Raw genomic sequence first — 57314 nt, forward strand, 5'->3', positions numbered from 1 at the left:
GTGGTCTCGGAGTTGTCGATCATGTACCGCTCGATCGCGTCGAGGTGTTTCCCCCAGAACTCCTGCGCCGCAAGGGAGTCGCCGTCCCGCATCAGTCCGAGCAGCCGCAGGTAGGACCGGTGTGCGGCGCGCGAGGCCGGCCGCTCGTTCTCCCCGCCGTGCGCGGCGATGAAGAGAGCGTGGTGCGCGTCGATGATGTGGACGATCATTCCCGCGAGCACCGCGACCGTCTGGTTGCCCGCCAGGTCGATGAGGGCCTGATGGACGTCCACGTCGTGCCGGGCGAACGCCTCCGCGTCGTCCAGGAGATCCGCGCCCGCCTCGAGCAGGGCTTCGAAGGTGTCCAGTTCGTCGCCGTGGGCACCGTCCGCGAGTTGCCCGACCGCCGCCACCTCGAACGAGGCCCGGGCCCGGTACACGTCGACGAGGGGGACGCCCTGGTACTGCAGGAGCAACCCGGTGTACCGCGCGGCCGCCGACGAATCGGGCGCGAGCACCCGCGCGCCGCCGTGCGCGCCGCGCAGCACGGTGATGATCGACTCGGATTCGAGGATGCGGAACGCCTCCCGCAGCGTCGGCCGGGACACCCCGAACTGCTCCATCAACGCCGCCTCGTTCGGCAGTGGGTCGCCGACCTTCAGTTCGCCGGTGATGATTCGCCGGCGGAGGCTGGCCGCGACCAGCTCACCCGCCTTCGGCACCCGGACGACAGGTGACTTCGCTCCCACTCCCACGACACCCCTCACTGATCCGCGGTCCGCACCCTCGCAGCAAAAAACGACGCCACAACCGTACAAGGGACCGACCGAGCGGCCGTGATCAGCTCACCGGGGGTGTCTCGGCGACGGCCGGGGGTGTCTCGGCGACGGCCGGGGGTGTCTCGGCGACGGCCGGGGGTGTCTCGGCGACCGCCGGGGGTGTCTCCGCGACCTCGTCGACGGCCGAGGCGGACAGGTAGGCCCGCTGGACGGCGTCGAGGTCCGCGGCGATCTCCGCTGCGGTCCCCTCCACGATCACCCGGCCGCGCCGCATCACGTACACCCGGTCCGCGACGCGCAGCACCTGCTGCACGTGCTGCTCGACGAGGAGGACGCCGACCCCACGCTCGTCCGCGGCGGCCCGCACCACTGCGAGCAGCCGCGCGACGATCTGCGGTGCGAGCCCCAGGGACAGTTCGTCCGCCAACAGCAGCCGCGGGTTCCGGGCGAGCGCCCGCGCGAGGGTGAGCATCTGCTGTTCGCCACCCGAGAGCAGCCCGGCGGGCCGGCCGAGCAATGCCCGGAGTTCCGGAAAGATCGCGCAGGCGGCGTCGGCTCCGACCCCTGCCAGTTTGAGGTTCTCGGCCGCGGTCAGGCCCATGATCACGGACCGTTCCTCGGTGACGTAGCTCAAGCCGCGCCGAGCGCGGGTGGCCAGCGAGGCGCGGGCGTCGGATCCGAGCACGGTGACCTGTCCGCCGAGCGGTGCCAGCTCACCGGCGACGGTGAGCATCGTGGTGGACTTGCCCGCGCCGTTGGCACCGATGAGCGCGACGACCTCACCGGACCGGACCCGGATGTTCAGATCGCGGCACACCGTCGCGCCGCCGTACCCCGCATCCAGTCCGGCGCAGTCGAGCACCATCTCCCCGGCGGATTGTTCGCGCTTCGTGGTGGTCATGACACGGCACCCGTCATTTCGTCGTCGGTTCCCAGATAGGCGGTGCGGACGCGGTCGTCGGACGCGATCTCCTCCGGCGTTCCCTCGGCGATCACCCGGCCCGCTTCCAACACGACGATCCGGTCGCAGGTGGACATCACCATTCCCATGTCGTGTTCGACGAGCAACACCCCGGCGCCCCGTTCGTCGGCGAGGCGTCGAATGCAGTGTGCCAGTTCACGACTCTCGGCCTCGTCGAGACCGGCGGCGGGTTCGTCGAGCAGGATCACCGACGGCCCGGACGCCACCGCGCGGGCGATGCCGACGAGCCGGCGTCGCCCGTAGGGCAACTGGTCCGGCATGGCGGACAGGTCTGCTTCGAGCTCGAAGTCCCGGACCGCGGTGGACGCGGTCGGTGACAGCGGCCGGCGCCCCGGCCAGAACAGGTCGGTGAGCCAACTGCCACGGGTCGCCTCGTCGGCGCCCGCGTGGATGTTGTCGCACACGCTGATGTCCTCGAACAGTTCCAGCGACTGGAAGGACCGGCGCAGCCCGGCCCGGGATCGGCGTGCGGTGGACCAACCGGTGATGTCGTGGTCACCGAGATCGACCCGGCCCGCGCTGGGAGTGACGAATCCGGTGATCGCGTCGATCACCGTGGTCTTCCCGGCACCGTTGGGTCCGATCAGTCCGACGATCTGGCCGGGCAGCACGGTCAGGTCCACCGAGTCGACGGCGGTCACGCCTCCGAACCGCACCCCGAGCCCGCGCACGGCGAGCGGGGTGGCCGGCACCGTCGCATCGTCGGCTCCCGACGAGAGTTGTTGCGATGTGGATGCTCTCGACCTGCCCGGCAGGGCGGTCCGCGCCGGTGTCCGGCGGAGGGCCGCCCTCACCCGGGCCAGCATGTCGGCGATGCCGTTCTGGTTGGTGAGCAGAATGACGATCAGGACGATGCCGCCGATCAGGCTGGCGACGGCGCCGCTGCTGGAGCCGTCGGACAGGGCGCGGCTGACGAGGGCACCCGGAGCGAGCAGTGCGCCGACGACGGCGCCGATCACGTAGCCGAGACCGCCGGTCACCGCCTGCACCACCGCGTTGATCGACGCGAAGGCGTTGAACTCGACGTAGGTGACGGCGGAGTTGCGAAGTCCCAACAGGATTCCGGCGACCGCGGCGATACCGGCGGCGACGGCGAACGCGTAGATCTTGACCGTGAAGACGCTGATACCGAGTGAGGCCGCGGCGCGTTCGTTGGTGCGGACCGCGATCAGGCGGCGGCCGGTCCGCGACCGCCGGAGGTTCGCGACCATGATTCCGGCGAGAGCGAGGACCGCGAGACACACCAGCGCCCAGCGCTCCGGATACTTCGAGGCGGTCACGTCGAGGCCGAACAGTGTCAGCTTCGGAATCCGCACCGAGTTGTCGAGCTTGTCACCGGTCAGTGCCGGGTTGCCGAAGATCATCTCCTGCACGGTGAATCCGAGGCCGAGGGTCACGACCGCGAGGTTGACACCACGGGTGCGCAGCGCCGGTAGTGCGAACAGCACGCCGACGGCGATGACCGCCGCGACGGACACGATCGCGGCCGGGATCAGTGACCAACCGGCCTGACCGACGAGACGCGCGGCGATCAGCGCGCCGAGCCCGCCGACGGTGTACTGGGCCAGCGACAGCTGTCCCGCGTAGCCGGTGAGCACGACGATGGACAACAGGAACACCGCAGCGGCGAGGGTCAGGGTGAGCGCGCGGAGCCAGTCGTCGCTGAACGCGATCGCCACGATCGCGATCACGAGGGCGACGACGAGCCCCGGCCAGCTGACAGCGCCGGAGCCGAGGCGTGGGAGCCGTTCGGAGACGTGGCTGCGCAGCGGCAGGCCCTTACCCCGCACGACCAACACCACGAGGATGACGAGGAACGGCACGGCCCGGTTGACGCCGGTGAGGGTCTCCATGTGCAGGAACTCGCGGATCGAGTCCTGGTACAGGGTGACGAGACTCTCGCCGACGCCGAGCACCAGGCCGCCGAGCAGGGTCAGCGGGAACGACTTGAAACCACCGAGCAGTGCCGCGGCGAGCGCGGACACCGTGACGATGACGACGAACGCGGTGGGCGTCAGACCGGTGAGCGGGGCGACGAGGATGCCGGCGATGCCGGCGAGTGCGCCGCCGACCGTCCACGTCAGCGCGGCCAGCCGCTGCGGTGACCACCCGAGCGCGGCCGCGGCCCGCTCGTTCTCGGCGGCGGCGGTGATCGCGAGTCCGACCCGCGTGAACCGGGTCGCGGCCCACAGCACGACCGTCATCCCGATCGCGATCGCGAGCAGGATCAGCCGATCCTGCTGCACGACCACATCACCCCAGTGATAGGCGTCGTTGGGCAGGAACGACCGAACCCGAATCGATTTCAGGCCGTAGAACTGCTGCACCGCCGACTGCAGGATCACCAGCAGACCCAGCGTGGCAGCCAACCGCACGATGGGGGCGGCGTTCGCGAGCCACCTGAGCACGGTCAGCTGAAACACCAGTCCGATCAGACCCGCGACCACGACTCCCGCGGCGAACGCGAGCCACAGCGGCCAGTCATGTTCTCGCTGAAGGGTTTCCAGACACAGGTAGGCCGCAACCATCGCGATCGCACCCTGCGCGAAATTCACCACCCCGGATCCGCGGTAGACCAGCACCACGCCCTGCGCGAGCAGGGCGTAGGCCGATCCGGCCCCGAGCCCGAGAATGGCGAACTGCACGAACTCCGTCATTGCCGCTCCCCGATCGATCGTCCGGTGCTACTGCGTACGACGCCGCGCTACTTCGTGCGCAGGTCGTACTGGTTGGGATCGGTGACGACGACGTCCCCGTCGAAGGACTGCTTGTACATCATCGAGTTCGACACCCGCTGGAAGATCCCGAAGAACGGCTCGGTGTCGTTCGGCGTCCAGGCCGGGACGAGTCCGGCCATGTCGAGGTCCTTGGCGTTCATGAAGCCCTGCGACACGGTGTTCGCCGAGATGTTGTCGAGCCCCTTCGCCACCTCACCGAATGCGCGCACCGAGAGCCAGGAGAAGATCTCCGTGCCGTTCATCTCCGAACGCTCGAGGTCACTGTCGCCGGACTTCTCCATGTCGGCCAGGAACTCCTCGAGGCCGGGGAAGTCCTCGGTGCTCGACGACGGCGCAGGCACCGGGCTGGTGTAGACGGAGCTGGTGGCGAAGCTGCCGAGGTGCTGCAGGTCGGTCTGGGTGAATCCGGTGGCGGCCAGCGCGAAGCTGAGCTTCGAGCCGAGCTGGTTGAACGCCTCCGCGATCTGGTTCGACTCGGTCGCGGTCAGGGCCATGATGACGCCCTGCGCGTCGTTGCGCTCGGCGGCGGCGACGAACTGGGTGTAGTCGGTGGCGCCGGCGCCGACCGCGACCTCGTTGACGATCTCGGCGCCCCGCGACTTCACGTACGGACCGAGGAACTGGTTGAGCATCGCGGCAACCGGCAGGTCGGGGCGCATCACCGTCAGCTTCGTCTTGCCGTTGGCGACCAGGGTGTCGACGGTGCCGAACAGCGTGAGCAGCGAACCCGCGAACGGGGTGTACACGTTGAGGGCCGCGAACTCCGCGTAGTTCATCGGGTTGATGCCGATTCGCGGGATCCCCGCGCTCGCGAGCTTCTCCGAGGTCGCCTCCGGGGAGGCCGGCGTGAAGTCGGCGAGCGTGGCGACGACGCCCTCGGAGATCATCTTGTCGGCGCAGTCGAGTTCCTTGTTGGGGTCGCCGAGCGAATCACACTGGATCAGTTCGAGCGGACGGCCGTTGACGCCACCCCGCTCGTTGAACACCTCGACCGACGCGGTCAGGCCCTTGGCCTGGCTGGCCAGCGAGATGCCCGGCGCCTCGACGGGAATGATCTGGCCGACCTTGATCGGCTCACCGGTGGCGGCGGAGGCGCCGGACTCGGCGTCGCTGCTGCCACATCCGCTGAGCACCAGGCCGGCGGCGACGAGCGAGGCCACGGCAGGAACCAGGCGCTTCGAAACAGTGCGTGTCAAGACGGACCATCCTTAGGACGACGGACGTGGGCGCCCACCTGGTCTCGATCACCCCGGGGCAGGTGACTCACTCCCCGTGGGCCCCGGGAACCCCGGCACTACGCCCAGCAATTCGCAGCATCGTATGAAGCCCCGACCGGCCGCGGAGGCGAATCGGCGAAATCCGTGTTTCCGTGCCACGAAATTGCCACCCGTGCGGCATCACGGCCGCGGGGTCGACTCCACCGCCGACGACTCAACCGCTCGCTGCATGTCCACGAGGAATTTGCCGACGGTGTCCAGCTCCGCCTCGGTGTACGCGTCGACGGCGGCGGTGGCGTTCGCGATGCCCACGCCATCGATCTCCGATTTCGCCGCCACCGCGGAAGGGGCTGCCTTCTACCGTGCGTACGACCGCGTCCTCGACAGGTGGCCGGTCGACGTCACCACCCGCGACCTGGAATCGGAGCACGGCACCACCCGGGTCAATTCGTGCGGACCGCCCGACGCCCCACCGGTGCTCCTGCTGCCCGGCGGCGGGGCAACCGCCACGGTGTGGTTCGCGAACGTGCCCGCCCTCGCGGAGCGACACCGAGTCCATGCGGTCGATCTGATCGGAGACGCCGGCCGCAGCACTCCCAACGGAAACGGACCGCGAACGGTCGACGACCTCCTGTCCTGCTCGACACCGTCGCCGGGTCACTCGGCCTGGACGGTTTCGGGCTCGTCGGCCATTCGTACGGTGCGATGGTCGCGCTCGCGTATTCACTGCGACAGCCGGAACGGGTCACCCGACTCGCGCTGCTCGATCCCAACTCCTGCTTCGCAGGCATGCGCGCCCGGTACCTACTTCACGCACTGCCGATTCTCTTGTTCCCCAACGAGAAACGCGAACGTGATTTCATCCGGTGGGAGACGGAGGGGCGAACCCTCGACGAGGACTGGATCGACCTCCTCGCTCGAGGTGCCGCGCACTTTCCGAAGACGAGAACGGTGGTCCCCAGGCGACCGAAACCCGACGCGCTGGCCCGTTTGAAGGCCGACGCGACCGTGATCCTCGCAGCGGGGAGCAAGGTCCACGACAGTCGTGGGATCACGGCAACGCTCTCGACGTCGATGCCGGACGTGCGCGTGGCCGTGATCGAGGGGGCCACCCACCACACGCTGCCGCTGACACCAGCAGACGCCGTCAACGACGCGCTGCTGGCAGCACTCGACGGAACCGGCCGCGCCGACCGGACCTCACGCTGACGCCGATGGGCCCCGCACGCGGTTCGATCGGCGAGCGCCCCGCGCCCGAGGCGACTCCGAGCCCCGGCAACCCGCTCGTGGCACCCTTCCCGGTCAGCGCTTCTGCGCGGTGTACCAGTCGATCAGGTCCGGGGCGTCGACGGCGTTGCGGTCGACGATCCGGTCCGCGTCGGCGCCCTGCAGCAGCCGCTTGATCGGCACCTCGAGCTTCTTTCCGGTGCGGGTGTGCGGCACACCGGGTGCCACGATGATGTCGTCGGGGACGTGCCGCGGCGACACCTGCTCCCGGAGGGCGGACCTGATCCGCTCCTCGAGGGCGTCGTCGAGGTCCACTCCGTCCGCAAGCACGACGAACAGCGGCATCCAGTATCCGCCGTCGGCCTGCTCCACGCCGAGCACCAGAGCCTCCACAACCTCGGGCAGCTCCTCGATCACCTGATAGATGTCGGCACTGCCCATCCGAATACCGTTGCGGTTCAATGTCGAGTCGGATCGTCCATGGACGACGACGCTGCCGTGGTCGGTGATCGTGACCCAGTCACCGTGCCGCCACACGCCGGGATACACCGCGAAGTACGAGTCCCGGTAACGCGTCCCCTCCGGGTCGTTCCAGAAGAACACCGGCATCGACGGCATCGGGCGGGTCACCACCAACTCCCCCACCTCGCCGCGCACGGACCGCCCGTCGGAATCGAACGCGTCCAGCGCGACTCCCAGACACGGCACCGACAGCTCTCCGGGCCACACCGGGACCGTCCGCGCCCCGCCGGCGAACGCCGTCACCACGTCGGTGCCGCCGGTGATCGAGAACACCGGAACCTGCGAACCGACGTTCTCGGACAGCCACAGCGACGAGGAGGGTGGCAGCGAGGAGCCGGTGATCCCGACGGCCCGCAAGGCGCCCAGATCGTGATTCTCGCGCGGCACCACCCCGGCCTTCGCGCAGGCGAGCACGTACCCGGGGCTGGTGCCAAGCATCGTGGCCCGATGCCGGGACGTCAGCTCCCACAACGCGTCCGGCGCCGGGTACGACGGGCTGCCGTCGTAGCAGACGATCGTCGCGCCGACGAGCAGCGCGCCGACCTGGTAGTTCCACATCATCCAGCTCGGGCTGGTGTACCAGAACAGGGTGTCGGCAGGTCCGATGTCATTCTGCAGGGCAAGGGCTTTCAGGTGCTCGAGCATCACACCACCGTGCCCGTGCACGATGCCCTTCGGCAGACCGGTGGTGCCGCTGGAGAACACCACCCACAACGGATGGTCGAACGGGACGTCCACCGGGTCGAGGGGCGCATCACCGGCAGACGCCTCCGCCCAGCACATCACCGTGCCCGGCTCCGCGAGGCCGGTCGAGGGTTCCTCGGCGGGCACGTCGGGCAGATCGCCGAGATGTTCCACCCGCACCGTCAGGCGCAGGTTCGGCAACCCGGCCCGCAACCGCGCGACCTCGGCGTCCCGCCGATGGACCTTGCCCCCGAAGCGATACCCGTCGGCGGCGATCAGCACGGTCGGGTCTAGCTGACCGAGCCGGTTCAGTGCGGCGGGCGCGGAGTAGTCCTGCCCGCACGCCGCCCAGATCGCGCCGAGGCTCGCGGTCGCGAGGAACGCGATCACCGCCTCCGGAATGTTCGGCAGGTAGCCCACCACCCGGTCACCGGATCCGACGCCGTGCGCTTTCAACGTCGCGGCCAGCGCGCCGACCTGCCTGCGCAACTCCGCCCAGGACATCTCGACGTCGCCGGTGCCCTCACCGGAGTACCGGATCGCGGGACGGCGCCGGGTCTCGTGCCGCAACGCCTGACGGACGTAGTTCGAGCGGACATCGGGGAACCAACGGGCACCCGGCATCGACTCGTCCACCAGTGCCGCGCCGACGGGGGTCGACGACTGAACCTCGAAGTACTCCCACACCGCGAGCCAGAAGTCGTCCAGGTCGTCGACCGACCACTGCCACAGTGCCCGATAGTCGGGCAGGCTCACGCCGCAGCGGCCCTCCGCCCAGGACGCGAAATCGGTGATCCGCGCCCCCTCGACATCCTCGTCGGACGGAACCCACTGCGGCCCCTTCGACTGTGGCCCCGCCATCGTCAATCGACCTCCTGATCACCTGCCCTGCGCACGATCTGCTCCGCGTGCCGGAACACCGGGGCATCCACCATCTTGCCCTCGAAGGTGAACACTCCGCGCTCCTCGCCCGCAGCGGCGAGCAACCGCCGGGCCCAGTCGACGTCCTCGGCGGACGGCGCGTACGCCTCGCGCACGACCGTGACCTGGCTCGGGTGGATCGAGACCTTCGCATCGAAGCCGACCGCGACCGCGTCGTCCGCCTCCTCCCGCAGACCCGCCAGGTCCTTGATGTCGAGGTACACCGAGTCCAACGCGAGCCGCCCGTGCGCCTTCGCGGCGAGCAGCGATGCGGACCGCACGTGCCGGGCCACGTCCCGGTAGGTGCCGTCGGCACGGCGACTTCCGGTGCCGCCGAGCGAGGCGACGAGATCCTCGGCGCCCCACATCACCCCGACCGCGTTGGCGACCTGCGCGGACTCCGCGACGGTCAGCGCGCCGAGCGGCGACTCGATCAGTGCGATCACCTCCCGCGGCGCCAGGGAGCGCACCTGTTCTGCGGACTCGCACTTGGGCAACATCACCCGCGGATAGCCGGTTTCGAGCAACGCCTCCAGGTCGAGCCGCTGGTCCTCGGTGCCGTGCGCGTTGATGCGAACCACGGTGCGCTGCGGGTCGAGCGGGGTGTCGATCAGTGCGCGGCGGGCCGCCGGACGGTCCGCGGCCGCGACTCCGTCCTCGAGGTCGAGGATCACGACGTCCGCGGTGGCCGCGGCCTTGGCGAATCGTTCCGGCCGGTCCGCCGGGCAGAACAGCCACGAGGGTCCTGGAGGAGTCCAGGGTGCATCCGTCCCGGCCACGTCACTCACCGTCCGTTCGGGAATCATCGATTGGACGCTTCCGCACCATCGTCTTGCGGACGGCGGTCGCGACCACGTCACCGTGCTGGTTGCGCGCGGTGTGCGCGAAGGTGACGATGCCCTCGCCGGGCCGGCTCTTCGACTCCCGCTTCTCGACGATGACCGTCTCCGCGTACATCGTGTCGCCGTGGAACAGCGGCTTCGGGAACGCGATCTCGGAGAATCCGAGGTTTCCGACGATCGTGCCCTGCGTCAGCTGTGCCACCGACAGCCCCACCAGAGTGGACAGCGTGAACATCGAATTCACCAGCCGGGCGTTGAAGGGCGGCAACGCATCCGAGAACGCTGCGTCCAGGTGCAGTGCCTGCGTGTTCATCGTCAGCGTCGTGAACAGGACGTTGTCGGCCTCGGTGACCGTGCGACCGGGACGGTGCTCGTAGACGACACCGGTCTCGAACTCCTCGAACCACAGGCCGCGCTGCACGACCCTGCGCGGCTCGACCCCGGCACTCACTGAACCCTCGCTCACAGAACCTTCGCTCACAGACCCGCCTCCCGCGCGATCAGCATCAACTGCACCTCGGTCGTGCCCTCACCGATCTCGAGGATCTTCGAGTCCCGGTAGTGCCGTGCGACGGCGTACTCGTTCATGAAGCCGTAGCCACCGAAGATCTGCGTGGCGTCACGGGCATTGTCCATCGCCGCCTCGCTGGCGACCAGCTTGGCGATCGACGCCTGCTTCTTGAACGGCTTGCCCGCCAGCATCAGCGCGGCGGCGTCGTAGTAGGCGGTGCGGGCGGTGTGTGCCCGCGCCTCCATCCGCGCGATCTTGAACGCGATCGCCTGGTTGGACCCGATCGTGCGCCCGAACGCCTCGCGTTCCTTGGCGTACTTGACCGACTCGTCGACGCAGCCCTGCGCGGCACCGACGGACAGCGCCGCGATCGCGATCCGACCCTCGTCCAGGATCCGCAGGAAGTTCGCGTACCCGCGGCCCCGCTCGCCGAGCAGGTTCTCCCGCGGCACCCGCACGTCCTGGAAGGTCAGCGGATGGGTGTCGGAGGCGTTCCAGCCGACCTTGTTGTAGGCGGGCTCCGCGGTGAACCCGGGGGTCGAGGCAGGTACCAGGATCGTGGAGATCTCCTTCTTCCCGTTCGCCGCGGTCCCGGTCACCGCGGTGACGGTGACCAGCTTGGTGATGTCGGTGCCGGAGTTCGTGATGAACTGCTTGTTGCCGTTGATCACCCAGTCCTCGCCGTCCTCACGGGCGGTGGTCCGGGTGCCGCCGGCGTCACTGCCGGCTCCCGGCTCGGTCAGGCCGAAGGCGGCGAGGGACTTTCCGCTCGTCAGCTGCGGCAGCCACTCCTGCTTCTGGGCGTCGTTGCCGAACCGGTACACCGGCATCGCGCCGAGGGAGACACCCGCCTCGAGGGTGATGGCCACGGACTGGTCGACCTTGCCGAGCTCCTCGAGCGCGAGGCACAGGGCGAAATAGTCGCCGCCCTGACCGCCGTACTCCTCGGGGAACGGCAGGCCGAACAGGCCGAGGTCGGCCATCCCGTCGATCACCTCGTACGGGAAGGTGTGGTTGGCGTCGTGCTCGGCAGCGACCGGCGCGACCACCGTCTGCGCGAAGTCTCGGACGGTCTTGGCCAGCTGCTCGTACTCGTCGGGCAGCGACCCGGTGGAAAGGTAGTCGGTCATGCCTGGTCACCCTTTTCGATCTTGTCGTCAGTGCTGTCGGGAATCACGCGTGCAAGCAGTTGGTCGACCTTGACCTGGTCACCGGCGGCGGCGAAGACCTCGACGGTGCCGTCGATCGGGGCGGTCAGCGCGTGCTCCATCTTCATCGCCTCCACCACCACGATCGTGGTGCCCGCGGTGACCGTGGCACCGGACTCGACGCCGACGGCGATCACCGCGCCCGGCATCGGGCTGGTCAGCTCCGCCTCCCCGGCGTGCGCGTCGCCGGTGCGGACGTTGACCTCCGCGACCTCCCGGACCACCGCGATCCCCGACGGGGACGCCAGCCACAGGTGCCCGTCCTGCTCGGCGACCCGGTAGGTCTCGCTGCGCCCGTCCAGCACGACCCGCAGCCGGTCGCCATCCAACGAGGCTGTCAGGGAACGGGATTCGCCATCCTCCAGCTGCGCCGTCGCGGAGTCGGGCCGTCCGGTGATGCGCACGTGTTCGGCGCGGGTCGCGGTGGCGAGCCGGATGCCGGTCGGGGCCGGGCCACCGACCCGCCAGCCGGTCGGGATGTCCCACGGGTCCGCCGAACCGGACGGCCAGCGAGCCAGCCACCGGTACACCCCGGCGGCGACGATCTGGTCGTCACCCGGTTCGGGGGCGACGAAGTGCTCGAGCCGACGGTCCAGCAGCCCGGTGTCCAGATTCCCCGCCACCACGTCGGGGTCGGCGAGCAGGAACCGCGCGAAGTCGATGTTGGTGACCACACCGAGCACCGCCGTCTCGGCGAGCGCCCGGTCCAGGCCACGCAACGCCGCCGCCCGATCCGCGGCGTGCACGATCACCTTCGACAGCATCGGGTCGTAGTCACTGCCGACGACGGTGCCGACCCGCAACCCCGAATCCACCCTGACCCCAACGCCCGTCGGTTCGGCGAGGTCGACGACTGTGCCACCGGTCGGCAGAAAGCCGCGCGCCGGATCCTCCGCGTAGACCCGCGCCTCGATCGCATGACCGGTGAGGGTGATGTCGTCCTGGCTCAGGGTCAGCTTCTCCCCCGCCGCCACCCGCACCTGCCACTCGACCAGGTCCAGGCCCGTCACCATCTCGGTGACCGGGTGCTCGACCTGCAGCCGGGTGTTCATCTCCATGAAGAAGAACTCGTCGGGCCGATCCGCGGAGACGATGAACTCCACCGTCCCGGCGCCCGCGTAGTCCACGCTGCGGGCGGTGTTGCAGGCCGCCTCACCGATCCGCGCGCGGGTCGCCTCGTCCAGCAGCGGCGACGGCGCCTCCTCGATCACCTTCTGGTGCCGACGCTGCAGGCTGCACTCACGCTCCCCCAGATGGATCACGTTGCCGTGCGTGTCGGCGAGGATCTGCACCTCGATGTGCCGGGGCCGCAACACGAACCGCTCGATGAACAGAGTGTCGTCACCGAACGCCGACGCAGCCTCCCGACGGGCACTCGCCAACGCCGCAGGCAGCGCCGCCGGATCCTCGACCATCCGCATGCCCTTGCCGCCGCCGCCCGCGGACGGCTTGACCAGCACCGGGTAACCGACCTCGTCGGCGGCGGCGATCAGTTCGGCGTCGGTCAGGCCCGGCTTCGCGATGCCCGGCACCACCGGCACGTCGAACGCGGCGACCGCGTTCTTCGCGGTGATCTTGTCGCCCATCACCTCGATGGCGCGCGCCGACGGGCCCAGGAACGCGATCCCCGCCGCCTCCAACGCGGCCGCGAAGGCCGCGTTCTCGGAAAGGAACCCGTACCCGGGATGCACGGCCTGCGCACCCGTGCGGCGGGCGGCCTCGACCACCCTGTCGATGTCGAGATAGCTCTCCCGCGCCGCGGCGGGGCCGAGACGCACCGCGGTGTCCGCCTCGTGGACGTGCCGGGCGTCCACGTCCGCGTCGCTGTAGACGGCGACGGACCGGATCCCCATCGCGCGCAGGGTGCGGATCACGCGGACTGCGATCTCACCCCGGTTCGCGACCAGCACGGTCCCGAACAATCCGGTGGTGTCGGAAGGTGTTGAGGTAGTCATCATCTCGCTCACAGTCATGTCACTCACATCCGGAAGACGCCGTAGGACACCGGCTCGATCGGCGCGTTCGCGCACACCGACAGGGCCAGTCCCAGAACATCTCTGGTGTCGGCCGGGTCGATGATGCCGTCGTCCCACAGCCGGGCGGTCGAGTAGTACGGGTTGCCCTGGGCCTCGTACTGGGCGCGGATCTCGTCGGGGTCGCTGCCCGAGCCGACGGTGCCGAGCACCGACGCGGCCTGCTCGCCGCCCATCACGGAGATCCGGGCGTTGGGCCACATCCACAGGAACCGCGGCGAGTACGCGCGCCCGCACATCGAGTAGTTGCCCGCACCGTAGGAGCCGCCGATGACGACGGTCAGCTTCGGCACCCGTGCACAAGCGACCGCGGTGACCATCTTGGCACCGTGCTTGGCGATGCCGCCTGCCTCGTAGTCGCGGCCGACCATGAACCCGGCGATGTTCTGCAGGAACAGCAGCGGGACCGACCGCTTGTCGCACAGTTCGATGAAGTGCGCGCCCTTCATCGCCGACTCGGCGAACAGCACACCGTTGTTGGCGACGATCCCGACCGGGTGCCCGTGGATCCGCGCGAAACCGGTGACCAGGGTCTTGCCGTACTCCGCCTTGAACTCCTGGAACTCCCCGCCGTCGACGACCCGGGTGATGACCTCGTGCACGTCGTACGGGGTGCGCGGGTCGGTCGGGACCACGTCGTAGAGCTCGGTCTGATCGGCGACCGCGTCGACGGTCTCGACCACGTCCCACGGCCGCGGACTGCGCGGGCCCAGGGTGGAGACGATGTTCCGCACGATCCGCAGCGCGTCCTGATCGTCCGCGGCGAGATGGTCGGTGACACCGGAGACCTTCGAGTGCAGGTCACCGCCGCCGAGCTCCTCCGCCGTGACGACCTCACCGGTCGCGGCCTTCACCAGCGGCGGGCCGCCGAGGAAGATGGTGCCCTGGTTGCGGACGATGACGGCCTCGTCGCTCATCGCCGGCACGTACGCGCCACCGGCGGTGCACGAGCCCATCACCGACGCGATCTGCGCGATCCCCTTCGCGCTCATCGTCGCCTGGTTGAAGAAGATCCGGCCGAAGTGCTCGCGGTCCGGGAACACCTCGTCCTGCCGCGGCAGGAACGCGCCACCGGAGTCGACGAGGTAGATGCACGGCAGGTTGTTCTGCAGCGCGATCTCCTGCGCCCGCAGGTGCTTCTTCACCGTCATCGGGTAGTAGGTGCCGCCCTTGACCGTGGCGTCGTTTGCGACGATCACGCACTCGCGGCCGGAGACCCGGCCGATCCCGGCGATCATGCCCGCGCCGGGGCACTCGTCGCCGTAGAGGCCGTTCGCCGCCAACGGCGAGAACTCCAGGAACGGGCTGCCCGCGTCCAGCAGCGTGTTCACCCGGTCGCGCGGGAGCAGCTTGCCGCGGTCGACGTGCCGCTGCCGCGACTTCTCACTGCCGCCGAGGGCCGCGGTCGCGAGCCGCTCGCGCAGCTCCTTCACCAACCGCTCGTGATCGTCCCTGTTGCCTGCTCGGTCGAAGCCCATCTCGCCGCCTGTCCGGTCCGTGCCACTCGTGGCTCCGGCACCAACGTTGCCGTCGACACCATTTCGGTTAACTATCAATAACCGAATTTAAGATAACTGTGCTTAACTGAGTTGTCCAGACCCCCATCCGGAGAGGAGAACCCGCGTGTCGGACCCGAACACCGCGGAAGCTCCGGCACCCACCCGTCGCAGCCAGGCCAAGGCCGACCGGCGCCGTCAGCTGTTGCAGGCCGCCTCCCGGTTGATCGCCGAGCGCGGATACGCCGGGGTGCGCCTCGAGGACCTCGGCTCCGCGGTGGGCATCAGCGGCCCCGCCGTCTACCGGCACTTCTCCAACAAGGAGGCGTTGCTGGTCGAACTGCTGGTGGATATCAGTGCGCGCCTGTTCGACGGCGGCACCGACGTGGTCGAATCCGCGCGGGACGCGCACTCCGCGCTCGCCGGTCTGATCGAGTTCCATCTGGACTTCGCACTCGGCGAGTCCGACCTGATCCGGGTCCAGGACCGCGATCTCGGGTCGCTGCCCGAGGCCGCGCGCCGGCAGGTGCGCCAGTTCCAGCGCCGGTACGTCGAGCTGTGGGTGCAGGTGCTGCGGGAAACGGACCCGGCATTGTCGGAGACCGAGGCCCGAACCAAGGCGCACGCAACCTTCGGCCTGATCAACTCGACACCGCACAGCGCGGCGCGGACCACCCCCACGCACACCCGCGACGTGCTGCGGCGAATGACCGTCGCGGCACTGGCGCCGGGAGTGTGACGCGAGGCGGTGGCCGTCGGCCGCTCGCCGCGCCTGCACACCGTCCACGGTAGGCCCACCGGCCCCGTTGCGAGGTCCGCCCCGACCCGAATCCGGTTCGCGGATATCGTCGCGCCCATGACCGTCGCGAAGTCCGTCGCCCTGTTCGCCGTCGCCGCCGTGTTCGAGATCGGCGGCGCGTGGCTGGTGTGGCAGGGTGTGCGCGAGCACCGCGGCTGGCTGTGGGCCGGGCTCGGGGTGATCGCGCTCGGCGTCTACGGTTTCGTCGCCACGCTGCAGCCGGACGCGAACTTCGGACGCATCCTGGCCGCGTACGGCGGAGTCTTCGTCGCCGGCTCGCTGGCGTGGGCGATGGCCTTCGACGGCTTCCGCCCCGACCGGTGGGACGTGATCGGGGCGTTGATCTGCCTGGCCGGGGTCGGCGTCATCATGTATCCGCCGCGGTGAGGCCGCGGCCTGATTCCGAGCGGGTTCAGGCCGAGCGGGACCGGTTCGCGAAGGCCACCGCGAGCGCCAGCGCCGTCACGACGGCGACCCACAACCCCGCCAGCCCGATGCCACGGTGGGCGGCGGTCCCGGCGACCACGCCCGCCAGCAGTCCGCCCCACAGACCCGCGTACCGGGACCACTCCCAGCGCGGACCACCCGTCACGGCGGCGGCGATGCTGCGCCCCAGTTTCACCAGCGTCCCGGTCATGTAGGTCAGGCTGATCGACGCCCCGTCGCCGCGGTCGAACACCGTGTTCTCGGCACCCATCGCCAGTGCCAGTGCCGCGATGACAACCTGCTCCGGACCGAAGCCGGACACCACTGCCGCGATCGAGACCAGGACGGCCACCACGATCATGACCACCGAGCCGCGCCGGGTCCCGGCCCGTTCACCGACGAGCGCGCCGAGGACGACTCCGAGCACGAACAGGCCGATGACCCCTGCACCGACGAGCGCCGGGTGCCAGTTTCCGTCGACGACGGCGACACCCATCCTGGTGGTGTTACCGCTCATGAACGAGACGAAGAATCCGCCGAGCGTGATGAACCCCATCGCGTCGACGTAGCCGGCAAGGGCGGCGAGAACCACCGCGATCGCGTAGGTTCTGCGACCGGCGTCCACCACCACAGCGCATGTCCTCCGATGATTGTCCGTGCGCACCCCTGAGGGGATCCTCGCACGCGTGGGATCCCCCCGCGCGGTCCGGCGCGGGGGGATCTCGGTGATCATGCACCCGGACGACGCCGAGCGGGCGTCACCCGAGGACTACGCGTGTCTGGCGTGACCGGAGTGGTCCATACCCCGCGAGATCGCCTGGTACCCGAGAGCGAGCACGGCTGCGGCCGCGATGCTGATGACCCAGCGGATCCAGTCGATCCCACTGGTGTCACCCTTGCCGAGCAGGCCGTTCCACACCCAGTACCCGATGAGTGCGCCCGCGATGCCGAGCACCACGGTGATCACCCACCCCATCTCCTGCTTGCCGGGCAGGACGAGGCGGGCGAGTACCCCGATGACGGCACCGAAGATGATGGTGCCAACGATGTTCCAGAACATTGCGGATCTCCTCTCGGACACCGAACCGCACGAGAAGTCTGTAACCCTTCGATGGTGGCACAGTGCGGCACCGAGAGGAACCCCCGCGACGGCACGGACTACTGCGAGTGCACGATCACGCCTCGAATGTTCTTGCCGTCTCGCAGGTCCTGGTAGCCCTGGTTGACGTCTTCGAGGCGGTACTGCGTGGTGACCAACTCGTCGAGTTTCAGCTGGCCCGCATCGTAGAGACGCAGCAGCTTGACGATGTCGTACTGCGGGTTCATCGACCCGAACAGCGACCCCTTGATGGTCTTCTGGTTCAGGGTCAGGTCGCAGCCCGAGACGTGCACGGTCAGCTTCGTTGGGTCGGCGAGTCCAGTGATGACGACGGTGCCGCCCTTGCCGATCACGGCGGTCGCGGCGGAGACGACCTCTTCGTCGACGGTGCCGACCAGGATGAGGGCCGCATCCGCGCCCTGTCCCCAGGTCAGCTCCGCCACCTTCTCGGCCGCGCTCGCCGCATCGGGGAAGGCGTGTGTGGCACCGAATTTCAGCGCGGTCTCCCGCTTGAGCGGAACCGGGTCCACCGCCACGACGTACTTGCAGCCCGCGCTCACCGCACCCTGGATCGCGTTGATGCCGAGCCCTCCGACGCCGTAGACGACGGCGGTGTCCCCGGCACGCAGATTACCCGCGTTGACGGCGGTGCCCCACCCGGACGGCACGCCACACCCGACGAGAACCGCGGTCTCGAGCGGCAGCCAGTCGTCCACCTTGACGACCGAGTGCTGGGAGATGGTGGCCCGCTCGGCGAAGGTGCCGAGCATGCACATCGCACCGAAATCCGTTCCCTTGGAGTGAAACCGGAACGTGCCGTCCGGCATCGACCCCTCGAGGATGGTGGCGCCCATGTCGCACAGGTTCTGCCGACCCGTCGAGCAGTAGCGACAGGTGCCGCAGTTCGGGATGAAACTGCACACGACGTGATCGCCCGGCTTGACCTTGGTGACGCCCGGGCCGACCTCCTCGATGATCCCGGAGCCCTCGTGCCCGCCGACGATCGGGTACCTCGGCGGCAGGTCCCCGTCCGTCAGGTGCAGGTCCGAGTGACACAGGCCCGCGGCGGTGTACTTGATCAGTACCTCGCCCGGACCGGGTCCGTCGAGTTCGAGTTCCATGATCTCGAACGGCTTACCGGCCTCGAGCAGGACTGCAGCTGTGGTCTTCATGTGTTTCTCCTTCTTCGAACGAACCGGTCGGGGGTTGGAGGGTCGGGTCGTACTGTCACAGCGCGACGTTGACGGACTTGGTGATGGTGTAGGCGTCGAGGCCGGCGGCACCCAGCTCGCGACCCCAGCCGGACTGCTTGTAGCCGCCGAACGGCATCGCGGTGTCGAAGCCGTTGTACTGGTTGATCCACACCGACCCGGCCTTGATCTGCCGGGCGGTGCGGTGCGCCTTGGAGATGTCCTTGGTCCAGATTCCCGCGGCCAGGCCGTAGATCGAGTCGTTGGCCGCGGCGGCGACGCCGGTCTCCGCGTTGAACGGCAGCGCCGCGACGACGGGACCGAAGATCTCCTCGCGCACGATCGAGAACTCGGGCTTGACGTCCACGAACACGGTCGGTTCGACGAAGTAGCCGGTCTCGCCCCAGCGCTTGCCGCCCGTCAGCGCCCGCGCGCCGTCCGCGAGCCCGGCGGCGAGGTAGCCGGTGACCTTGTCGAACTGTTCCTGCGACACCAGCGGCCCGAGCTGGGTGGCGGGATCGAGGCCGGGGCCGATCTTCACCTGACTGGCGGCGCTTGCGACGGCCTGCGTGAACTCGTCGAAGATCTTGTCCTCCACGAAGAGTCGAGTCCCCGCGACACAGCACTGCCCGTGATTGAACAGCCAGGCGTTCAGCGACCCCTCCACGGCGGCGTCGAAGTCCGCGTCCGCGAACACGATGTTCGGGCTCTTGCCGCCGAGTTCGAGGGTGACCTTCTTCAGGTTGCCCTTCGCCGCGTCGACGATCTTCTTGCCCACCTCGGTCGATCCGGTGAACGCGATCTTGTCGACACTCTCGTGGGCCGAGAGCGCGGCGCCGGCGTCGCCGAAGCCGCTGACGATGTTGACCACGCCGGGCGGGAATCCGGCTTCCTGGAACACCTCTCCGAGCAGCAGTGCGGTGAGGGGTGTCTGCTCGGCAGGCTTGAGGATGACGGTGTTGCCGGCGGCGAGGGCGGGAGCCAGCTTCCACGCCGCCATCAGCAGCGGGAAGTTCCACGGCACGATCAGCCCGCACACGCCGACCGGTTCGCGCAGCGTGTAGGCGTGGAACTGGGCATCCGGGGCGAACGGCATCGACACGTTGACGGTGCTGCCCTCGATCTTGGTGGCCCAGCCCGCGTAGTAGCGGAACACGTCCGCGGCCCAGGCCACGTCGACGGCGGACGCGATGCCCGCGGACTTGCCGTTGTCGAGGGCCTCCAACTGTCCGAACTCCTCGGCTCGCTCACTGAGGATGTCCCCGACACGCCAGATCAGCCGTTCCCGCTGATTCGGCTTCATCGACGCCCACGACCCCTCGTCGAACGCCCGCCGTGCGGCCCGCACCGCCCGGTCGACGTCCTCGGCCTGGCCGTGCGCGACCTCGGTGAGCACGTTGCCGGTGGCCGGGTCGTACGTCGGGAAGGTGCGACCGGAGGCCGCCTCCACCCACTCGCCCCCGATCAAGAGCTTCTTCGGGCCTCCGGCCAGGAAACCCTGGACCCGGGCGGCCAGCGGGAAGTCGGCGATCGCTGTCATCGGAACTCCTTCGAACTGACGATGTGACGTACGCCATAGTTCTCGAAGTTCCGGGCTGCCAACTGTCCAAGGTTCGGACACCTGTGCAGCTGCGCCGGCCGTGAGTGACCGGGGAAATCAACTCACGGACGCGAAGCGCTCACGTCGAGTGCGCGCATGCGGGTGTACAGGGTGCTGCGACTGATCCCCAGCTGCGCGGCCGCGTGCACCTTGTTTCCGGAGCAGTCCGCGAGCGCGTCGACGATCGCCTGACGCTCGGCCCGCTCACGGCCACCGAGCCTGCTCACCCGATCGGAGGTCCGATACCGCGGTGGCAGGTCGTCGACCGTGATCGCGGCGCGGGGGGCGGCCGCCACCTGCGCCATCACCACTCTCAGCTCGGCGAGGTTCCCTGGCCACCGGGCCGCCGCCACGGCCTCGCGCGCCGAGCCGGTGAGGCGGGTTCCCGGCGCGCACTCGTCGAGCATCGCCTGCGCGAGGTCGGCCACCTCGTCGCGACGCTCGCGCAGCGGGGGCAGCGTCACCCGCTCGGGACACCGCGCCATCAGTGACGCGACCGGCCGGGGCAGGTCGACCTCGGGGCAAGCGGTGAGCACGATGCGCGGTTCCTCGCCGGCGAGCGCCGCGGCCAGCAGTGGTAGCACCGCCTCCGGCAGCAACTGCGCCTCCTCAACGACGACGACGCCACGTCCGACCAGACACGGAGCGAGATCGCCGATCCAGGAATCGAGACCACGCAGCACGATGTCCGACGCATCGAACCACCGCGCCGGATCGTCACCAGCGACATCCCGGGCGGCGACGGTGCGCCCCGACCCGGGTTCACCGAGCACCGCCACGGATCCGGACACGGTCCGAAGCCGCTCGAGTTCACGCCGGACCCGCTGCCCCGGTTCGACTCTCGCGCTCCCCCTCGGCACCGGGGTTGCCTGACGGTCGACGGGCTGCACGAGAAACAACGCCCCGCCGTCCGCACCCGCGACCCGGTCGGCCCGCACGGTGACCGCCTCCCCGGACGCGAGTTCGAGGTGCACGGTTCTGGACTGGTCGGGTTTCAGATCCGCGGCCAGTCCGCGCAGCACCGCGTGATCGGTGCCATCGAGCATCTCCTGGGCCGCGCGGTTGGACAGCAGGAGATCCTCCCCGATCGCGGCGACGGCGGTCTGCCGCTGGGGTGAGACCCGGTGGAACGCATCGACGAGTCGCTGCTCGGATGCGCGTGCCCCGGCCAGCAGCCGTCCCTCGATGTCGGCGGCGGCTCGCTGGAGGAACGGCGCGAACAGCGAGTTCACCTGCGGACCGATGCAGGTCATGTCGAGGATGCCTTCGACTCGGCGGGTCACCGGGTGGATGATCGGGTGCCCGTAGCAGCTCAGGTCCTTGAACTGCTCGAGGTAGTGCTCGGCACCGTTGACCACGACGCCGCGGCGCACCTCCAGCGGGGTCCCGAGCGCGTTGGTCCCCGCCCGGTCCTCCCCGAAACGTGATCCGACGACGACGCCGAGGCGTTCCATCCGCCGTTCCACCGCCGGGTTGTCGAACACCCGGGCCACGATGCGGCAATCCGGGTCGGCCAGCAGCAGACACAGTTCGGTGCCCGCGATCTGCAGGCCGACCTCGTCGAGCACCGGCCGGGCCGCGCGAAGCAGCCGGCTGGTGAAGTCCAGGTCGTCGGTCGGGGTGCCCTCGAACGCACGGCCCGGGTCGACCCCGCTGAGCGCGGATCGCTTCCAGGACAGCGCGATCTCGGGCCGGACCGTCAGTGCACCGTCCGCTGTCATGGGTCCGCTGCCCTAGCCCCGGCCGATCAGCTCGAGCGACTTCTCGCGCATCTCGATCTTGCGGACCTTGCCGGTGACCGTCATCGGGAACTCGTCGACGACGTGGACGTAGCGGGGGATCTTGTAGTGGGCGAGTTTGCCGGCGCAGTAGTCGCGCAGCGCATCGGCGTCGAGCGGTGCGGCGCCCTCGCGCATCCGCACCCACACCATCAATTCCTCGCCGTACCTGTCGTCGGGCACACCAATCACCTGCGCGTCGAGAATGTCGGGGTGGGTGTAGAGGAACTCCTCGATCTCGCGCGGGTAGATGTTCTCGCCGCCGCGGATCACCATGTCCTTGATACGTCCGGTGATCGCGACGTACCCGTCCGCGTCCATCACCCCGATGTCGCCGGTGTGCATCCACCTCGCCGCATCGATGGCCTCGGCGGTCTTCTCCGGGTTGTTCCAGTAGCCGAGCATCACCGAGTAGCCGCGAGTGCACAACTCCCCCGGCTCACCGCGCGGCACAGTCAATCCCGTTGCCGGATCGACGATCTTGACCTCCAGGTGCGGGCCGACCCGGCCGACGGTGGACACGCGCTGGTCGATGGTGTCGTCGGAGCGGGTCTGCAGCGAGACCGGCGAGGTCTCGGTCATGCCGTAGCAGATGGAGACCTCGCTCATGCCCATCTGTTCGATGACCTGCTTCATCACCTCGACCGGGCAGGGCGATCCCGCCATGATGCCGGTCCGCAGGCTCGACAGGTCGTAGCTCGCGAAGTCCGGGTCGGCGAGCTCGGCGATGAACATCGTCGGCACCCCGTACAGGGACGTGCAGCGCTCTGCCTGCACGGCAGCGAGGGTGGCCTTCGGGTCGAACGCCGGCGCCGGGATGATCATGGCGGCACCGTGGCTGGTGCAGGCGAGGTTCCCCATGACCATGCCGAAGCAGTGATAGAACGGCACCGGGATACACACGCGGTCGAGCTCGGTGTAGTGGCACAACTCGCCGACGAAGTAGCCGTTGTTGAGAATGTTGTGGTGACTGAGCGTGGCACCCTTCGGGAATCCCGTTGTGCCCGAGGTGTACTGGATGTTGATCGGATCGTCCGCGGACAGCGCGGCCTGGGCCTGCGCCACCGCGGTCGGGTCGGCGGTGTGCGCGGCGCGCCCGTCGGCGACGAGCCGATGCCACGCGTCACTGCCGAGCAGGATCACCGAGTCCAGGTCCGGACAGTTCGGCCGTACCAGCTCGATCATCGCGGCGTAGTCGGAGGTCTTGAAACTCGCCGCGGAGATCAGCATCGCGATGCCGGCCTGCTCGAGCACGTACTGCAGCTCGTGTGACCGGTAGGCGGGGTTGATGTTGACCAGGATGGCGCCGATCTTCGCGGTCGCGTACTGCACGATCGTCCATTCCGGGCAGTTCGGGGACCAGATGCCGACCCGGTCCCCCTTGCGCACTCCGCGCCCCAGGAGTCCGGCAGCGAGGGCGTCGACCTCGGCGCCGAACTCGGCATACGTCCAGCGCCTGCCACCGGCGTGGTCGACGAGGGCGTCACGGTCGCCGTACGCGGCCACCGTCCGGTCCAGGTTGCCGCCGATGGTGTCCCCCAGCATCGGGGCGTCCCACACACCCGACCCGTAGCTGGGCAGTGCACTCGGCGCGGCGGGCGCGGTCCCGGTCATCGTCAGTCCTCCCTCGCACCCGGCGGCCGGATGCCTCTGAAATCGAAGCTACTCACACAATTGTGACCCACGACATACTCCTGCGGGCGAGGTGCCGGTAACTGTCCGGGAACCGAACACCCCGCCCGTCCGAGCTAGAGCGACAGGTCTTTCGTCTCGACCAGGGCCCGGGTGCAGAAGAAGCTGAGCACTGCGAGCGCGGCCAGCATCACGCCGATGGCGATGCCCCCGAAGGAGGACGCGAGTGGCGCCGCGATCAGCGGCGGGATCGCGCCGCCGAGCACGCCGGCGAGGTTGTATCCGAGCCCGGCACCGGTGTACCGGTAGCGGGTGTGGAACATCTCCGGCAGCAGTGCGCCGCAGGGGCCGTACGCGACGCCGAAGATCGTCAGCGTGCCGAACATGCCGATCGCGAACGCGGCCGGCGAACCGGTGTCGAGGAGCGGGAACAGTGCCAGCGCCCAGACCAGTGCCGCGACGCAGGACGCCATGATCACCTTGCGGCGACCGATCCGGTCCGAGTACAGCGCGGAGACGATGATCGCGGCCCCGAACACGAACGCCGAAGCGATGCCGACGGAGAGCACGAAGGGTCGCGAGAAGCCGAGCGTCTTGGTGCCGTAGCTGGTCAGGAACGCGGTGCCCATGTAGAAGAACGCGAACAGGGTGGCCAGGGCTCCGGCGGAGAGCATGATCTCCTTGCTCTGGTGACGCCAGGCGTCCGCGAAGGGCAGCCGCCGCACCTCCTGCGGCGCAGCCTGATTCGCCCGGAAGACGGGCGTCTCCTCGATCGCCAGGCGCATGTAGAGGCCGATCGCCACGAGCACGATGGAGAACAGGAACGGCACCCGCCAGCCCCAGGCGAGGAAGGTGTCGTTGGTGTCGCCGAGGATCGAACCGGTGACCAGGAAGGTTCCCGAGGAGAGGATGAAGGCGATGGCCGGACCGAGCTGCGGGAACATCGCGTAGAGGCCGCGTTTGCCGGGGGGTGCGTATTCGGCGGTGAGCAGAGTCGCGCCGGCCCATTCGCCGCCGACCGCGAAGCCCTGCGCGAACCGCAGCAGCACCAGGATCAGGGGGGCCGCGACGCCGATCGTGTCGGCGCTGGGCAGCAGGCCGATGAGCAGCGTCGAGATGCCCATCAGGAGCAGGGTGGAGACCAGGGTCTTCTTCCGCCCGATCCGGTCACCGTAGTGCCCGAAGAGCATCGCCCCGACCGGGCGGGCGATGAACGCGACCGCGAACGTGGCGAACGAGGCCACAGTGCCCGCGGTGGAACCGAGGGCGGGGAAGAACACGGTCGGGAAGACCAGCGCGGCGGCCGTCCCGTAGATGAAGAAGTCGTAGAACTCGATGGTGGTGCCGATGCAACTGGCGACGGCCACTCGGCGCACGCTCGTCCGAGTCGCGGGCGCTGCCGCGGTCTCCGACGCTGGCGACACTGTCGTCATGGGTCCCTCTTCTCAGAGCAGATGGGGCCCGGCGTGCTCGCCGGGACTGCGAGAAAAGGTAGTGACGCGGCTCACGTCCGAACCACCCCCGAAAGGGGGTGAGGTGACCTGAGTCACCCCACCCCGGGTCGGCACGTCAGGGAATGAAGGCGGCGAGGGGCTCGGCCGCCGACTGGTCGTGACCCCAGTAGGCGTCGGCGGTGATCTCCTCCGACGTGTAGTGCCGCTCGTCGACGAGCATGCCCTCGGTACCGAACTCGAGATCCCACCCGCCGGGGGCGCGGACGTAGAACGAGATCATCTTGTCGTTGGTGTGCCGGCCCAACGTCGACGAGATCGAGAAGTCGTTGCGGTTGACCCGGTCCAGCGCCTGGCCGACCGCGTCGAGGGTGTCGACCTCGGTCATCAGGTGGACGAGGCCCGGCTCCTCGTTCGGCGGAGCGGGGCACAGCGCGAGGCTGTGGTGGCGCTCGTTGATGCCGAGGAAGCGCACCCGGGACAGGCCTTCGTCGTCGAGCCGGATCGAGCCGCGCGGCAGGAAGCCGAGGACCTGGGTGTAGAACTCGTACGTCTCGTCGAAGTTCGCCGCCGGCAGCACCACGTGACCGAGACCGAGCCCGCCGGTTACCCAGCGTCCGGCGAAGGGCGTCACCACGGGGGTGTGGTCGAGAACCGGGCCGTGGAACACCTCGAGGCGGGTGCCCGCCGGGTCGGCGAACGCGATCGCCTGCTCGGCGTCGAGGTACGTGCTGTCCTTCCGCGACAACACCTCGACGGTCCGTCCGGACTTCTCGACGCCCTCACGCACCCGCTCGAGCGCGAACTCGTCACGCACCTCCCAGCCGACGGCCAGGGCCCTGTCGGAATCACCGGGAAGCACCGCGATGCGGGCGCGACGTTCGTCGACGCGGGCGTAGAAGCCGTCGGGCTCGGGGCCGGAACCTTCGGCCATGCCGAGACCGTCCAGGAGCAGCTCACGCCAGCGCGGCACGTCCCGTGTCTGGATGCGGAGGTAGCCGAGACCTCTCAGTTCTGTCATGTCAGTCGTCCTCGAATGGTGAAGGGGGTCAGATCATTCCGCGGTGCGCGCGGTCAGATCATGGCGCGGTACGCGCCCTGCGGGTCGCCACCGAGCTGGGTGAGGGCCGCGGAGTGGTAGATCATGCCGGGCACGTGAATGGCGTGGGTGAGACCGACGTGCGCGTCGCGCCAGAACCGCTGCATCGGCGTCTTCAGGTGCACCGCGCCACCGCCGGCACGGGCGAAGACCTCGTCCATGGCCCGCACCGCTCGCCACGCGGAGGAGATCTGGGTGCGGCGGCCGATCGCCCGCTCCTCGAAGCCGATCTCCTCGCCGCGATCGGTCTTGTCCCAGAAGCGGTCGACCTTCTCCAGCAACGTGATTCGCGCGGCGGAGATCTCCGATGCGGCCTCGCTGATCGCGAAGAGGACGTACGGGTCCTCCTTGATGGGGACACCGGTGACCTGGACGCGTTCCTTCTGCGCGGCGATGTAGCAGGCCAGCGCGCCCTCGGTCATGCCGATCAGCGACGAGGTGATGCCCAGCGGGAAGATGTACGAGAACGGGAACTTGTACAGCGTCTCGTCGCGACCGGCGTGCTTGGCACCGTTGCCGCTGAGGACGATGTCGGCATCGATCGTGCGATGGGACGGGAGGAACGCATCCTTGACGATCAGGTCCTTCGAGCCGGTCCCGCGCAGGCCGATCACATTCCAGCTGTCCTGGTCGATCTCGTAGTCGCTGCGCGGGAGCAGCACGTGCAGGACCTGGTCGGTGCGGTTGCCGTCCTTGTCGCCGACCGCGGCACCGATCATGACCCACCCGCAGTGGTCGGTGCCGGACGAGAACGACCATCGGCCGGTGAGAATGTAGCCGCCGTCCACGGGGACCGCGACGCCCATCGGCGCGTACGGCGAGGCCATCCACATGTCGTGGTCGGCGCCCCAGACCTCGTCCTGCGCCTTCGGGTCGAAGAAGGCGAGCTCCCACGGGTGGACACCGACGATCCCGGAGACCCATCCGGTGGCACCGTCGATTGCGCCGATCGCCATCGCGGTCTCCGCGAACTCGCGCGGGTGCGCCTCGAACCCGCCGTACTCCTTCGGCTGCAGCATCCGGATCACGCCGGATTCCCGCAGCGTCTTGGCCGTGGTGTCCGGCAGGCGCATCAGCCTGTCCCCTTCGGGGGCCTGCGCACGAATCTCGTCCGCGTGCGCCATGATCCGGTCGAGCACCTGTCCCATTGCATCCTCACATTCGATGTAATTCAAACCGCGGTGGCCGGACGGTGTCCCCCACCGAAGACCGGAACGGCCGGCACCACGAAGATCCGGGGCGGCCCGGTGGCCCCGCGAGGGCCCGGTCCGTCACCGGGATCACATTTCGCCCTGTCCGCGAACCGTAGTCAGCGCCGCTGCGAGCCGACAGCGGTGTTCCGATGAACGGAACGGTCTCGGTTCGCACTGGGAGAAGCCACGAAAGCGCGCGAGCCCGAACCGAATCCGCATTCGGCTGGACGGAAACCCGGCGGCGGACCCGAACGCCCTCGGCTAGGAAGGGCGACGGCTTTCCCGGTTCCGCACCCCGCGCCCGGGCCCATCGAAAGGACCGCGATGACCATCAACGAAAACGTCGACAGGGTGGACGCCGACAACACGGAGCGGCGCCTGCGGACGCTCGAGGAACGGGTCCGTCTCCTCCAGGACCATCTCGACATCACCACGCTCATCTACTCGTACGGCCCGGCCGTCGACACCCGCGCCGAGCGGGTCGTGGCGGAGATCTGGACCGAGGACGGGGTGTACGACGTCGACACCGGGCGCCTCGAGGGTCGCGCGGAGATCGCGGCAATGGTGTCCTCGGAGATGCACGTGGGGTTCGTCGACGGCGGATGCGGGCACGTCGCAGGCCCCGCCCACGTCACCGTCACCGGCGACACCGCGGTGGCCACGCTCTACACGCAACTGGTCACCAAACACCCCAACGACGAGAGCTTCCGGGTCACCCGGCTGAGCGCGAACCGGTGGGAACTGGCCCGGACCGCCCACGGCTGGCGGGTGACGACGCGGACGAACCGTCTGCTGGACGGCGGCGGCGAGGGCCGTGCCGTACTCGCCGCCGGGGTCACGAAGGCGCGCGACCCGCAGCGGGCGGGCCGGCCCAACCCGGCAACGTGACGGCCGTCACGACCGCTGCTATAGTCGCTCTCATATTGATTGATCGCTTGCTCAATGGCGACCCGTGGTGCGTCCCCGGCTCGTCGACGTATCGATTACGGAGGTCCGCGAAACACCATGTCGAGCGAAGAAAACTCCCCGGTCGCAGTGCTCGACCGCGTCTCGATCCTGCTCGATGCCTTCAACGACAGCGAGCGCCTCACCCTCTCGGAGCTGTCCCGGCGCACCGGCTTCCCGCGGTCGTCCACGCACCGAATGCTCGTGCAACTCCTTCGCCTGCAGTGGATCCGGCGCCGTGGGCACGCCTACGAACTCGGCATGAAGATGTTCGAGCTCGGGTCGCTCGCCCGGCACCACGACAGCGTGCACCGCGCCGCGCTGCCGGTCATGCACCAACTGCACGCCACCACCGGCCTGACGATCCATCTCGCGGTGCTCGACGGACCCGATGTGCTCTACCTCGAGCGAATCGGCAACGGCTTCTCCATGACGCTTCCGTCCCGGGTCGGAGGGCGCCGGGCGGCGGTCCACACCGCCCTCGGCAAGGCGATGCTCGCGGCGACCGGTGCGGATCCGGAACTCGCGATGGCCGACCGGGCCGCCGCCACCCCGCACAGCATTGCGGACCCGTCGGAACTGCGCCGCGAGTTCGCCGGCATCCGTGAGCGGTCGGTCGCATTCGATCGGAACGAAGCGGTGGTCGGCGCGTCCTGCGTGGCCGCGGCGATCGGCGACGGACGGACCACGGTCGGCGCGATCTCCGCCTGCGGACCGAGCGACCGGATCAATGCCTGGGCCCTGGTCGCGCCGGTGCGCATGGCGGCGCTGACGGCATGGCGCCGGATCGACGAGCCACGCTCGATGCACGGTGTCCCCGCCTGAGGCTCGCCACCTCGGTCCGACGACACCGTTCGGAACCAACCGTCGCGTCCGATCGACGAAAACAGCTGTGCCCCCTGCGTGTTCACACAGGGGGCACAGTTCGCGATCGGACCGACTACTGCTCGGCCGCCATCTTGGCGAGATTCTCCTTGACCTCGGTGGCCCAGTTCTGCCGGGCCCGGGTGGTGTCGACCTCGAACTCGAACCGCTTGGTCATGTCCTCGGTGACGTCTTCGACGTCCACGTAGAACTGCTGGTACCAGCGCCGCAGCTGGTACACCGGACCGTCCTCCTCGGTCAGCAGCGGGTTCTCGATCCGGGACTTGTGCTTCCAGATCTCGATGTCCTGCTTGAACTGGGTCTCGACACCCTCGGTGAACATCGTCGCCATCGCCGTGGCCTCCTCGTCGGAGACGCCCTCCATCCGCTTGACCGTGGTGCCGAACTGGAGCACGAACGAGTCCTGGGTGACCGGGTAGTGACAGTTGATCAGCTTGGTCTCGACCTTGTTCCCGCCCGCGATCGTGTAAACGGTGTCGAGCATGAAGGACGGACCGTGGTACGACGCGTCCGACACCGTCTCGGCGTCGGGCATGTCCAACTGCACACCGGTCTGGATGTCGTCGCGCCCGTACGAGCGCATGTGCTGCGACGCGACGTGACCCTCGAAGACGTTCTTGAAGAACTCCGGCATCTGGAAGTGCACGTAGAAGAAGTGCGCCATGTCGACGACGTTGTCGACGATCTCACGGCAGTTCGAGCCCTCGACGAGGAAGGACGTGTAGGTCCATTCGCTCCACTCGTCGGTGCCCCACCCCTCGATCTCGGGGATGGTGACCTCGGGCGGGGGCGGGTTGCCCTGCGGATCGTTCCAGACGAAGAACAATCCGTTGCGCTCCAGGCTGATCCAGCTCCGCGTCTTCGCGAGCGGAGGTACCCGGCGCGCGTAGGGAATGGACGTGCAGCGACCCTTTCCGCCCCACCGCCAGTCGTGGAACGGGCAGGCGATGTCGTCGCCCTTGATCTCACCCATCGCCAGGTTGCCGCCCATGTGCCGGCAGAATGCGTCCAGCACGTTGAGCTTTCCGGCGGTGTCCGCCCACACCACCAGGTCGGTGCCGAAGATCTTCACCTGATGCGGCTTGCCGTCGCGGAACGAGTCCGCCAGACCGATGCAGTGCCAGCCGCGTGCATAGCGGGTGGGGTTGCTCCCGGTCTCGATGTTCCTGACTTCGGGCTCGGTGGCCGAGTCGACGGTCATGTCTCCTCCAAATTGATCCTGTGGTCACCGGTCGGGCGGGCTGTCCCGACCGGTCGATCGGTCGTCGTGCCGGAAGTCCCTGGTTGGTTGACGACACCGGGGCACGACAGGGTCCTACGGCGCGAGATACAGCGCGTTCAACGCAGACGGCCGGGAACGGGGTAGGTGCGCCCCGACTCCACGAGGCGGCCGCTGCGGACCGCCTCGTCCACCGTGGCCTTGAGCGCGGCGCAGGAGGGCACGCTCGCGGTGTTCACACCCTGCTGTGCGAGTGCGCGAAACTCGGCGCACCGCACCGACGCATCCTCGAGCCACTGGACGCTGGTGTGGGTGGGGCTGTACGTCTCCACCAGCACCGGATTCCCACATGTCCGGCAGTCGAGCTCCTGCATTGCCACGGTCCTTCCCTTCGGTGTGTTCGAGGCGGCCCAGCCGCCGTGCATTCGAGGCGGCCCAGCCGCCGTGCATTCGAGGCGGCCCAGCCGCCGTGCATTCGAGGCGGCCCAGCCGCCGTGTAGCCGAACCGGGCCGGCCGTCCTGTCGCGAACGGCCCGCCGCTGCGTCGGTTTCGAGCGACACTACGAGGGATGCGGCGGCCGAAGAATCGTTGTTCCGTTGAGCTGTACTCTTTTCCGCCGGTTCGGTGAGTTCGCTGGTTCAGCGCATCAGCGCCTGTCCACCGTCGACCGTCAGCGAATGTCCGGTCACGTATCGGGCGGCCGGACTGCACAGGAACACCACCGCGGGCCCGATGTCGTGTTCCGCGTCGCCCAACCGACCCAACGGCACCGTCTCCAGATACGCCCGGTACTCCTGCGGAGCCAGTTCACTCCACTCGCGCATCATCGGGGTGTCCGCCAGCGGCAGCACCGCATTGACGCGGATGTCGTCGCCGCCCCATTCGCACGCCGCGGTGCGGGTGAAGACTCGGATCGACTCCTTGGCCGCCGCGTACCCACCGAATCCCGAAGGGTCCCACCGGACACCCGCCGACGACGCCAGGTTCACCACCGACCCTCCGCCGCGCAGGTGTGGATGACATTCGCGCATCAGCCGAAGCGTCGCCAGCGGACCGGAGGCCGCCGCCTCGTCGTAGACACCCTCGTCCAGATCCAGCAGCCGGCCGTGCGCCGCCGTCTGTGCGTTGTTGACCAGAATCGTCAGGCCGCCGAATCTGTCGACGACCCCGGCGACCGTGCGCCGGATGGCGTCCAGATCGGTGACATCACAACGGAAGACCTCCGCGTCGCCACCGCGCCGCCTGATCTCGGCGACCGTGGCCTCCAGGGGCGCCGGGGTCCGCCCGACCACCGCGACCGCCGCACCCTCGGACGCCAGGGCCAACGCGATCCCGCGCCCGATCCCCTGTCCGGCACCGGTCACCAGCGCCACCCGCCCCGTCAACACACCCATACATGCCTCCTCGTCCGCGGATCCGGCCGGTTCCGGATCGCGGCGGCAAGTGTGGGGCCGGTCACGAATGTTGATCAAGCGTTCGATCAGCTCAGCGGACACCCGATACTGTGCAGCTCATGGACCCGCAGGAACGCAAACGCCAGATACTCGACCGCGCGGCGGAGGTCTTCGCCGCGAAGGGCGTTGCCTCAACCACGGTCCGGCAGATCGCGGACGCGGTCGGCGTGTACTCGGGGACGCTCTATCACTACTTCCCGTCGAAGGAAGCGATCGTCGTCGAGATCATCCGCGAGTACTTCCAGGATCTCGAACAGCGCTTCGGCGCGGTCCAGGCGGGCGACCCGGATCCCCTGACCCGGCTGCGCATGCTGGTCCTCGCCGCGCTCGAGGCCGGCCGGAACCACCCGCACGCCACCCGGATCTGGCAGAACGAGCCGGACTACATGCAGGAGCGGATGGTCGAGTCCGGCCTTGGCGACGAGGGCGCCGAGATCGAGGGCATCTGGTCCGAGACGATCGTCGCCGGCGTGGAGGCGGGCACCTTCCGCGACGACATCGATCCCGAGGTCTTTCGGATGCTCATCCGCAACGCAGTGTGGATGACCTCGCAATGGTACGTCCCGTCCGACGCGGTGCCCCTGGAGAAGATGGCCGCGGACATCACGACCGTGTTCGTCGACGGGTTCCACCGGCCGGCCTGATCCCTCTCGGCACCGAACGGCCGCGGCCCCCACACCGTCCGGTGTGGGGGCCGCGGCCGTCGCGTGGGTCAGCGACCGGCAGCGCTGAGGATCTCCTGCCGCAGCTCGGACCACACCACCGCGTAGGCGTCGGGGTCGGCGACGGTGTCGGCGAGCAGTTCCTGGTAGCGCGCGAGCCGGGGCACGTACGCCGAGACGTCGTCGAAGACATCGGCCGCGCGGCGGTCCAGATCGGCCAGCTTGTCCGCGTCCCCACCGACACCCGCGAACTCGGCGTCCAGGGGCTCGAACCGCTCGACGACCTCGGCGAAGAGAAACTCGTCGATGGAGACCCGCTCGGCGTCCAGCTGATCGTCGAGCTCGGCGATGCCCGCCGCGGTGAGCGAAACGGATCCGCTCTCGTCGGCGACGGCGCGGCCCATCTCCACCAGTGCGGTGAGCGCGGCCTGCGCGGAGGACTCCGCGACCCCCAGCTGCAGGGCGAGCACTGGGGGCGTCACCGCGCCCTTGAGCCGCACCGACTGCAGCAGAGCCAGCTCGTCCACATTGCCTGCGAAGGCCATCTGCGTTTCTCCTCTTCGTGTCCGTCGCGATCCGCGCTCGCGGCCGCATGGGTGTCCATCATCTCGCGGCGGGGCGACGAGGGCAGCAGCTACCCGACGTGACGGCCGGAGTGGAGGGCGTCGAGGAAGCCGCCCGCCTCGGCGACGAACACGGCGTTGTCGTCACCGGCGACCATGTGCCCGGCCTCCGACACGTTGACCGCCGTCGCGTGCGGGATCAGTTCCAGCAGCTCGGCGACGCCGTCCTCGCTCACGATGTCGGACCGGCCGCCGTGCACGAGCAGGGTCGGTACCGTGACGGCCCGCGCCGCCGCGACCATGCGGGCGTGACTGCCGACCGGGGTCTCGCCGTCGGCGCGCTGGGCGGTGAACGCCGGGTCCCAGTGCCAGTGGAGCCGCCCGTCCTCACGTTCACGGAGGTTGCGGCGCAGCCCCTCGACGTTGGCCGGCCGGGTGCGGTGCGGCTGGTAGGCGGCGACGGCGTCGGCGACCTCGTCGAGGTCGGCGAAGCCGTCGGGACGGCTGGTCATGAAGGCGGTGATCCGCTTGACACCCTCCGGCTCGACCTTGGGGGTGATGTCGACGAGGACGAGCGCGCGGACGGTGCCCGGGTGCTCGCCCTCGGTGATCAGTCCGGTCATTCCGCCGAGGGACGCCCCGAACACGACGGGCCGCTCCCCCAGTTGATCGACCACTCCGCGCAGATCGGCGACCAGACCGCCGATCCGGTAGTCCCCGTCCGGTGCCCAGTCGCTCTCGCCGTGACCACGGGCGTCGAGGGTGTGGACGGTCCAGCCGTCGGCGGCGATCCCTGCCGCGGCCCGGTCCCACGAGTGCCGGGTCTGGCCGCCTCCGTGCAGCATCACCACCGCTCCCCGCTCGGCGGTTCCGGTGGCAGGGGTCCAGCGGTCGGCGGCGATGACGCCTGCGCCGCCCCGAAGTTCGACGGTTTCGCGGTTCACGTTCACGCCCGTCACCCTAGATGCGGTTCCGGCGACCACGCCGGGATTCAGGCCACCAGCCAGGTACCCGCCAGTGCGATGGAGGCCACCCACACCGTGGACACTGCGGCCAGTACGAACGGCCGGGGGCCGACCGAACGGAGCAGGCTCACCCGGACACCGAGACCGAGGGCGAACATCGCGGTGGTCAGCAGCGCGGTCTGCGCCAGCTTGGCCTGGTCGACGAGAACCTGCGGCAACAGACCACTCGAGCGCAGTGCCACACATGCGAGGAAGCCGATGACGAAGACGGGGACCAGCGGGGGCTGCTTGCATTCCGCAACGCCATTCTTGGCCAGCCGCCTCTGCCGGGCGCCGAGGTAGGCCATCACGGGGGCCAGCATCAGCACCCGGGCGAGCTTGACCACCGTCGCCACCGCAAGCGCGCCGCCGCCGATCACGCCACCGGCCGCCACCACCTGCGCGACCTCGTGGATCGAGCCGCCGGCCCACATCCCCGCCTGCCGGTCGGTCAGTCCGAGGATGTGGGCGAGGAGCGGGACGGCCGGGATCATCAACGTCCCGAAGACGACGACCAACGCCACAGCGGTGAGCAGCTCCTCCTCCTTGGCATCGACGACACCGTCTGCGGCGGCGACGGCGGCCGCCCCGCAGATCGAGAATCCGCACGCGATGAGGATGCGCTGCGTCCACGTCAGGCCGAGCAGCTTGCCCGCGTACATCGTTCCCACGATGCCGAGCACGACAATCGCCACCACGACGGCGATCACCCCCCAGCCGAGACCGACGACGTCGCTGAACATCAGCTGCAGTCCGAGCAGCGCGACGCCGACCCGCAGGAGCCGTTTGGCCGAGAAGTCCAGGCCCGGCCGGATCCAGCCGGGCACCGTGACGAGGTTCGCCACCACGGCGCCCGTCACGATCGCGATCAGCATCGGGTTGACCGCCGGGACCAGGCGGCCGATCCCCATCGCGAACGCGGCCCCCACCGCGCACAGCGCGACGCCCGCTGCGACGCCCGCCGCCCGCGTCCGGACCGGACCACCGGACGAATTCGACCGGGAATCGGCACTCGACTGCGCAACTTCTCGAACATCACTGGACATACCGAAAACACTGCTGCACCACGCTCCTCCGCGGTAGCCGCCATCTTGCCATTGCCACATATCGAACTGATATGCATGGACGCGATGACATATGCTGTTCGCATGTTCAGTGGCTGGCCGGATCTCGGCGTCCTCGAATTGATCGTCGGCGTGGACGACCACGGAAGCCTCAGCGCCGCAGCCCGAATCGCCGGAATCGCCCAGCCGAACGCGAGCCGGTCGATCAAACGTCTCGAAGCACAGGTCGGAACACCGCTGTTGCAGCGAAAGCCCACGGGCTCGACGCTGACACCCGAGGGCACGGTGATCGCCCACTGGTCCAGAAAGGTGCTCGACGATGCCCGGCAACTACTCGACGTCGCCGCGGGCATGCGGGAGAAGCGCGCCGCGGAACTGACCGTCAGCGCGAGCATGACGGTGGCCGAGCACCTGATGCCCGCCTGGCTCGGTCAGTTCCGGCGGATGGATCCGAACGTCACGATCCACCTGCAGGTGCGCAATTCGACGCAGGTCTTCGACGACGTCTCCACGGGCGCGTGCGATGTGGGGTTCGTCGAGTCCCCGACGGTACCCCGCGCACTGCACAGCGTGGCCGTCGCGCGCGACCGCCTGGTTGTCGTGGTCGACCCGCGCCACCCGTGGACCCGCCGCAGGCGCCCGCTGTCGGTTGCCGAGCTCGCGGCGACCCCACTCGTCGTCCGTGAGCCCGGATCCGGAACCCGAACCACCCTCGACCTCGCTCTGCACGAATACGACAGGGCAGCACCGCTTCTCGAACTCGGAAGCGCTGCTGCCATCAGAACCAGTGTGCTCAGCGGGGTCGGGCCTGCGGTGATGAGCACCCTCGCGGTGTCCGCCCAGGTCGAGTCCGGCGAGCTGAAGGTGGTCGAGGTGGAGGACCTCCACCTCGACCGCACCCTCCGCGCCGTGTGGCGGCCACCGCGCCAACTCGAGGGCCCCGCGGGCGACCTGGTCAGACTTGTGCGACGAGTTCGCGTTTGAGGATCTTGCCGGTTGCCGTCATCGGAAGGACGGTGGTGAACTCGATGGATCGGGGGTACTTGTATCCCGCCATCCGGTCCCGGCACCACGCGATCAGCTCGGCCTCGCCGATCCGGGCCGTCGACTCGAGGATGACGTACGCCTTCACCTCCTCGCCGTGGCTCTCGTGCGGAACGCCGATCACCGCCGCGAGGGAGACCGCCTCGTGGGTCATCAGGACTTCCTCGACCTCCCGCGGATAGACGTTGAATCCACCGCGAACGATGAGGTCCTTCGCGCGATCGACGATGTAGTAGAAGCCGTCGTGGTCGCAGCGGGCGAGGTCACCGGTGCGGAACCAGCCGTCCCGCATCACCTCGGCGGTCGCGTCGGGCCGACCCAGATACCCCTTCATGACGTTGTGCCCGCGCAGGGCGATCTCCCCGACCCGGCCCGACTCCGCAATCGTGTTCCACTCGTCGTCCACCAGCCGGGCCTCGACACCCCACACCGGCACCCCGATGGACCCCGGACGCGGGTCCCGCTCGGGGTCGCTGAAGAGGGCCAGGGGCGAGGTCTCGGAGAGGCCGTAGCCCTCCAGGATCTGCACCCCGAAACGCTCGGAGAACCGGTTGAGGATCTCCACTGGCATCGCCGCCCCGCCCGAGATCGCCCGACGGATGGTGCGGGCGATCCGGGCGACGTCAACCCCCGACGTACCGGTCGTGTTCGCCCCGGCGGTGCCGGTCGTGTCGATCGTGTCGAGGGCACCGAGCAACGCCCAGTACATGGTGGGTACCCCCGCGAACACGGTGATGCCCTCGTCCACCATGAGCCGCAGGGCTGCCGTCGCCTCGAACCTGGGCAGCAGCACCAGGGTGGCCCCGACCGACAGGCCCGCGTTCATGACGACGGTCTGTCCGAAGGAGTGGAACAGCGGCAGCGTGACGAGGGACGTGTCGTGGCGGATCGGGTTGCTGTCGAACAGCCGGTTCGCGGTCACGGCGTTCATCACCATGTTGGCGTGGGTCAGCTCGGCTCCCTTGGGCTTTCCGGTCGTACCGCTGGTGTAGAGGATCACCGCGGTGTCGTCCGGCCCGCGCACCGCCGAGCCGAACTCCTCGGACCGGTCCGCAAGCGCGGCACGAAGGGATGTGACGCCGTGACCCGACGCCACGGCACCCGGGTCGGTGGTGGCGAGGAACAGGTCACCGCACTGCGGCGCGTCCTCGAATCCGGCGCGGCCGAACTCCCCGATCGGCAGGTCGGCGGTGCCCTCGGAGCAGAAGTAGGCCCGGGCACCGGAGTCCTCCAGGTGGTAGGCGATCTCGCGTCCTTTGAGCATGATGTTCAGCGGGACGACGACGGCCCCGGCCTTGAGGATCCCGAAGTAGACGATCGGGAACTCGGGTACGTTCGGGAACGACATCGCCACGCGGTCACCGGGCTCCACGCCCCTCGAGATCAACAGGTTGGCAACCTGATTCGAGCGGGCGTCGAGCTCTGCGTAGGTCATACGCAGGTCCCCGAGGACGAGGGCGTCCCGGTCCGGGTAGCGGCGGGCGGAGTCCTCCAGCAGGAGGGAGAGATTCAGCACGGGGAGCTCACTTCCAGGTGTCTCGGGCGGCTGCGGTGTCGAGGGGTGTGGCCAGCGGGGCATCGGTGGCGGCGCGCACGTCCTCCTCGGACACCCCGGGCGCGCACTCGCGCAGCACCAGGCCGGACGCGGTGACGTCGACGACCGCGAGGTTGGTGATGATCCGCTGCACGACACCCTGCCCGGTGAGAGGGAGGGTGCACGTCCGCACGATCTTGGGCGCACCGGACCTGTCCGTGTGCTCCATCAGCACGATGACCTTCCGGGCCCCGTGGACGAGGTCCATCGCCCCGCCCATGCCCTTGACCATCCTTCCGGGCACCATCCAATTCGCCAGATCACCCGACTCGGAGACCTGCATGCCACCGAGGACCGCGACGTCGATGTGCCCGCCCCGGATCATCCCGAACGAGAGCGAGGAGTCGAAGAACGAGGCGCCAGGGTTGACCGTGACGGTCTCCTTGCCGGCGTTGATCAGGTCCGCGTCGACACCGTCCTCGTCCGGGTACGGTCCGGTGCCGAGGATCCCGTTCTCGCTGTGCAGGGTCACGTCGAGGCCGACCGGAAGGTGGTTGGGAATCAGCGTCGGCAGGCCGATTCCGAGGTTGACGTAGTCCCCGTCCGACAGTTCGGCGGCGGCCCGGGCCGCCATCTCCGCGCGGGTCCACCCCGCCACCTCGGTGAGTGTCGCAGTCATGCGGGAGCTCCCTTCGCTGCCACGGTTCGCTTCTCGATCTGCTTGTCCTGCTTGCCCGTGCACACGACGCGGTCGACGAAGATCCCCGGCAGCTGCACCAGTCCCGGCTCCAGAACGCCGGGTTCCACCAATGTCTCGACCTGCGCGATGCACACCCGTCCGGCCATCGCGGCGAGAGGGTTGAAGTTCCGTGCGGCCGCGTGGAACACCAGATTCCCGTCGGTGTCCCCGATCGCCGCGTGCACCAGCGCGTAGTCCGTGGTGACCGCCTCCTCGAGCACGTACCGCCTGCCTGCGTACTCGCGGGTCTCCTTCGGAGGGGAGGCCACCGCGACCGAGCCGTCGGGTGCGTACCGCCACGGCAGACCGCCCTCCGACACCAGGGTGCCGACGCCGGCGGGCGTGAAGAAGGCCGGGATCCCGGCGCCGCCCGCGCGGAGCCGCTCGGCGAGGGTGCCCTGGGGGGACAACTCCACCTCGAGTTCCCCGGCGAGGTACTGGCGCGCGAACTCCTTGTTCTCGCCGACGTACGAGGCGATCACCCGCGCGATCCGCTTGTCGCCGAGCAGGATCCCGAGCCCGTGCGAGTCGGTGCCACAGTTGTTGGAGACCACCTCGAGATCGGTCGCCGAGCCTGCTGCGATCCCCGCGATCAGCGCGTCCGGGATGCCACACAAGCCGAATCCGCCGACCGCGAGCGAGGCCCCACTGGGAATGTCGGCGACCGCGTCGGCCGCGGAGACGAACACCCGGGTCACGGCGCGACCTCCTCCGGCAGCCCGGCCAGCTCCCGGACGAGTTCCTCGGCCAACGGCCAGTACCCGTATCCGGAGGCTGGATTGAGGTGCCCGACGGCCCCGAGGTCGACGAGGCGGCTCCCCCAGGTCTCCGCCATGCCCGCGACCCGTCGATGGTTCGCGAGCGGGTCGTTGTCGCTGGCCGCGACGATGCTCGGGAACGGCAGGCGGCGCCGGGGAATGGGCAGCCACCCGTTCGCTTCGAGTTCCGCGGTCGTGGGATAGCCCGCAGGCAGCGGCTGCTCCAGGTCCGCCGGGGTGGCGAGCAGGGCACCGCGGATCGGCCGGGGCGTCCGTTGGGCCCAGTGCACGGTGATCATGACCCCGGCGCTGTGGGCCACGAGGACGACGGGGCCGTCGATCTCGGCGAGCACCGCGTCGAGCGCCGCCACCCGTGCCTTCAGGCTCAGCCTGTCGTGTTCGAGCGGCGGTACCGTGCGCACCCGGTCGAGCCTCTCGGCGAGCCGGGTCTGCCAGTGGTCTTCGACGTGGTCGCGCAGGCCTGGCACGATCACCACGGTCGGGTCGGCGGTGCTGTTCATCGTTCTCCAAAGCTGTTGTGGTACAGAGTCTGCGAAGCACTGCTGCGGCGCTTCCGAGACGGCGGTACTTCCGACACGGGCGGGGGCCCGGCGCACCGAGCGCCGCACCCCCGCACCGGTCGCCCCTCGAATCAGGCGTGGTGGGTGAAGCCGACCTGGCCGGGCCTGCGGTTGGGCGCGTACCCGAGCCGGGCCAGGGTCTCGTCGGCGTCGGCGTAGGTGGTGCCGATCCGGTAGATGTCGCGGGCTTCCTTGCCGGTCGCGACCTCGCGGCCGAGCTCGTTCGCCACCCGCACCAACTGCTGGACCTGCTGTACCGAGGTGAACTTCTCCCCCTTGCGGCCCCAGATGGTGTCCTCGTTGCCGCACCGGGTGTGCAGGCCCATCGCGATCGCCATCGCGTTGACCGGCAGCACCGACCGCATCAGGGTCTCGAGGGTCAGGCAGGCCCCGTCCGGCACCCGCTGAATGAAGTTCATGATGTTGTACGGGTTCGGGCCGTCGAAGCCACCACCGATGCCCACCCAGGTCAGGTTCAGCGGGCCGGTGTAGACACCGCGGCGAATCAACCGCTCGACCGTCTCGAGCTGCGGAATCGACGAGAGCTGGAAGTGCGGCTGGATCCCAGCCGCCTGCAGCCGCCGCAGGTGCTCTTCGACCCATTCGGGGCCGGCCGGCACCGTCATCTCCCGGTACGCCGCTGCCAGTTCCGGACGCTCCATCGACGTGCCCGCGATGTCGTCCGCGGTCATCAGCTCCATGATGTTCATCTGGCTGGTGTTGATCGCGATCGTCACCTGATCCGGCTTCGGGTCCAGCTCGGCCAGCATGTGCCGCGTGTCGTCCGACAGCCACTTCGCATCCGCGCCCTCACCCTCCGGCGCGAACGAGATCGACCCACCGACCTGCAGGATCATGTCCGGCACCGCCTCCCGCAGCCCGGCGAGCAACTCGTTGAACTTCGACAGCCGCTTCGAGCCCTTGCCGTCCAGCTCCCGCACGTGGATGTGCAGCACCGTCGCGCCCGCCTCGTAGCAGTCCACCGCCTTCTGGACGTGCTCCTCCATCGTCAGCGGCAGATCTTCGCGGAAGTCGTCCGGCTCCCACTCCGGGCCGTACGGCGCACACGTGATGACCAGCTTCTCCTGATTCTCCGGGAACAGCGCATCGTCGTGGAAATGCATTGGGTGACTCCGTTTCTCGACAAGGATGGGGTGAAGGTTGTTGTTCAGAAGGGTCGGTCGCCGACGATGCCTGCGCGTTCCATCTTTCGGACCGCGGGCCAGTAGTCCTGGACGGCGTAGTGCTGCGTGGACCGGTTGTCCCAGATCGCCACGCTGTTCTTCGTCCAGCGCCACCGCACCTGGTATTCCGGGATGGTCGCCTGGCTCTGCAGGTAGCGCAGTAGCTCGCCGGCGCCGGGGGCGTAGTCGATGCCGCAGCGGACGTTCTCCGCGGTGTGGAAGTTCGTCAGGTGGGTGGTGAAACTGTTGACGAACAGGATCTTCTCGCCGGTGTCCGGGTGCGTACGGACCACAGGGTGCTCCGCGTCGGGGAATCGTTCCTTGAGCTCGAGGCGTTTCTCGAGCGGAAGACGCGCACCGAACGACGCCTCGATGCTGTGCCGGGCCCGCAGGCCCGCGATCCGCTCCTTGACGCGTTCGGGAAGCCGCTCATAGGCCAGCGCCATGTTCACCCAGATGGTGTCGCCGCCGACTTCCGGGCCCTCGACGCACCGGAGCACGCACCCCATCGGAGGGTTCTCGCGCCACGTCGCGTCGCAGTGGTAGGCGTTCTCGAACGCCTCGCGCGGACTGTCGAGATCCTTGTAGATCCGGACCAGACCGGGGTACTCGGGGTCGCTGCCGACCACCGGGTGGTCCTCGAGCGCCCCGAAGCGCTCCGCCAACGCGACGTGCTCGGCGCGGCTCATGTCCTGATCCCGGAAAAACAGCACCTTGTGCTCGAGCAGCAACGACTTCAGTTCCCTGAAGAGCGCGTCGTCGCGCGTGACCTCGGCGAGGTCGACGTCGCGGAGCTCGGCGCCGATGCTGCACGTCAGCGGCCGGACATCCATCGGGGCTCGTGCACCCGCACCGATACGGGCGGCCCCGAGGTCGACGGTTGTGGTCATGACTGTCTCCTGTGGTGGGGTGGGTCAGAGCGCGAAGACGGACGATCCGACGCTGATGCCCGATTCCAGGTCTCGATGGGCCTGCTCGGCCTCCTCGAGCGGGTAACGCTGGTTGATCTCGATCGCGATGCGCCCCGCCGCGACGTGGTCGAACAGTTCGCCGGCGAGCTCGGCGCGCTCGGCCGGGTCGGCGATGTAGTCGGCCAGCGCCGGCCGGGTCACGAACAGCGATCCCTTCACCGCGAGCTGCATGGCGTCGATCGGCGGGATCGGGCCGGATGCGGTCCCGAAGGCGACCAGCAGACCCCGGCGGGCGAGCGAGTCCAGCGACGACTGGAACGTCGACGCGCCGATGCTGTCGTAGACCACCGGCACTCCCTTCCCGCCGGTGAGCTCGCGGACCCGCTCCGCCACGTTCTCCCGTGTGTAGACGATGACCTCGCTGCATCCGTGGGCGCGCGCCACGGCGGCCTTCTCGTCGGTCGACACCGTCCCGATCACGTTGACGCCCAGGAGTTTCGCCCACTGGCAGAAGATCAGGCCCACCCCGCCCGCCGCGGCGTGCAGCAGTACCGTGTCCCCGGCCTTCAGCGGGTGGATCCGGCGCAGCAGGTACGACGCGGTCAAACCCCGCATGGTCATGGCTGCCGCGGTCTCGAGCGCAATTCCGGTGGGAAGCGCGATGAGATGCTCGGCCGGCATCACGCGCTCGGTGCTGTACGCGCCCAGCGGGCTGCCGGTGTAGGTGACCCGGTCTCCCTCCCGGAACCCGGTGACACCGGCACCGACCGCCTCGACGACGCCGGCCGCCTCGACGCCCATTCCTGCGGGCAGGGGTGCCGGGTACAGGCCCGTCCGGAAGTAGGTGTCGGCGAAGTTCAGTCCGACCGCCTCGTGCCGGACCCGGACCTCGCCGCGTCCCGGGTCGCCGACCTCCACCGACTCCCATTTCAGGACTTCCGGACCACCGGTTTCGTGGAAGCGGATCGCGTGCGCCATTGGGTTCTCCTGGATTCTCGGTCGTCCGTCGCGGGCCCGCCCACAGACCTGAGCGGGTCTTCCGCTGAGCCACAACACGTTTCGATTTACAGCTGGGTTGGTTGTGACCCCGATGACACGACACTAGCCAAGCGACCCCCATCACACTTATCCTCAGGGGACATACTTGTTGTCGTTTCGGGACAGGTGATGTCATGACCAAACAGGTGTTGTCGTGACCAAACAAGGTGATGTCGTGACCAAACCTCTCGCTCGGTACGCGTCGTTGACCGGGTACATCGAGCTGGCCCGCTCACTGTCGCTCGACCCGGGCCGACTGCTGCGCAGCGTCAACCTCGACCCCGCCGGGCTCGACCTGCAGGATCGGTGGGTGCCGGCGTCGGCGGTGGTGCGACTGCTCGAACTGTCGGCCGCGGAGTCCGGCCGCCAGGACTTCGCCCTCAAACTTGCGGAGCGCCGGCGACTGTCCACCCTCGGACCCCTCAGCGTCAGCCTGCGCGAGGAACCGGATGCCCGCAGCGCGGTCCGCCTGCTGATCAGGTACCAGCACATGTACAACGAGTCACTGCACATCCGTCTCTCGGAACGCGACGGACTGGCAACGATCCAGATCAACGTCGATCCCGGCGAGCCGATCGCGGTGCGGCAGTCCGTCGAACTGGCGGTCACCGCGATGCACCAGTTGCTCGCACACCTGCTGGGTGAGCGATGGCACCCGGTGTCCGTGCGTTTCGAACACCCCCGACCTGCGGACGACACCACTCATCGCCAGGTGTTCGGAGCCCCGCTGGTCTTCGACGCCGCCTACTCCGGAATCGTCACCTACACCGCAGATCTGGACGAACCGAACAGGCTGTCCGATCCACTGCTGCGTTCCTACGCCCGACAGTTCCTCGACACCCTGTCCGTTCCCGAGGAGCCCACGATCACCTCCCGCGTGCGCGAACTCGTCGAGCTCCTGCTCCCGACGGGCCGGTGCTCGATCGACCAGGTGGCGCGCAGCCTCGGCGTCGACCGCCGCACCGTCCATCGGCACCTGGCCAAGTCCGGCCTGACGTTCACCGCGGTCCTCGACTCGACCCGCGCCGAGCTCGCGAACCGCATGGTCACCGGCAGCCGCTACTCGTTCACCGAGATCTCCGAGATGCTCGCCTTCTCGACGCCGAGCAGCTTCTCCCGGTGGTTCCACCAGCAGTTCGGCATGAGCCCGCGCGAGTGGCGCAAACGGGCGGCGGGACAGGGCGTGTCCCGAAATGCACAGAATGACGTCCCGGAGGGGTAACTATCCGGTTCACGGCCGGGATAACGTGATGCACGCCACTTTCGGCGGGGCCGCTGTCAGCGTCGCCCCATTCACCCCCTGCGTGAAACGAGTGCTGCATGACCACGAATCCCGAACCGGCCCGAACGCCGACCATCGACCTGATGCGACGAAACGGTAGCTGGAATCCCCTGTGGGACACCCTGTCCCGCTGGGACCCGGAATGGACCGAGCAGTTCATGGCGATGAACGCCACCCCGGTACGACGCGGGGTCTTCACACCCGAGTTCGTCGAACTCCTCAGCATCGCGATCGATGCCGCCGCCACCCACCTGTATGCCCCCGGCGTCCGGCGGCACATCCGGGCCGCACTCGAACTCGGAGTGTCCCGCGAGGAGATTCTCACGGTTCTGGAAATGGTGAGCGTCCTGGGAATCCACGCCTGCAATCTCGGCGTGCCGATTCTCGAGGAGGAACTCGAGGCGTTCGAGTCGCGCCGCGCGGCGTCCTGACCCGCCTCCGGAGACACCCCACCAGCACCTCCCGTCCAGTCGCCCTCCAAGGAGCATCCATGGGACTGCCGCCCACCACGATCGATCAACCGTCCGGACAGACCACCGGGACCACCACCACAGGGACGGAGGTGACCGCGCGCGGGCCCCGGCGCCGGTCGACGCTCTACCCCTGGCTCGTGTTCGCTCTCGCGTTCGGACTGCTGCTGTCCGACTACATGTCCCGCCAGGTTCTCAGTGCGGTCTTCCCGTTCCTGAAAACGGAATGGGCACTGACCGATTCCCAGCTCGCATCGCTGACCAGTGTGGTCGCGCTGATGGTCGGCCTGCTCACCTTCCCGCTGTCCCTGCTGGCCGACAGGTGGGGGCGAGTGAAGTCCCTCGTCCTGATGGCCACGCTGTGGAGCATCGCGACGCTGCTGTGCGCAATCGCATCCAACTACGAGCAGATGCTCGCCGCCCGCTTCCTGGTGGGTGTCGGCGAGGCCGCCTATGGAAGTGTCGGGATCGCGGTGGTCCTCTCCGTCTTCGCGCCCCGCGTCCACGCCTCACTGAGCGGCGCGTTCATGGCGGGCGGCTCCTTCGGCTCGGTCGTCGGGGTCTCACTCGGTGGTGTCATCGCGGTGCACCTGGGCTGGCGCTGGTCGTTCGCCGCGATGGCGGTCCTCGGACTCATCCTGGTCGCGGCGTTCCGGGCGGTGGTGACCGAAGGGCGACTCGCCGAGCACGCTGCCGACGAGACTCCGGAGGCGACCGCGCCGGGGGGCCCTGCCATCCGGGTTCCGGTGTCGAGCCTGTTCACGAACCCCGCCGTGTGGTGCGCGTACCTGGGCGGCGGGCTACAGATGTTCACCGCCGCGGTCATGCTCGCCTGGGCGCCCAGCTTCTTCAACCGGTACTACGACATGGCCCCCGACAAGGCAGGCGCGATCGCCTCGGTGTTCGTGTTGCTGATCGCCATCGGCATGATCGTGTGCGGGATGATCACCGACCGCGTCGGCCGGAGCGACCCGGCGCGGCGCTGGAGCAGCGCCATCGCCTTCTGCGTGATCTCGCTGGTCGCACTCGGGATCGGGTTCCGTATGGGACCCGGTGCGCCGCAACTGGTTCTGATCGGTATCGGCTGTTTCTTCTCAGCCGGAAGCTCGGGCCCCACCGCCGCGATGGTGGCCGGCCTCACCCACCCGTCGGTTCGGTCGTCCGCGCTCGGCACGCTGACCGTCGCCAACAACGTTCTGGGACTGGCGCTGGGCCCCTTCGTGATCGGCATTCTCGCCGACCGGCTCGGACTGCTCGAGGCGCTGCAGCTCGCGCCGCTCTGCTACCTGGCCGCGATCGTGGCCCTGTTCGCAGGCAGGCGCCTCTACCCGGCGGGACTGCGCAAGCTCACCGCGCTGAGCGCCCGGACAGCCTGAGCGCCCGACCTCCCCGCGGGATCGCAAACCCTCGCCCGTCGAGTCGACGGGCGAGGGGTTTGCGTCGTCGGCACGAACGCCCAACCGCCCCAGGGCGCGGGTGGTGCCGGTGCGCGCGTTCGAATACGACCCGACAGCTGACGGGGTCGTACCGGTCGACATGCCCTAGTCGAGCGTCGCCGAGTAGTCACCCTCCGCGTGCGCCGTCAGCCGCCATCCCCCGTCCACCCGATCGAGGGCGACATCGGACAGGTTCACGGTGCGCAGGTCGGGCCGCTCCACACCCGGGTACCAGGCCTCGAGGCGACCGGACCCCGTGCCGGCGAAGCCGCCCCGCGTCACCTCGGTCAACTCACCGGGAGCCGCACGCGGGTACGAACGCGACAGTGCGGTCGCGACATCCTCGATCGGCCCGAGCGGGGTCCCGGAGGGACAGTCGACACGATTGAGGTTCTCCTGCGGCGTGCCGGTGTTGCCGTCCCGAACGGCATGCGGATCGCCGCACGCCTGCGTCCACGACCACCACGCACCCCCGATCCGGAAGCGGTCCATCGCATCCAGGAAACGGTCGGTGTCGGCCGCCGCGTCGTCGCCCCACCAGCCCCACTCGCCCGTCCACAGCGGCGCGTCGTAGTTGGCGGCCGCGTCCGACGCGATTCTGAATCCCTCTTCGACGGTGGGGAATTCGCTGCTGACGGTGATCGACTGGCTGTACAGGTGCGGCGAGAACACGACGAGCGGATCCGTCAGGTACTGCCGGGGCGGCAGCGCGTCGAGTCCGAATCCGGACCAAACGGCGCTGGGTTCGAAGATGACCAGGTGCGCGAATCCTCCGGCCTCCGCCCGCCGGATGGCGTCGATCGCACGCTGGTAGAAGCGCCCGATCTGGTCGGCAGCGGTGACGGGGTCACGCAGACCGGGATTGGGCTCGTTCAGCAGGTCGTACCCGACGACGGCGGGCTCGCTCCTGAACTCCGCCGCAAGGCGGGCCCAGGTCGCGACGAGGTGGCTCTGCACGCCCTGTTCGTCGTCGTAGAACGCCTGGAACGCCCGGGCGACCGCAGGCGAGACCTCACGGACCCCACCGACCGTGCACGTGGTCCACCCGTCCGTGAGGGTCGCCCACGCGGGCGCGCCGTCCCACCCGATCCCGGGCTTCGTCAGTGGCGGGCACTGTTCGGTTGCCGGTGTGCCGACCGATTTGCCCCACGCATCCTGATGCATGTCGAGCACCGTGTAGAGGCCGTGATCCTTCGCGTCCCGCACCGCCGTGCGGATCCGGTCCACGTACGCCTCGTCGAACGCCCCCGGTGTGGGTTCGAGCGCCGACCACGCAACATTGAGCCGGACCACGTTGAATCCCATCGCGGCCATTCGCGCGAAATCGTTTCGCTCCAGCGGCATCACGGTGGGCAGCCCGGTGCCGTTGTCGGCGTAGTCGTTGAGCTGGTTGACGTTCACCCCGCGGAGCAGCACCGTCCGCCCCTCGACGTCCTTGATCACTCGCCCCTCGACCGTCAGTTGCGGCAGCGTCCAGCCGTTCACCGCCGGCGCCGCGTCGGCGAGCGGGACGCCGCCCAGCGGCGCCGCACCGAGAGTCAATGCCGTGAGTGCAGCGATCAGTAGCGCGCGCACGAAGATCCTTCCTGTACAACCGTCCAGTTCATTGGACTGTACAGGTCGGACTCGTGACCCAGGCCACTGTCCCGAAAAGACGAGAGAGAATCCCGCCGGGTCGTGTCGTTCGGTGCCCTGCGGCGGGTTCGGCCACCTCCCCGGACGCTGCTAGCGCCGAGGGACTGGGCAGGCGTCCGCCGCCTCCGCGACGATCTGCGGCACCGACGGCGGGAGCGGCCGCCGACCCGCCTCCCACTGCTCGCCGGTGATCGGCTCGTCGGTTTCCAGCACGACGACCTCGTCGTCGGCGAATGCTCTACCGCGGCTGAGAAACCGCAGGCCCTCGGGCGATTCGAGACTGAAGCCGGAACCGCGACCGGGAACGGCGTCGATCACCAGCTGGGTGTGCTTCCACAGCTCGAACTGAGGCCCCGAGATCCACACCGGCACCGCGTCGACACCGGAGGGAAGATCGGTGGGGAGCTGCCCGACACCCAGACGCAGGTCCAGCACCCCGACCAGGACGTCACGGTCACCGACGATGAACTCCCCTGCGGGGTAGCACATCGGGGCGGAGCCGTCGCAGCATCCGCCGGACTGGTGCATCATCAGCGCACCGTGGATCGGCGCGAGCCTGCGCAGCAGGTCGGCCGCCGCCACCGTCGCGACGATCCGCGGCACCGCTCCCACCGACAACCCATCGCTCACCGACGGCCCCCTCTCACCCGTTGTTCCCGTTCACCTGAAGTCGAGGACGACGCGGCCGTCGACGGTGCCGGCCCGCAGTTCGTCGAAGACGTCGTTGATCTCGTCGAGCCGTCGAGTGTGCACCGTCGGGCGGATCTTGCCCCGGGAGTAGAAGTCCAGCGCCTCGACCATGTCCTGCCGGGTACCCACGATCGACCCGCGAATCGTCAGTCCCTTGAGCACGGTGTCGAAGATCGGGGCCGGGAAGTCACCCGGCGGCAGGCCGTTGAACGCGATGGTGCCGCCGCGGCGGGCCATGCCGATGGCCTGACCGAACGCCTTCGGGTGCACGGCGGTCACCAGCACACCGTCGGTGCCACCGGTGGCCTCCTGTATCTTCGCGACCGGATCATCCTTCGCCGCGTTGACCAACACCTCCGCGCCGAAGCTGCGCGCGAGGTCGAGTTTGTCGTCGGAGACGTCGACCGCGGCGACGCGGAGTCCCATCGCCGTCGCGTACTGGACGGCGACGTGACCGAGGCCGCCGATGCCGGAGATCGTGATCCACTCCCCCGGCACCACGTCGGCGACCTTGATGCCCTTGTAGACGGTGACCCCGGCGCACAGCACGGGCGCCACCTCGACCAGATCCGCCCCGTCCGGGATGCGGGCCGCGAAGCGAGAGTCGACCAGCATGTACTCGGCGAAGGAGCCGTTCACCGAGTAGCCGCCGTTGACCTGCTTCTCGCACAACGTCTCCCAGCCGGTGCGGCAGTACCGGCACTCCATGCACGCCGACCACAGCCAGGCGTTGCCGACCCGCTGCCCGACCGCAAGTTCGGTGACCCCGTCACCAAGCTCGACGACGGTTCCCACGCCCTCGTGTCCCGGCACGAACGGGGGGCTCGGCTTGACCGGCCAATCCCCTTCTGCCGCGTGCAGATCGGTGTGACACACCCCACTGGTCTCGACTTTGACCAGCGCCTGGTTCGGTCCGGGTCGCGGTATCGGAAGCTCTTCGACGACCAGGGGCTTGCCGAACTCGTGAACAACCGCTGCCTTCATCGTGTCGACCATCGTGGTCTCCGTCCGGAACGTGTGACTGGGTTCGATGACTGGGGATTCAACCGAATTCGTGGAGGTGTGGAAAACGCGGCGCCCGCCGACGAGGGGGTGGATCGGCGGGCGCCGCGCACTCTTCTGACCGAGGGGATCAGAAGAAGCCCTGCGCCTTGGGGGCGTAGCTCACCAGCAGGTTCTTGGTCTGCTGGTAGTGATCGAGCATCATGTGGTGGTTCTCGCGGCCGATGCCGGACTGCTTGTAACCACCGAACGCGGCGTGCGCCGGGTACTGGTGATACGTGTTCGTCCACACCCGGCCCGCCTGGATGTCACGGCCCGCGCGGTAGGCGACTCCGCCGTCCCGGGACCACACACCGGCACCGAGACCGTAGAGGGTGTCGTTGGCGATCGAGATGGCCTCGTCGTAGTCCTTGAAGGAGGTCACCGACACCACCGGTCCGAAGATCTCCTCCTGGAAGATCCGCATCTTGTTGTTGCCGGTGAAGACCGTCGGCTGGATGTAGTAGCCACCGGCCAGGTCGCCGCCGAGGTCGGCACGCTCACCGCCGGTGATCAGCTTCGCACCCTCCGACTTGCCGATCTCGATGTACGACAGGATCTTCTCGAACTGGTCGTTGGACGCCTGCGCGCCGATCATCGTGTCGGTGTCGAGCGGGTCGCCCTGCCGGACCGCCTTGGTACGGATCGCGGCCATCGCCAGGAACTCGTCGAAGATGTCCTCCTGGATCAGCGACCGGGACGGGCAGGTGCACACCTCGCCCTGGTTCAGCGCGAACATCGTGAACCCCTCGAGGGCCTTGTCCTGGTAGTCGTCGTTCGCGGCGAGGACGTCCGAGAAGAAGATGTTCGGGCTCTTGCCGCCGAGTTCGAGGGTGACCGGGATCAGGTTCTGCGACGCGTACTGCATGATCAGCCGGCCGGTGGTCGTCTCACCGGTGAAGGCGATCTTCTTGATCCGCGGGCTGGACGCGAGCGGCTTGCCCGCCTCGGTGCCGAAGCCGTTGACGATGTTGACCACACCCGGCGGCAGCAGGTCGCCGATGATGCTGAACAGGTACAGGATCGACGCCGGGGTCTGCTCGGCCGGCTTGAGGACCACCGCGTTGCCTGCAGCCAGCGCGGGGGCGAGCTTCCACACGGCCATCAGGATCGGGAAGTTCCACGGGATGATCTGTCCGACGACGCCGAGCGGCTCGTGGAAGTGGTAAGCGACGGTGTCGGAGTTGATCTCCGACAGCGAACCCTCCTGCGCGCGAATGGCTCCCGCGAAGTAGCGGAAGTGGTCGACGGCGAGCGGGATGTCCGCGTTGAGGGTCTCGCGGATCGGCTTGCCGTTGTCCCAGGACTCGGCGAGGGCGATCGACTCGAGGTTCTCCTCGATGCGGTCGGCGATCTTGTTGAGGATCACCGCGCGCTCGGCGACGGAGGTCTTGCCCCAGGCCGGGGCGGCGGCGTGGGCGGCGTCGAGCGCGAGCTCGATGTCCTCGGCGGTGCCGCGCGCGATCTCACAGAACGGCTGGCCGGTGACCGGCGTGGTGTTCTCGAAGTACTGCCCCTTGACCGGAGGAACCCACTGCCCGCCGATGTAGTTCTCGTAGCGGGACTGGAAGGACATGAGCGCGTCGGGCGAACCCGGGCGGGCGTACACGGTCATCGAAACTCCTCTGGTATCCGTCACTGCTGCGTGAGGTCGTTGCTGTGATCCAGGACACTACGAGGGCGGGGGTTGCAACTACGTTGCGCACACAGCCGTCATCGGCCCAACTGCTCGTCGAGGATCGCGATACGCGCTCTGACCTGGTCGTACATCGGAGACTTCGGGTCGATGGACGAGAGATACGCCGCCCACGCCGTCGAATCCTCGCGACCGTCGGCCGTGGCGGTCCAGCGTGCGAGGAGGGACTGGTCGCAGGCCCGAAGCAGCGCCGCCTGCATGCGGACCCGCAGCTGTTCGCGAATCTCGTCGACCCCCGGCGCAACCGACCCGGGGAGCACCGGGCCGCGGTAGGCCGCCAGTGCCGCGGCCGCGTCTCCGCGTTCGAGTGCGCGCCGCACGTCACCGACGTCGGTACCCAGGTCCGTCAGCAGCCGGTACGGCCGCGACCCGAGGCCATCCGCGCCGAACACCTTGCGGAGCCGGGACATCTCGGCGCGGATGGTGACGGCGTCGAGTTCGGACTCGTCGAGCAGGATCGCCAGCTGATCGCCCGACAGGCCCTCGGGGCGGTCGGCGAGCAGCAGCAGGATCTCGGCGTGCCGACGCGAGAGCGGGATCCGCTCGCCGTCCCGGACCAGGGTGGGCCGCTCCGACCCGAGTACCGCCAGCCGAGGCACCGCGGTGCCGAGCAGCCGCGGCGAGTTCAGCAGGTGCAACCGCAACTCGGCCTCCGCGGCCGCGACCGTCGCCCGCACCAACGCGAGCACCTGCGGCTCGGCGACCCGGTGACCGCCCGTGATGTCGATGGCCCCGAGGATCTGCCCGCTCATCGGGTCGTGCACGGGGGCCGCCGAACAACTCCAGTCGTGCACGGCGGCGCTGAAATGCTCGGCCCCGAAGATCTGCACGCACTGGTCGACCGCGAGCGCGGTGCCCGGGGCGTTGGTGCCGACGCGGTCCTCACTCCAGTCGGCGCCCTCCACGAAGTGCATCGCGACAGCGCGGTCCTTCGCCGCCGAGTCCCCCTCGACCCACAGCAGCCGGCCGTCGGCGTCGCTGATCGCCACGAGCAGTCCGGTGTCGGCGGCGTCGTCGACCAGCAGCCTGCGCACGACCGGCCGAACCAGTGCCATCGGGTGGGCGGCACGGTAACTCTCGAGTTCGACTCCGTCGAGATCGCCGCCCTCGCCGACGGTCTCGGGGTTCACACCACGATTGCGGCTGCGCAGCCAGGAATCGAACACCACCGGCCGCACCAGCGGTTCGTCCTCGGGATCGTCCGTCTGCGGGGCCGCACCCGCCATGAAGGAGCGGTGCGCGGAGGACACGGTGCGGGCGAGCTGCGCGACGTCGTCGCCCGGTCGAACGGCCACCCAGGGGTTGCTGCGCGCGGTGGTGCTCAAGGAAGTCCCTCCGTCGAGGCTGGTACCCCCACTGTAACGCCAGTCACACGACCCCGGTTGCGTGTCGGCCCCGACCGGCGACGACAGAAGTACTGGTCAGCCGTCCAGGACGGCGGCGACGAACTCCGCGACCCGCTCCCCGATCATGACGGTGGTCGCGTGCGGCCCCCGTGACGGCAGCGACGGCATCACCGAGCCGTCGCCCAGCCACAGCCCCTCCACCCCGATCACCCGGCATCGCTCGTCCACGACCGCGTGGGGATCGTCCGGGGAGCCCATCGCGCAGCTGCCCGACAGGTGCATCGACGTGCCGAGGTCCTCGAGCGTGAGGGCTCCGCGCGCGGGCGGAGCCGTCAGCTCGGCGAAGGGCGGACCGGCCACCAGGTCCCGGGCCAGGTCCAGCCCGGCACGCAGCGCGCGGCGATCGGCGCCGTCGCTCAGGTAGCGGTACCGCACGAGCGGCGGGTCCGCGGGCTCGGCGGACCGCAGCACGATCTCTCCGCGGCTGCGCGGCCGCATCAGCGCCACCCCGATCCGGCCGAGCGGGTCGTCCACGCCGGGAATCGAGCGGCCGAACGGCGCGGTGTAGGGACGCAGCTCGACGTCCTCCGCTTCGAGAACCACCTCCAGGATCGCCTGGTCGGGTCGGTGCGGCAGTGCCGTCACCGGCCGGTAGCCGACCGTCACCTCCGGATGGTCCTCGAACCCCTGACCGACACCCGGCCGGTCGACGGACACCGGCACCCCGATGTCCGAAAGATGCTGCGCGGGGCCGATTCCGGAGTGCATCAGCAGGTGTGGTGTACCGACGGCACCCGCGCACACCACCACGGTGTCGCCCCGCAGCACCTCCAGGCGACCCGCCGCTTCGACCTCGACGCCCGCCGCCCGCACGCCCGACAGCAGCACCCTGCGGGCCGACGCCCCGGTGAGCACCCGCAGGTTCGGCCGGCCCAGGTGCGGCGACAGATAGGCCGTTGCAGTGCTCACCCGCCGGCCGTCGCGCGCGTTCAACGGCACCGGCCCGACGCCTGCGGCGTCCGGTTCGTTGAGGTCCGCGCGGTACCCGAAGCCGGCCCGGGTGGCACCCTCGAGGAACGCCGCGCTGACCGGATGCAGATCGCCGGGAGCGGTGCGGACGACGGGGATCGGGCCGTGGTCACCGTGCCAGCGGCGGTCCCCGAACGGGTCCGACTCGAGCCTGCGAAAGTAGGGCAGCACCCGCTCGTACGACCACGACGACGGCCAGCGATCGAAGTCTGCGGCGGTGCCGCGGAGGAAGTAGCCGCCGTTGACGGCGCCGGACCCGCCCAGCACCCGACCCCGCGCGAGGGTGGTGAGCGGTTCGCCGATCCGGTCGCGCAGCTGCGCCGGGTACCGCCAGACGACATCGCTGTCCGGCCCGACCGGCAGCACCCCGAGCGGCCCGGGCGGGCCTGCGACCGCCCCCGCCTCGACCAGCGTCACGGTCCGGTCGAGATTCTCGCTCAACCGGGCGGCCACGACGCAGCCGGCGGAACCGGCTCCGACCACGATCACATCGGCACCCGGAACCGGCCCCGGTGTCACCGGGTCAGGCGTGGAGTCAGGGCGGCGAGGCTGCGGTGCGTGATCGCTCCCCGCCACAGGCCCGCCCCGTAGGCGAGGTCGTCGAGCCGCTTGTAGACGACGTGCCGCACCGGACCGAGCCCGCCCGGTTCACGGTGGGTCCACCAGTCCGCCACGCCCTCGGCCACCGCGATCGCAACCACCGCCCTGCGCACACGCCGTGAGCAGATCGCGGCGAGCACCGTCACCGGCCAGTAGTGCCGGCACACCGCGGACGCGAGTTGCCAGGCCCCGCCGGCCATGCCCTGAATCGCGAGAACGGTGGCGATCCGAGTCGGCTGGTCGAGTTCACCGAACGTACGGCGCAGCCGACGCACCGTCACCACCTGGGTGGCGAGGGCCCCGACCACCCCGATGCGGGTTCCGGTGGCGGCGAGCAGCCAGGCGGCGAGCGTCCACCACGACATGGCCAGGGGCGGCACCAGCCCGCGATGCCGGGACGCCAGCGGCGCCGCACCCGTTCCGTAGAACATCTTGCGGCCGAACCATTTCCGGAACGACACCCGATGGTCGTGCGCGACGTGCGAGATGGGCTCGTACCGCAACCGCCAGCCCGCCTCGTGCAGCCGCCAGCACAGGTCGACGTCCTCGGCGACATGCATGGCCTCGTCGAAGCCACCGCACTCGTCGAGAGCCCGGCGCCGCACCAGCATCGCCGCACTCGGCACGTACGACACCGCACTGCCCGCCCGCACCGGCGCCTCCTTGCGACCGAGGTCCAGCGAGGACCGGGCGTGCTCGTATCGGGCGAGCGCTCCCCCGTTCGGTTCGAGGGCGACGATCCGTGGCGCGACCATCGCGACGGCGGGGTCGCTGAAGTGCCCGAGCATCGCATCGAGCCAGCCGGTCCGCGGCACGACGTCCGAATCGAGGAACGCGACGAACTCGGTTGTCGCGGCCTCCATCCCGGTGTTGCGAGCGGCGGCAGGTCCACGCGATTCCGGGTGCCGGAGCACCCGGACCTCGCCGCGGCCCCGGACGGGAGGCGGGGTGATCGGCTCGGCCGACCCGTCGTCGACGACGATGACGGTCAGGCCGTGCAGCGCCGGGAGCAGCCGGTTGAGCCCGACCATGTTGTCCTTGACCGGGACGACGACGGTGACGTCGTGACTGGGCGGCGAGCTCATCGGGCGCGGGTTCGCCACACCGGAGTCGAGCAGGTGCCGGGCGACCGCAGCGGACTGCTGGTCGACCACCTTCAGGTAGCCGTCCCCGATCATCGCGGCGGCGGTCGGCGCGAGTTTGAGCATCCGGGTCGGCGATCCCCCGATCAGAACTCGTCCGTCGGAGAAGGCGCGCACCGTCGGATCGAGTCGCACCCCGAATCCGTCGGGCAGTCGAGCTTGACGCATCAGGCGATCGTATTCGGATCTGGCCTCACCGCAACATCCCGCGGACATCCGGCTGCCACCGACTCACCGCCGCGGTCGCGAGCTCGCACATCCGGTCGAACAGTCGGGCCCCCTCCTCCGCGTCGGCGGCGGTCGGGTCGCCGAGCACCCCGTTCGCGCTGACCGCCGCGACACCCCCGGCCCGGAGGTCGGGCATCAGTTCCGCGATGGGCCGCAGATCGCCTGCCTCGATCCTGTCCGTGCGCACCACTTCCGGCGAAAGGTGCAGCAACAGCGCTGTTTCGGTGTGCCCGGCATGGGCGTCGGCGCTCGGTACGGCACACGGCAGCCAGGCCACGTCCCGGCCCTCGTACCGCAGAAGGGCCACTGCGTCCGCGAGGGCGGGCGCGTTCCCTCCGTGCCCGTTGACGAACAGCAGGCGAGGGGTCCAGCGACACGCCGAACGGCCGTACTCGACGACCAGATTCCGCAACGCCTCACTACCGAGGGACACGGTTCCGGCGAATCCCTCGTGCTCTCCGCTGGCGCCGTACGCGATCGCGGGCGCGAGGTCGAATCCCGGCAGCGCCGCGGCCACCGCGGTCGCGATGCGCGTGTCGGTGTCGAGAGGCAGGTGTGGGCCGTGCTGCTCGAGCGACCCGACAGGCACCGCGATGGACGGCGGACGAGCGGCGACATCCTGCCACGTTGCCACGGCGAGGGAGGTGGACGGAGGGACGGCAGTCATGCCCGAAATCGTAGAACCTGCCTCCATCGACACCGGCACGGCAGCGGGCCCGGCAACCAACCCGAATCCGGGCACCCAAAGGTTCCTGTGCATGTGCTGTCAACCCCGCAATCGTTCGAACACCCGGTGCTGTGATCTCGGTACGGGTCGGCGAGGGAGGCGTCGGCCGTCACCGTTTCACGCGTGACTACTCGACGAATCCGAAGTTGATGCGGCGCGGTTCGTTGGAATCAGGCGGCGGGAGAGCCTGGCTTACTTACAGCACGCTGGGACCCGTCGGTTCGAACACGACGCCGCTCCACATGCAGGGAAGCCAGATTCGCGTCGACATGCCGCGGCTCTATCGGTAAGTCGCAGAACAGTTGTGGCGCAACCTCACGACCGTCACCCCGCTTGGCGATCAGCTTGCCCAGGTTGAGTTCCCCGACCGCGTCGCCCCGCATGCCGATAAGACAGAACTGTCCGTCCTTGGCGAGCGCGTCGACGTTGCGGTCCAGGTACTTGGCGCCCATGTCGTCGAGGATCAGGTCGGCGCCGCGCTGCGGGGTTCCTTGAACAGATATGCCGCGGCGAGAGGGACGCCCGCCCAACGATCCCAAGGACGCCCGACGCCCACGAACACCACGTCACCCCCAACCGCCCTCGCTTCACGGAAAGCCTGGTGCGGAGTGCCGCTTTCCACTATCGTTAGAACATCAGTTCGAATCACGGGGGGTGACGAGCAGATGGACGAACACCTGACAGCACTCGCCGCCGCCATCGACGGCCTGCTCACCGACCCGCTGACCGGACTCACCGACAGTGAGGTCATCGACACGCTGCAGCGGATTGAAGTGACGCTGCGGAAGGCCTCCGCGGTCGGACACCGGCTGATCGTCGAGACGGTGGAGCGGTCGATCCCTGGAAACCTGCACTGCCGATCCGTGAGCGAATTCCTCACCCAAACCCTGCGTATCTCCGGCGCCGACGCCGCCCGACGAGTCAAGGGCGCGAACAAGGTCGGCACCTGGCACACAATCGGCGGCGACCCGATGGATGCGGTTCTGCCGGTCACCGCGCA

At 69.0% G+C, this 57314-nt stretch carries 52 protein-coding genes and 1 pseudogene (1 of these 53 only partly in view); 11 read left to right on the forward strand and 42 right to left on the reverse strand.

The window, feature by feature from the left end:
- The 5 genes from ACWDU4_RS14035 to ACWDU4_RS14055 all read right to left on the reverse strand — a co-directional run.
- Window positions 1-734: the 5' portion of a FadR/GntR family transcriptional regulator gene (locus ACWDU4_RS14035; protein ID WP_450114517.1), read on the reverse strand. It extends 22 nt beyond the left edge of the window; the window shows 734 of its 756 coding nt (coding positions 1-734); it begins with the start codon at window positions 732-734; its stop codon lies beyond the left edge, outside the window.
- Window positions 735-819: 85 nt separating this feature from the next.
- Entirely contained in the window at window positions 820-1659 is an 840-nt protein-coding gene (locus ACWDU4_RS14040) for an ATP-binding cassette domain-containing protein (protein ID WP_450114518.1), read from the reverse strand.
- Entirely contained in the window at window positions 1656-4397 is a 2742-nt protein-coding gene (locus ACWDU4_RS14045) for an ABC transporter permease subunit (protein ID WP_450114519.1), read from the reverse strand. Before ACWDU4_RS14045 ends, ACWDU4_RS14040 begins: the two co-directional genes overlap by 4 nt.
- Window positions 4398-4444: 47 nt before the next feature.
- The gene (locus ACWDU4_RS14050; protein WP_450114520.1) at window positions 4445-5674 is read right to left on the reverse strand and encodes an ABC transporter substrate-binding protein; all 1230 of its coding nucleotides are present in this window, start codon (window positions 5672-5674) and stop codon (window positions 4445-4447) included.
- A gap of 201 nt (window positions 5675-5875) precedes the next feature.
- Window positions 5876-6007 carry a hypothetical protein gene (locus ACWDU4_RS14055; RefSeq protein ID WP_450114521.1) on the reverse strand — a complete coding sequence of 44 codons (132 nt, stop codon included), beginning with the start codon at window positions 6005-6007 and terminating at the stop codon, window positions 5876-5878.
- Between the two features lie 393 nt (window positions 6008-6400).
- On the opposite strand from ACWDU4_RS14055, the gene ACWDU4_RS14060 reads away from it, so the two are divergent.
- Complete coding sequence (locus ACWDU4_RS14060) at window positions 6401-6904, forward strand: alpha/beta fold hydrolase (protein ID WP_450114522.1); 504 nt, start codon at window positions 6401-6403, stop codon at window positions 6902-6904.
- Between the two features lie 93 nt (window positions 6905-6997).
- On the opposite strand, the gene ACWDU4_RS14065 is transcribed toward ACWDU4_RS14060, so the two are convergent.
- The 6 genes from ACWDU4_RS14065 to ACWDU4_RS14090 are packed head-to-tail and all read right to left on the reverse strand — an operon-like array spanning window position 6998 to window position 15121.
- Window positions 6998-8989 carry an acetoacetate--CoA ligase gene (locus ACWDU4_RS14065; protein WP_450114523.1) on the reverse strand — a complete coding sequence of 664 codons (1992 nt, stop codon included), beginning with the start codon at window positions 8987-8989 and terminating at the stop codon, window positions 6998-7000.
- 2 nt (window positions 8990-8991) lie between these two features.
- The gene (locus ACWDU4_RS14070; protein ID WP_450114524.1) at window positions 8992-9855 is read right to left on the reverse strand and encodes an HpcH/HpaI aldolase/citrate lyase family protein; all 864 of its coding nucleotides are present in this window, start codon (window positions 9853-9855) and stop codon (window positions 8992-8994) included.
- Window positions 9830-10357 (reverse strand): MaoC family dehydratase, encoded by a 528-nt coding sequence (locus ACWDU4_RS14075; protein WP_450114525.1) that lies wholly within the window; start codon window positions 10355-10357, stop codon window positions 9830-9832. The genes ACWDU4_RS14070 and ACWDU4_RS14075 overlap by 26 nt, the downstream gene beginning before the upstream one ends.
- A gap of 11 nt (window positions 10358-10368) precedes the next feature.
- Window positions 10369-11532 (reverse strand): acyl-CoA dehydrogenase family protein, encoded by a 1164-nt coding sequence (locus ACWDU4_RS14080; protein ID WP_450114526.1) that lies wholly within the window; start codon window positions 11530-11532, stop codon window positions 10369-10371.
- Window positions 11529-13583, reverse strand: coding sequence for an acetyl/propionyl/methylcrotonyl-CoA carboxylase subunit alpha (locus ACWDU4_RS14085; protein WP_450114527.1), 2055 nt, complete (start codon window positions 13581-13583; stop codon window positions 11529-11531). The genes ACWDU4_RS14080 and ACWDU4_RS14085 overlap by 4 nt, the downstream gene beginning before the upstream one ends.
- A gap of 5 nt (window positions 13584-13588) precedes the next feature.
- Window positions 13589-15121 carry a carboxyl transferase domain-containing protein gene (locus ACWDU4_RS14090; protein WP_450114528.1) on the reverse strand — a complete coding sequence of 511 codons (1533 nt, stop codon included), beginning with the start codon at window positions 15119-15121 and terminating at the stop codon, window positions 13589-13591.
- A 145-nt stretch (window positions 15122-15266) separates the two neighbouring features.
- On the opposite strand from ACWDU4_RS14090, the gene ACWDU4_RS14095 reads away from it, so the two are divergent.
- Both ACWDU4_RS14095 and ACWDU4_RS14100 read left to right on the forward strand, forming a co-directional pair.
- The gene (locus ACWDU4_RS14095) at window positions 15267-15878 is read left to right on the forward strand and encodes an SACE_7040 family transcriptional regulator (protein ID WP_450114529.1); all 612 of its coding nucleotides are present in this window, start codon (window positions 15267-15269) and stop codon (window positions 15876-15878) included.
- 117 nt (window positions 15879-15995) lie between these two features.
- Window positions 15996-16325: a YnfA family protein gene (locus ACWDU4_RS14100; RefSeq protein WP_450114530.1), complete on the forward strand. Its 330-nt coding sequence runs from the start codon at window positions 15996-15998 to the stop codon at window positions 16323-16325.
- 25 nt (window positions 16326-16350) lie between these two features.
- Here the strand turns inward: ACWDU4_RS14100 and ACWDU4_RS14105 are convergent, their stop codons facing one another.
- The 9 genes from ACWDU4_RS14105 to ACWDU4_RS14145 form a co-directional block, all read right to left on the reverse strand.
- On the reverse strand, window positions 16351-16992 hold the full coding sequence (locus ACWDU4_RS14105) for a YoaK family protein (protein ID WP_450114567.1): 642 nt from the start codon (window positions 16990-16992) through the stop codon (window positions 16351-16353).
- Between the two features lie 141 nt (window positions 16993-17133).
- On the reverse strand, window positions 17134-17424 hold the full coding sequence (locus tag ACWDU4_RS14110; RefSeq protein ID WP_450114531.1) for a GlsB/YeaQ/YmgE family stress response membrane protein: 291 nt from the start codon (window positions 17422-17424) through the stop codon (window positions 17134-17136).
- A 98-nt stretch (window positions 17425-17522) separates the two neighbouring features.
- Window positions 17523-18635: an NDMA-dependent alcohol dehydrogenase gene (locus tag ACWDU4_RS14115; protein ID WP_450114532.1), complete on the reverse strand. Its 1113-nt coding sequence runs from the start codon at window positions 18633-18635 to the stop codon at window positions 17523-17525.
- 55 nt (window positions 18636-18690) lie between these two features.
- On the reverse strand, window positions 18691-20193 hold the full coding sequence (locus ACWDU4_RS14120; protein ID WP_450114533.1) for an aldehyde dehydrogenase family protein: 1503 nt from the start codon (window positions 20191-20193) through the stop codon (window positions 18691-18693).
- A 122-nt stretch (window positions 20194-20315) separates the two neighbouring features.
- A complete protein-coding gene (locus tag ACWDU4_RS14125) occupies window positions 20316-21974 on the reverse strand; it encodes a sigma-54-dependent Fis family transcriptional regulator (RefSeq protein WP_450114534.1) in 1659 nt (552 codons plus the stop codon).
- 12 nt (window positions 21975-21986) lie between these two features.
- Window positions 21987-23576, reverse strand: coding sequence for an AMP-binding protein (locus ACWDU4_RS14130; protein ID WP_450114568.1), 1590 nt, complete (start codon window positions 23574-23576; stop codon window positions 21987-21989).
- A gap of 203 nt (window positions 23577-23779) precedes the next feature.
- The gene (locus ACWDU4_RS14135) at window positions 23780-25096 is read right to left on the reverse strand and encodes an MFS transporter (protein WP_450114535.1); all 1317 of its coding nucleotides are present in this window, start codon (window positions 25094-25096) and stop codon (window positions 23780-23782) included.
- A gap of 136 nt (window positions 25097-25232) precedes the next feature.
- Window positions 25233-26135, reverse strand: a complete 903-nt coding sequence (bphC, locus tag ACWDU4_RS14140) for a biphenyl-2,3-diol 1,2-dioxygenase (RefSeq protein WP_450114536.1) — start codon at window positions 26133-26135, stop codon at window positions 25233-25235.
- A gap of 53 nt (window positions 26136-26188) precedes the next feature.
- Window positions 26189-27361 (reverse strand): hydroxylase, encoded by a 1173-nt coding sequence (locus ACWDU4_RS14145; RefSeq protein WP_450114537.1) that lies wholly within the window; start codon window positions 27359-27361, stop codon window positions 26189-26191.
- 369 nt (window positions 27362-27730) lie between these two features.
- Between ACWDU4_RS14145 and ACWDU4_RS14150 the strand changes: the two genes are divergently transcribed.
- Both ACWDU4_RS14150 and ACWDU4_RS14155 read left to right on the forward strand, forming a co-directional pair.
- Window positions 27731-28294, forward strand: coding sequence for a nuclear transport factor 2 family protein (locus ACWDU4_RS14150; RefSeq protein ID WP_450114538.1), 564 nt, complete (start codon window positions 27731-27733; stop codon window positions 28292-28294).
- Window positions 28295-28411: 117 nt separating this feature from the next.
- Window positions 28412-29176, forward strand: a complete 765-nt coding sequence (locus ACWDU4_RS14155) for an IclR family transcriptional regulator (RefSeq protein ID WP_450114539.1) — start codon at window positions 28412-28414, stop codon at window positions 29174-29176.
- Window positions 29177-29291: 115 nt separating this feature from the next.
- On the opposite strand, the gene ACWDU4_RS14160 is transcribed toward ACWDU4_RS14155, so the two are convergent.
- The 3 genes from ACWDU4_RS14160 to ACWDU4_RS14170 all read right to left on the reverse strand — a co-directional run bounded on the left by ACWDU4_RS14160 (window position 29292) and on the right by ACWDU4_RS14170 (window position 31850).
- Window positions 29292-30437 (reverse strand): Rieske 2Fe-2S domain-containing protein, encoded by a 1146-nt coding sequence (locus ACWDU4_RS14160; protein ID WP_450114540.1) that lies wholly within the window; start codon window positions 30435-30437, stop codon window positions 29292-29294.
- 137 nt (window positions 30438-30574) lie between these two features.
- On the reverse strand, window positions 30575-30829 hold the full coding sequence (locus tag ACWDU4_RS14165) for a hypothetical protein (RefSeq protein WP_450114569.1): 255 nt from the start codon (window positions 30827-30829) through the stop codon (window positions 30575-30577).
- A 265-nt stretch (window positions 30830-31094) separates the two neighbouring features.
- Window positions 31095-31850 carry an SDR family NAD(P)-dependent oxidoreductase gene (locus ACWDU4_RS14170; protein ID WP_450114541.1) on the reverse strand — a complete coding sequence of 252 codons (756 nt, stop codon included), beginning with the start codon at window positions 31848-31850 and terminating at the stop codon, window positions 31095-31097.
- A gap of 119 nt (window positions 31851-31969) precedes the next feature.
- Here ACWDU4_RS14170 and ACWDU4_RS14175 point away from each other — a divergent pair, with 119 nt between their 5' ends.
- Window positions 31970-32554: a TetR/AcrR family transcriptional regulator gene (locus ACWDU4_RS14175; protein ID WP_450114542.1), complete on the forward strand. Its 585-nt coding sequence runs from the start codon at window positions 31970-31972 to the stop codon at window positions 32552-32554.
- A 68-nt stretch (window positions 32555-32622) separates the two neighbouring features.
- Here ACWDU4_RS14175 and ACWDU4_RS14180 read toward each other — a convergent pair whose 3' ends face one another.
- From ACWDU4_RS14180 to ACWDU4_RS14190, 3 genes are all read right to left on the reverse strand, one after another.
- Complete coding sequence (locus ACWDU4_RS14180) at window positions 32623-33117, reverse strand: hypothetical protein (protein ID WP_450114543.1); 495 nt, start codon at window positions 33115-33117, stop codon at window positions 32623-32625.
- 89 nt (window positions 33118-33206) lie between these two features.
- Window positions 33207-34085 (reverse strand): alpha/beta fold hydrolase, encoded by an 879-nt coding sequence (locus ACWDU4_RS14185; RefSeq protein WP_450114544.1) that lies wholly within the window; start codon window positions 34083-34085, stop codon window positions 33207-33209.
- Window positions 34086-34126: 41 nt separating this feature from the next.
- A complete protein-coding gene (locus tag ACWDU4_RS14190; protein ID WP_450114545.1) occupies window positions 34127-35185 on the reverse strand; it encodes a YeiH family protein in 1059 nt (352 codons plus the stop codon).
- 102 nt (window positions 35186-35287) lie between these two features.
- Here ACWDU4_RS14190 and ACWDU4_RS14195 point away from each other — a divergent pair, with 102 nt between their 5' ends.
- Window positions 35288-36187 carry a LysR family transcriptional regulator gene (locus ACWDU4_RS14195; protein WP_450114546.1) on the forward strand — a complete coding sequence of 300 codons (900 nt, stop codon included), beginning with the start codon at window positions 35288-35290 and terminating at the stop codon, window positions 36185-36187.
- Here the strand turns inward: ACWDU4_RS14195 and ACWDU4_RS14200 are convergent.
- The 7 genes from ACWDU4_RS14200 to ACWDU4_RS14230 form a co-directional block, all read right to left on the reverse strand.
- Window positions 36159-37763 (reverse strand): long-chain-fatty-acid--CoA ligase, encoded by a 1605-nt coding sequence (locus ACWDU4_RS14200; RefSeq protein ID WP_450114547.1) that lies wholly within the window; start codon window positions 37761-37763, stop codon window positions 36159-36161. The two genes, ACWDU4_RS14195 and ACWDU4_RS14200, sit on opposite strands and share 29 nt — an antisense overlap.
- A gap of 7 nt (window positions 37764-37770) precedes the next feature.
- Window positions 37771-38460 (reverse strand): 3-oxoacid CoA-transferase subunit B, encoded by a 690-nt coding sequence (locus tag ACWDU4_RS14205; RefSeq protein WP_450114548.1) that lies wholly within the window; start codon window positions 38458-38460, stop codon window positions 37771-37773.
- The gene (locus ACWDU4_RS14210; protein ID WP_450114549.1) at window positions 38457-39218 is read right to left on the reverse strand and encodes a CoA transferase subunit A; all 762 of its coding nucleotides are present in this window, start codon (window positions 39216-39218) and stop codon (window positions 38457-38459) included. Before ACWDU4_RS14210 ends, ACWDU4_RS14205 begins: the two co-directional genes overlap by 4 nt.
- The gene (locus ACWDU4_RS14215; RefSeq protein WP_450114550.1) at window positions 39215-39799 is read right to left on the reverse strand and encodes an RBBP9/YdeN family alpha/beta hydrolase; all 585 of its coding nucleotides are present in this window, start codon (window positions 39797-39799) and stop codon (window positions 39215-39217) included. Before ACWDU4_RS14215 ends, ACWDU4_RS14210 begins: the two co-directional genes overlap by 4 nt.
- A 131-nt stretch (window positions 39800-39930) precedes the next feature.
- Window positions 39931-40983 (reverse strand): 3-keto-5-aminohexanoate cleavage protein, encoded by a 1053-nt coding sequence (locus ACWDU4_RS14220; RefSeq protein ID WP_450114551.1) that lies wholly within the window; start codon window positions 40981-40983, stop codon window positions 39931-39933.
- Window positions 40984-41027: 44 nt separating this feature from the next.
- Complete coding sequence (locus ACWDU4_RS14225; RefSeq protein ID WP_450114570.1) at window positions 41028-41876, reverse strand: TauD/TfdA dioxygenase family protein; 849 nt, start codon at window positions 41874-41876, stop codon at window positions 41028-41030.
- Between the two features lie 81 nt (window positions 41877-41957).
- A complete protein-coding gene (locus ACWDU4_RS14230) occupies window positions 41958-42932 on the reverse strand; it encodes a quinone oxidoreductase family protein (RefSeq protein WP_450114552.1) in 975 nt (324 codons plus the stop codon).
- Between the two features lie 235 nt (window positions 42933-43167).
- On the opposite strand from ACWDU4_RS14230, the gene ACWDU4_RS14235 reads away from it, so the two are divergent.
- The 3 genes from ACWDU4_RS14235 to ACWDU4_RS14245 all read left to right on the forward strand — a co-directional run bounded on the left by ACWDU4_RS14235 (window position 43168) and on the right by ACWDU4_RS14245 (window position 46120).
- Window positions 43168-44214 carry an AraC family transcriptional regulator ligand-binding domain-containing protein gene (locus ACWDU4_RS14235; RefSeq protein ID WP_450114553.1) on the forward strand — a complete coding sequence of 349 codons (1047 nt, stop codon included), beginning with the start codon at window positions 43168-43170 and terminating at the stop codon, window positions 44212-44214.
- Between the two features lie 98 nt (window positions 44215-44312).
- Complete coding sequence (locus ACWDU4_RS14240; protein WP_450114554.1) at window positions 44313-44705, forward strand: carboxymuconolactone decarboxylase family protein; 393 nt, start codon at window positions 44313-44315, stop codon at window positions 44703-44705.
- 59 nt (window positions 44706-44764) lie between these two features.
- Complete coding sequence (locus tag ACWDU4_RS14245; protein ID WP_450114555.1) at window positions 44765-46120, forward strand: MFS transporter; 1356 nt, start codon at window positions 44765-44767, stop codon at window positions 46118-46120.
- Between the two features lie 165 nt (window positions 46121-46285).
- Here the strand turns inward: ACWDU4_RS14245 and ACWDU4_RS14250 are convergent, their stop codons facing one another.
- The 9 genes and pseudogenes from ACWDU4_RS14250 to ACWDU4_RS14290 form a co-directional block, all read right to left on the reverse strand.
- Window positions 46286-47755, reverse strand: coding sequence for a glycoside hydrolase family 5 protein (locus tag ACWDU4_RS14250; protein ID WP_450114556.1), 1470 nt, complete (start codon window positions 47753-47755; stop codon window positions 46286-46288).
- A 150-nt stretch (window positions 47756-47905) separates the two neighbouring features.
- Window positions 47906-48445: a DUF779 domain-containing protein gene (locus tag ACWDU4_RS14255; protein ID WP_450114557.1), complete on the reverse strand. Its 540-nt coding sequence runs from the start codon at window positions 48443-48445 to the stop codon at window positions 47906-47908.
- Window positions 48446-48475: 30 nt separating this feature from the next.
- A complete protein-coding gene (adhP, locus tag ACWDU4_RS14260; protein WP_450114558.1) occupies window positions 48476-49501 on the reverse strand; it encodes an alcohol dehydrogenase AdhP in 1026 nt (341 codons plus the stop codon).
- A 136-nt stretch (window positions 49502-49637) separates the two neighbouring features.
- Window positions 49638-51161 (reverse strand): aldehyde dehydrogenase, encoded by a 1524-nt coding sequence (gene adh, locus ACWDU4_RS14265; protein ID WP_450114559.1) that lies wholly within the window; start codon window positions 51159-51161, stop codon window positions 49638-49640.
- A 98-nt stretch (window positions 51162-51259) separates the two neighbouring features.
- Complete coding sequence (locus ACWDU4_RS14270; protein ID WP_450114560.1) at window positions 51260-52567, reverse strand: transcriptional regulator; 1308 nt, start codon at window positions 52565-52567, stop codon at window positions 51260-51262.
- Between the two features lie 96 nt (window positions 52568-52663).
- The gene (gene mftG, locus ACWDU4_RS14275; protein WP_450114561.1) at window positions 52664-54106 is read right to left on the reverse strand and encodes a mycofactocin dehydrogenase MftG; all 1443 of its coding nucleotides are present in this window, start codon (window positions 54104-54106) and stop codon (window positions 52664-52666) included.
- 26 nt (window positions 54107-54132) lie between these two features.
- On the reverse strand, window positions 54133-55527 hold the full coding sequence (gene mftF / locus ACWDU4_RS14280) for a mycofactocin biosynthesis glycosyltransferase MftF (RefSeq protein ID WP_450114562.1): 1395 nt from the start codon (window positions 55525-55527) through the stop codon (window positions 54133-54135).
- 25 nt (window positions 55528-55552) lie between these two features.
- Window positions 55553-56254: a mycofactocin biosynthesis peptidyl-dipeptidase MftE gene (mftE, locus tag ACWDU4_RS14285; protein WP_450114563.1), complete on the reverse strand. Its 702-nt coding sequence runs from the start codon at window positions 56252-56254 to the stop codon at window positions 55553-55555.
- 386 nt (window positions 56255-56640) lie between these two features.
- A pseudogene (locus tag ACWDU4_RS14290) lies at window positions 56641-56790 on the reverse strand (NAD(P)H-quinone oxidoreductase); the annotation flags it as partial.
- A 189-nt stretch (window positions 56791-56979) separates the two neighbouring features.
- On the opposite strand from ACWDU4_RS14290, the gene ACWDU4_RS14295 reads away from it, so the two are divergent.
- A partial coding sequence (locus tag ACWDU4_RS14295) for a DUF222 domain-containing protein (RefSeq protein ID WP_450114564.1) occupies window positions 56980-57314 on the forward strand: 335 nt, incomplete at its 3' end.

The sequence above is a fragment of the Rhodococcus sp. NPDC003348 genome (genome assembly GCF_053589375.1).

Bases quoted from the DNA above. Each gene is read 5' to 3' on its own strand.
- ACWDU4_RS14040 (WP_450114518.1), bottom strand. From the start codon at position 1,659: ATGACCACCACGAAGCGCGAACAATCCGCCGGGGAGATGGTGCTCGAC.
- ACWDU4_RS14045 (WP_450114519.1), bottom strand. From the start codon at position 4,397: ATGACGGAGTTCGTGCAGTTCGCCATTCTCGGGCTCGGGGCCGGATCG.
- ACWDU4_RS14060 (WP_450114522.1), top strand. From the start codon at position 6,401: ATGGTCGCGCTCGCGTATTCACTGCGACAGCCGGAACGGGTCACCCGA.
- ACWDU4_RS14065 (WP_450114523.1), bottom strand. From the start codon at position 8,989: ATGGCGGGGCCACAGTCGAAGGGGCCGCAGTGGGTTCCGTCCGACGAG.
- ACWDU4_RS14070 (WP_450114524.1), bottom strand. From the start codon at position 9,855: ATGATTCCCGAACGGACGGTGAGTGACGTGGCCGGGACGGATGCACCC.
- ACWDU4_RS14080 (WP_450114526.1), bottom strand. From the start codon at position 11,532: ATGACCGACTACCTTTCCACCGGGTCGCTGCCCGACGAGTACGAGCAG.
- ACWDU4_RS14085 (WP_450114527.1), bottom strand. From the start codon at position 13,583: ATGACTGTGAGCGAGATGATGACTACCTCAACACCTTCCGACACCACC.
- ACWDU4_RS14090 (WP_450114528.1), bottom strand. From the start codon at position 15,121: ATGGGCTTCGACCGAGCAGGCAACAGGGACGATCACGAGCGGTTGGTG.
- ACWDU4_RS14100 (WP_450114530.1), top strand. From the start codon at position 15,996: ATGACCGTCGCGAAGTCCGTCGCCCTGTTCGCCGTCGCCGCCGTGTTC.
- ACWDU4_RS14110 (WP_450114531.1), bottom strand. From the start codon at position 17,424: ATGTTCTGGAACATCGTTGGCACCATCATCTTCGGTGCCGTCATCGGG.
- ACWDU4_RS14115 (WP_450114532.1), bottom strand. From the start codon at position 18,635: ATGAAGACCACAGCTGCAGTCCTGCTCGAGGCCGGTAAGCCGTTCGAG.
- ACWDU4_RS14120 (WP_450114533.1), bottom strand. From the start codon at position 20,193: ATGACAGCGATCGCCGACTTCCCGCTGGCCGCCCGGGTCCAGGGTTTC.
- ACWDU4_RS14125 (WP_450114534.1), bottom strand. From the start codon at position 21,974: ATGACAGCGGACGGTGCACTGACGGTCCGGCCCGAGATCGCGCTGTCC.
- ACWDU4_RS14130 (WP_450114568.1), bottom strand. From the start codon at position 23,576: ATGCTGGGGGACACCATCGGCGGCAACCTGGACCGGACGGTGGCCGCG.
- ACWDU4_RS14135 (WP_450114535.1), bottom strand. From the start codon at position 25,096: ATGACGACAGTGTCGCCAGCGTCGGAGACCGCGGCAGCGCCCGCGACT.
- bphC (WP_450114536.1), bottom strand. From the start codon at position 26,135: ATGACAGAACTGAGAGGTCTCGGCTACCTCCGCATCCAGACACGGGAC.
- ACWDU4_RS14145 (WP_450114537.1), bottom strand. From the start codon at position 27,361: ATGGGACAGGTGCTCGACCGGATCATGGCGCACGCGGACGAGATTCGT.
- ACWDU4_RS14150 (WP_450114538.1), top strand. From the start codon at position 27,731: ATGACCATCAACGAAAACGTCGACAGGGTGGACGCCGACAACACGGAG.
- ACWDU4_RS14155 (WP_450114539.1), top strand. From the start codon at position 28,412: ATGTCGAGCGAAGAAAACTCCCCGGTCGCAGTGCTCGACCGCGTCTCG.
- ACWDU4_RS14160 (WP_450114540.1), bottom strand. From the start codon at position 30,437: ATGACCGTCGACTCGGCCACCGAGCCCGAAGTCAGGAACATCGAGACC.
- ACWDU4_RS14165 (WP_450114569.1), bottom strand. From the start codon at position 30,829: ATGCAGGAGCTCGACTGCCGGACATGTGGGAATCCGGTGCTGGTGGAG.
- ACWDU4_RS14170 (WP_450114541.1), bottom strand. From the start codon at position 31,850: ATGGGTGTGTTGACGGGGCGGGTGGCGCTGGTGACCGGTGCCGGACAG.
- ACWDU4_RS14175 (WP_450114542.1), top strand. From the start codon at position 31,970: ATGGACCCGCAGGAACGCAAACGCCAGATACTCGACCGCGCGGCGGAG.
- ACWDU4_RS14180 (WP_450114543.1), bottom strand. From the start codon at position 33,117: ATGGCCTTCGCAGGCAATGTGGACGAGCTGGCTCTGCTGCAGTCGGTG.
- ACWDU4_RS14190 (WP_450114545.1), bottom strand. From the start codon at position 35,185: ATGTCCAGTGATGTTCGAGAAGTTGCGCAGTCGAGTGCCGATTCCCGG.
- ACWDU4_RS14195 (WP_450114546.1), top strand. From the start codon at position 35,288: ATGTTCAGTGGCTGGCCGGATCTCGGCGTCCTCGAATTGATCGTCGGC.
- ACWDU4_RS14205 (WP_450114548.1), bottom strand. From the start codon at position 38,460: ATGACTGCGACACTCACCGAGGTGGCGGGGTGGACCCGCGCGGAGATG.
- ACWDU4_RS14215 (WP_450114550.1), bottom strand. From the start codon at position 39,799: ATGAACAGCACCGCCGACCCGACCGTGGTGATCGTGCCAGGCCTGCGC.
- ACWDU4_RS14220 (WP_450114551.1), bottom strand. From the start codon at position 40,983: ATGCATTTCCACGACGATGCGCTGTTCCCGGAGAATCAGGAGAAGCTG.
- ACWDU4_RS14225 (WP_450114570.1), bottom strand. From the start codon at position 41,876: ATGGATGTCCGGCCGCTGACGTGCAGCATCGGCGCCGAGCTCCGCGAC.
- ACWDU4_RS14230 (WP_450114552.1), bottom strand. From the start codon at position 42,932: ATGGCGCACGCGATCCGCTTCCACGAAACCGGTGGTCCGGAAGTCCTG.
- ACWDU4_RS14240 (WP_450114554.1), top strand. From the start codon at position 44,313: ATGACCACGAATCCCGAACCGGCCCGAACGCCGACCATCGACCTGATG.
- ACWDU4_RS14245 (WP_450114555.1), top strand. From the start codon at position 44,765: ATGGGACTGCCGCCCACCACGATCGATCAACCGTCCGGACAGACCACC.
- adhP (WP_450114558.1), bottom strand. From the start codon at position 49,501: ATGGTCGACACGATGAAGGCAGCGGTTGTTCACGAGTTCGGCAAGCCC.
- adh (WP_450114559.1), bottom strand. From the start codon at position 51,161: ATGACCGTGTACGCCCGCCCGGGTTCGCCCGACGCGCTCATGTCCTTC.
- mftF (WP_450114562.1), bottom strand. From the start codon at position 55,527: ATGCGTCAAGCTCGACTGCCCGACGGATTCGGGGTGCGACTCGATCCG.
- mftE (WP_450114563.1), bottom strand. From the start codon at position 56,254: ATGACTGCCGTCCCTCCGTCCACCTCCCTCGCCGTGGCAACGTGGCAG.